Genomic DNA, 57,671 nt, shown 5'->3' on the forward strand with positions numbered 1-57,671 from the left:
TAAAAGAGCGCAGTGCTTTTTCAGCTCTTACGTCAAAAATATCGCAGATGGCGGTCAGTTTGACGTTCAGGTTTTCCTGGGCCTTAAAATCTTCCAGTCTTTTGTCATTAGGATTGGCAATGGATGATTGGACCATTTCTTCCAGCCATTCATTAGTAGCGAATCCCAAAGAACGCATGAGTTGTTCACCTCTGATCCCAAATCCTATGATTCCTACACGCAAAGGTTCACCGCTCATAGGGCCGGTAGCCGGTGGTGGGCTAGCATTGATGTTTAATTTTTCAAGGAGGAAATCCCTTTCCAGTTTGGTTTTTTTGGTATTGGTCAAACCTGCTGTCCATACCGCACCTATCAGAGGCAAGCCTCCCAGTGACTTCAAAATATCTCGCCTGGAGAATTTTTGAAACAGATTTTTATCATTTGACATTGTTTGTTCGGTTTAGGAGTGAGCAGTTTTGATTTCTTTTTTGTGGAATAACCTTTCCAGTCCAAAAAGGGTAGAGGTGGGAAACAGGAATATTACAAAAAGGGCTGCAGCCTCTATGAGGTTTTTATTGATCAACCAATAGCTGCCTTCCGTCGCTCCTTGGGGATAGCCGGGGAAAGGCGGATGGGCTAAAAAATAGAGCAATAAGAGTCCAATTCCGATGATGCTGGCCAATTTGGTCTTGTAGCCTAAGATTAGGAGAATACCCACCAATAGGAGCGCTCCGATATTTAGCGTATCGGTGATGGATATCATCGATTCGCTGGCCATCCATCTGAAGAAGGATTCTAAATATGTGGCGCTCATGAGATAACCTTTGGCAGTCCATGCAGGGCTGTATAATTTGATGACACCTTCATACAAAAAGTGCCATCCGATCAATAGGCGGAGTAAAACCAATGCACTGCTCTGTGCAGTGGAGTATTTGAGAGTCTGATCCATAGTCTGTTGTTTTTTTGGATTAGCGATATTACTCGCAAAAACCTGAAAAAAACATGACGCTAATCAGTAAATTGTTTGATATTAATCCTTTTTGAAAAATTTACTCCTAAAAAATCTATTATAGTCAAAATTTATTAGCGAAAAACTGAATTTTCGATATTTGGTTTGGTAAATCGGTATAGAAAATGGGGTTTGAAGAAATTTTCTTGTACAGCTTTTTACATTTGGTCCAGAATGGCCATAACCAACATGGCAGAATTAATAGCGGCAGGCTCTACAAACTGATTGAAATTGACTCTTGCATTGTTGTTGGCATTGTCACTGCAGCTGCGAATGACTAAAAATGGGATTCCCAGTGTCTCGCATAAATGTGCGACTGCTGCCCCTTCCATTTCAGTGGCCAAGGCATCAAATTCCTCATAAAGCCATTTTGCCTTTTCATTGCTGCTGACAAACATGTCCCCGGTAGCGATAATCCCTGAATATACTTGCGGTGCTCTTCCTGCAACTTTCACAAAATCTACCCTTTCGGAAGCATCTAAACTCATTTGATAAAGTTTATTGTTAGATGCTATATGAAGATTTTCCAAATGACCTCCTGTGAGTTTCCTGTAAGGGGTAACTGAAAATCCAAGGGTATCATGTTTTCCAAAATCATGTTGGAACAATTTTTCCCCGATCACAATATCGCCCGGTAAGGATTCAGGATGCAATCCTCCCGCCACTCCAGTGAAGATGAGGGCGCTCAATTTGAAGTTTTGGGTCAGTACAGCGGTACTGTAAGCTGCATTAACTTTTCCTACTCCCGCCTTCAGTACGACCACTTTTTTTCCGTTGAGTTTTCCTGTGTAAAAATCTATTCCTCCTATGTTCCTTTTCTTCGGCTTGTCCATTTCATCCAAGAGGATGCTGATTTCCTGATCCAGGGCACCCATAATGGCTATTTTTTGTGCGTATGAGGAACCTGTCAGGATAATGAAGAGTAGGAGTACGAGTGTGCTTTTCATTGCCAAAGGAAGAATAGGGATAATAAAGAAATGATGGCCAAGATAGGGTTGATTTCAGAAGTTTTTCCGCTCAAAAGCTTCAATAATGTCCAGCTCACAAAACCAATGGATATGCCTGTGGAGAGGCTATACGTAAATGGAATCAACACGATGGTGAGGAAACTTGGAATAGCTTCATCAGGGATTTTCCAGTTGATCTTGGTGACAGGAATAATCATAAAAGACCCCACCAAAACAAGGGCTATCGAACTTGCAATTGAAGGAATAATCGAGAGTAGTGGTGAGAAAAACATAAATGGCAAGAATAAAAGACCAGCTGTAATGGCAGTTTTGCCTGTTTTGCCGCCCTCTTCAATACCTACAGCAGATTCAATGAAAGCAGTGCCCGAACTGCTTCCCACCAAACCCGCAAAGAGTGTGGCAAAAGCATCCGTCAATAATGATTTTCTCATATTCCTTGGGCTGCCATCCGGATCTTTTAGCCCTGAGGCTTCCGCCAAACCCACAAAAGTGGAAATTCCATCAAATAAGATGGTGAAAGTAAAAACAAATATGACGGAGAGGTAGGCATATTGCAATGACCCCAAGATGTCGGCTTTCAGGACCAAACTGAAATCGGGAGCTGCAAAGATCCCGTTGAAATTGACCAGGGTGGACTGTCCAAAATTGACCGCTGAAGCGTCTCCCCACCATCTTCCTATCGGCCAGGCCAACAAGGTTGTGAAAATAATGCCAAATATGATCGCGCCGGAAACCTTTCGGACAATCAAGGCCCCTGTGACCATTAAACCTGCCAGAAAAGTCAAACTGATGGGATTGTTGAAATCGGCCATGCCGACCAATGAATCCGGATTGTCTACAATGAAATGGGCATTCTGGAAACCGATAAAACAGATAAAAAGCCCTATTCCGGCAGCAACAGCATGACGGATGGCAGTGGGAATGGCTTCTATGATTTTTTCACGGGTTTTGAAAACAGAAAGTAGCAAAAAAATGACCCCCGACCAGAAAACCGCCCCTAAAGCTTCTTCATAGCTTAGTCCATATCCTTTTACAGCGGTGTAGGCAAAGAAGGCATTGATGCCCATGCCCGGAGCGACGACAATGGGGTTTTTGGCATAAAGTCCCATCATCAAGCTTCCAAAAGCAGAGACAAGTACTGTTGCTGTCAATACTCCCGAGAATGGCATGTCCGCAGCTGAAAGGATAGCCGGATTGACAATGATGATATAGAAAGCAGCCAAGAAAGTACTGATGCCTGCCAGTATTTCAGTTTTGAGTGTGGTCTGCTGTTGTCTCATTTTTTAATAATTCTGACGAAAGTACAGCACTATTCTCTTTATATCAATTTTGCTGGCGCATAAATGATGTTTTGATCAAAAGCTCAGACTATGGGACCTTCCACAGGAGAGATGGGGACTTGGCTTTTTTTGACTTTTTTGGCCAATGTCAAAATAGCCACAGTGGCTAAGATGATGAAAGTCCCCAACCAATCCATAAAGGTGAATTTCAGATTTAACCATACCACTGCTGTTATGGCTGCAGAAAGTGGTTCAACGGAGCATAAAAGACTTGCTGTTTGGGCACCGATATAATTCAGAGAGCCGAGGAAAATGGAAAATGCGATCACCGTCCCAAAGATGATGATATAGGAGAAAGCTAACCAAGTGCCCGTGTCCCATATCCCTGAACTTTCCCATGGTGAGGTATATAGAGAGAAGGAAATACCACCTATCAGCATTCCCCAGCCTGTGACAGTGGGCGCAGAGTATTTTTTGAGTAATTGTACAGGTTGTATGGTGTAAAATGCCAAAGCAATAGCTGCCAAGATACCCCAAAAGACTGCTGCTTCTGATATAACCAAGCTGTCCCAGGTACCGTGGGTGACCAAAAGAAAAGTACCTGTCAATGCCAAGAACAAAGCGATATATTCCATGGCAATCGGCCATCTACGGTTTTTGATAGCATAGAACCCCACCACAAAAACAGGACCTATGTACTGCAAAACCGTCGCTGTAGCGGCATTGGAAAGGCTGATGCTGTAGAAATAGGTGAACTGTACAGCGACCATTCCAAAGATCCCAAAGAGCAGAATCTGAATAGCATCTTTGGGTTTTTTCCAAATTCTCCACACATCTGAATTCTTCCTGCTTATCGCAAAAGCAACAAGGATTAGTCCTGCAATCAGCATTCTCCAAGAAACCAACCAGGCAGGATTTACATTTTTCTGCTCAAATAGGTATTGGGCACAAGTCCCTGAAATACCCCAAAATAAGGCAGCTGAAAGTGCCATGATAAAGCCAGAAATAATCTGCCGGTCGGTTGCTGAGGACATAGATGGATAAATAGATTCTGCAAATAAAGTTGATTTTTTGGAATGTTGATTTCAAAAAAAAATCTTGGATTTAGTAAATTCATTTAAGAAAATTCACTTCTCATCATTTTTTGGTTGCATTTGGTAGAATATTTTGAGTATTATACTTTTTTTACGAGTATTTAGTGTCAAATTTTATTTTTCAAATATTACATCTGTTATTTTGTATCTTTTGCAATATGTCATATGTTTAATTTCAGGGTTAGGAGCTCTGTTTGCTGTTACTATTTTCAAGAAATTCAAATTATGAGTAAATCAGAGGAAAAATCCCACATTGTTGTGGGAGTTGTAGGTGTATTCCTTGCATTGATTGTATTACTTTTCTTCCAACCAATATCAAAGTTCTTATTCCATGTAGCTGAGAATTATTTCAGTTCGGATAAACATATTTTACCCAAGAACATTATCTATTTTCAGTTTGCCACTGGTCTGATTATCGGGATTATAACTATTCTCTCTCTACTTTCATTTATAAATTTTTATGCCAAAGCTTTTGCGTTTCTGGCTCGGTTCATTGCTTTTGATAAAGCAGGGGATTATTTCTTTACAGATGATATCAATCCCAATAAGTCTTATTCAAAATATGTGTTTTTTATTGGTGTAATCGTAGGTTTGTTCTTGCATTTGGTTTACCTCGTGTTCGGGGAACCTGCACATGAAGGTATCATTGAGGAAGGGAGTTCTCTTTTATTTTTGTTTACTGGCCTCATCTTTTTGGGCTCTGTCTTTCAATTGAAGAAAAAATATTTCACCAAAGCCATGTACCTTTCCCATTTATATACCTTGATTTTTCTTGCTTTCACTTTGTTGGTGATGTATGGGGAAGAGATCAGTTGGAGACAAAGAATTCTTGAGATAGAGTCTACGGGTGTTTTTCAAGAATATAATTTCCAATCGGAAACCAATATCCATAATTTCTTTAACCCTCTTTTCAAATTCCTTTATCCAATAGTCGGTATAGGCTCATTTGTCATTTTGTTTTTCCTTTGGTCCTTTTATATGCCTGAAAAAAGTTATTACTACAAACTTTATGTCCCTCATAAAAGTCTTTTCTTCTTGATTTTCCTGATGGCCTGTGCCAGCTTTCATGGGGATAGTGAGATTTATGAGGAAATGTTGGCTGTATTTTTCTTTTTCTACAGTTTGAGAATTCTACTTTCCCTGAAAGGGTTTTCAAAAATCCATGAACCTAAACCTGGGTTTTCTTCATGGATCAAAAAGCAGGTAGGTATGGTATAAATCAAAGTTAAAAAACATCCATTTCTTGGACAGAAAATAGAATTTACATCAAAGGAACCATCAAATCGTTTATGTTTTTCTATTTTAGCTGGCAATCAGACCTTTGCCACTATGAAACTCTTCCGAAAGACACTTTGGTTCATTGTAACCCTCACTTTGATTTTATCCTGTGAAACTAAGCAGAGAGAGTCGCTTTCCTCCAAAAGACCCAATATCATTTTCATCATGTCCGATGATCATGCCTATCAGGCGATTTCTGCTTATGATAATCGGTTGATCCAAACCCCAAACATCGACAGATTGGCCGAAATGGGCATGCTCTTTACCAATGCCAGCGTGACCAATTCCATCTGTGCGCCGAGCAGGGCTACCATACTTACGGGTAAACATTCCCATCTCAACGGGAAAGTGGACAACCATTTTCAATTTGATACCACCAACATCACTTTTCCACAGATCCTGCAGCAAGCCGGGTACCAGACCGCCATGTTCGGTAAACTGCATTTTGGCAATAATCCTAAAGGGTTTGACCAGTTTAAAATCCTTCCCGGTCAGGGAGCCTATTACAATCCGGAATTTATCACTAAGTATGAGGGTAATATTACAGTGGATGGATATGTGACAGATATCATCACAGATATGACTTTGGATTGGCTGGAAAAAGAGCGTAAAGAAGAGCAGCCTTTCTTGCTAATGTACCTGCACAAAGCCCCTCATCGGTCCTGGCTGATGGCAGAACGTCATTTGGAGGAATTTACCAAGCGTACCTTCCCAGAGCCAGCTACGCTATTTGATGATTACAGTGGCAGAACTTCCCCTGCAGCAGAGGCGGAAATGAATATTTTGAAGCACATGAGCTGGGCAGGAGACCATAAAGTCTTTCCTGAGCTGATTGATGAATTAGGAATTCCGGAAATTGGATTTGACAAACCCAGATATGCTTATGAATACAGCCGCCTGAATTCATCACAGATGGAAAATTTTCTGAATGCATACAGCAAAGTGAATAAGACATTTGCAAAGGCTTATCCCGACATGACCGAGAAAGACAAGATGCGTTGGAAATACCAGCGCTACATGCAGGATTACTTAGGGACCATTCAGGCAGTGGATGAAAATATGGGCAGGCTCCTGGATTATCTGGAAGCCAATGACCTTATGGAGAATACCATCATTGTCTACACTTCCGACCAGGGATTTTATTTGGGTGAACATGGCTGGTTTGACAAGCGCTTTATCTATGACGAATCCTTCAAAACACCACTTTTGATTTCCTGGCCTGGAAAAGTGAAAGCAGGTTCAAGGTCAGACGAACTGGTCCAAAACCTGGATTTTGCACAGACTTTTTTAGAAGCTGCGGGAATTGAGGCTCCTTCGGATATGCAAGGGGAGAGTCTAATTCCTGTTCTCACCGGACAGAATGAACAATGGGCCCGGGACGCGGTGTATTACCATTATTATGAATACCCTGCCGAACACATGGTCAATAGGCATTATGCCATCGTGACCAAAGACTACAAATTGGTGCATTATTATTACGTGGAGGATCAGTGGGAATTGTTGGACAGGAATAAGGATCCCATGGAGCTGAAAAACTTCTATGATGATCCAGCTTACGCCGAAATCAAAGCAGACCTTCACTTGAGACTGGATGCCCTCAGGGAAAAATACAAGGACAATACCGATATCTCTCAGCGCTACATAGACCAATTCATGGATGATGCCCTAGATGGAAAAGTTTTTGGGATAAGCAAGGAAAAGGCCTATGAGATTATTCAGAGGCGGGAAAGGGGGACCGAGCGTTAAAAATTAGTCCAGTTGACTAATTTAGCGAGGGGCCAGGATGTAGGGTGGGAATGTGAATAAGAGCCAAGTAAAAAGGCAAAAGTAAAAAGGGGGATGTCGAATGTCGGATTTCGGAATGAATAATCCTATCCTATTAAGCATTAGTTTCTGAATAACCGAAAAGGCCTGAAGGGCCGCTCTGTTACAGCCCGAGGCAAAGTCCTGGGTAAAAAGTTCAAAGCACCAAAAATGTATCGTAATAGATTCCTGTATATTTATTCCTCACCACCTATCCAATCCGAGCAATTTTCTACCCAAAGGGGATAAAACGGCTGTTTCATATCTGGTTTGTTCCCAGTTTCTAGGATCTCCAGGAAATGCATACCCGGTAGGGGCAGTTCTGTTTTTCCATGAGTTGATCCGCCATTCCCTGAGCAGTTCGTTTTCCTCCTCAGCGGGCACCATAGAGATATATTGTGCTATTCTGACTTTGTCGGAAAGGTTGGCACGGATGCCATGGGGCAGCAAGCTGTTGAAAATCAACAAATCACCTGCTTCAAGTTTGACCTTCACAATCTTGTCTTCCATACAGCTGATATCAGGAAGGAATCTGTTTCGATCTGTTGGCTGGGTAAGTTTCCAGCTGTCATATTCCCGGTAAAGTTCAGGGATGCACTGAAATCCGCCCATGTTTTCATCCATTTGGTCGGCCAATGCTAGTACACCCTGTACATTCTGAGGCTTGGTCTCGGGGTCATAATCCCAATGGATGAAAGCCTTGTATTCATGGCCGGGCCGGATTGGGAAATTTAAGTTGGCCCGATCAATGGTCACCCATAGCTTTTCTGTTCCCCAAATGTCCACAAAGGCATCATAGATTTTTGGCATTTGCCGGTTGTTCCAAAGATGCTGATGATTATACACCTCCACCATTCCGGTCCCTACCAATTCCTTCATTTCCATTTCGTTGTAGGGGTTTTTATACCAGGTATCTGGATTGTTGGAATTCTTGTCTTCAAATTCCCATAAAAAGTCCGCAGTTGCTTTGACCTGTGCTTTGGGCACGGCATTTTTGATGATGATATAACCATTCTGAATCCAAAATTGCCAATCTTCCTCACTGAGCATCCTTAAAGGCTTCCCGTTTGATCTGTCATTAAGGCGGTAAATGCCGTTGATGGCAGTGGTAGGGTTACCAGGTAATTCATCAGCATTACCGATTTTATCCTTTGTATTTTCGTAACCTGTTTGCATAAGGCTTGACTGAACTGGTGATAAGACAAGGTAGTCATAATCAATGATTTGGCAAATAGGGTTTGCTTAAGGTTGGATAAATGTCAAACCTCCCTTTCTCATTTTATGGCATATCAATAAGCCCTCTTATGCGGAGCCAATGCTCAAAATCTTTGGTCCATTCCTCAGAACCAAGGGCTTTGCCTTGATACAGTTTGATACTGTTCTGAGCCTGTATCTGAAAAGTGGTTAATAATATAAGAAAGAGTAGAGAAATTGATTTCATGTTTTTTAAAGTTCAAAAATCCCCCGACTTAAGGAATTACAAGCCGGGGGGAAAGGATTATCATCAGAATGGGTTAATCTTGAGAAATTTTATTGGAAAACTGGATTTCAGAAATACTCATCAGGATATCCTCCTTGCCTGCATCAGGGTTTCTGAAGATGAAGAATACATCCTGTAAACCGCTGGTATTATTGATTTTAATCTCGGCTTTCGGCGTATTTTCCCTTCTCCACTGGATGATGTTCACTCCAGCTGGCGGTCTTCTGAATCCTTGGTTCAAGGGTTCCATTTTTTGGGATTGACCGATGATTTGTCCATCAGGACTTCCCAGTCTTGCCTCGATATAACCTCCCACAGCTCCATTTCTTGGGCTGACATTGACAAAGAGGTTGATGGCTTCCACCCCTGAAAGGTCAATGGATTTGAAACCTACATGGGATTGATCCCCCACCATAAAGAAATTGATGCTTGGGGTTGTCAAAAGGTTGACGCCTTTTCGGATTGCTGCAGATTGAGGGTCAACAAATGGGTTTTTAAGTGCCACATAGTCCACTCCACTGAGGGAAGCAATTTGACCGGCACCTTTGTCTATGTATGAAGCCCTTAACAGGAATCCACCCTGTCCATCTTCTCCCTCAGGAATTTCGGGTTTGATGCTGCCGCTTAGGGGCAAAGGCATTACTGTAGGTTTCACTTCATTCATGCTGAGGATAAAATCCACCATTCTCTTGGCATCAGACTCACTGAGTTCGGGATGGGCGCTCATGCCATGATCTCCCCATACGCCACTACCCCCATTGAGGATTTTGTCCACCAGGTAATCAATATTACTGGCTGTTTTAGAATACTTTTCTGCTACCGCAATATAACTTGGACCTATGGACGATTTGTCATATTGGTGACAGGATTTGCAATCACTGCCTTCGATCAGGTTTTTACCAATATTCAAAATAGCCATGGTTTCAGCACCGCTTTGCTTGGAAGCTATCTCTATGGGGTCAAAGCCGGAAGGTACATAATCGAAGGTGATGGCTACTTCTTCTGCTTTGATTTTCCCCTCTTGGGTAGATCCGTCTTCCTTGTCTGAAACCGAGACGGAATATTGAATTTCAGGTTGGCCAAAATAGAATGTCCTGTTTCCTGAAAATTCAATTTTCACCTGTGGAGGCTCATTTCCTGCAAAAATCTGAAATCCTGCACTGTTTTGCTCGCCCTTGGTGTCTGTCACCGTTAAAGTGACCTGGTAAGTTCCTGCTTCCTGAAAATCAAAGGAAGGATTCTTTTCTTTCAGGAGCTTTTGCACACCCTTATCAGAAACGATCTTCCATTCATATTTTAATTTCCCTTGGTCATAGGTATCATAATCCAAAGTGCCTTCAGAGGAAAGATTGGCTTTAAATGGAACAGCTCCGGCTTTTTTATCTGATGTGGCCTGTACCATTGGCTTACGGTTACCTCCATTGTATTCAATTTTGACAATTCGGGAATTTGGATTGCCACGGAACCAGGCAGACCCATATTCCAAAATATAAAGCGCTCCATCCGGTCCGAAATCCATGTCAATCGCCGAACTGAAGGTTTCATTAGGCAGGAAACGCTCCATGGAAACATAGTCTCCATTATCATCCATGGTGACGGCCATTATCCAGCCTCGCATAAAGTCCACAATCAGCCATTTGCCTTCATAATAAGCCGGGAATACATGAGGAGCATCTTTTTTGAAATCTGCTTTTCTAAAAACAGGCCCCCCTGTGGCAGACCTGCCCGAACTTCCCAACATGGGAAATTCTTCAGAAACGCCATAAGGATACCAGATCATGGCAGGAATGACCGGAGTTGGCAATTCCCTTAGACCTGTATTGTTCACAGATTCATTGACTGGGTTGTTTACATCATAAGGCTCACCATAGGTGTTACTCTCGTAATCATGGCTGGTATAAGCTTGGTTATCCCCAATGAAATAAGGCCAACCGAAGAATCCCGGTCCTTTGGCCTGATTGAATTCATCATAGCCTTTGGGACCCCAAATGGAGTCCGTAACTGCATCCGGCCCTACTTCTCCCCAATAGAGGTATCCTGTTTTACTGTCTAAAGTAGGTCTCCATGGGTTTCTATGTCCCATGGTGTAGATTTCCGGACGGGTTTTTTCCATACCGACTGGGAAAAGATTGCCTTCAGGAATGGTGTAAGTTCCATCAGGTTCAGGTTTGATCCTGAGGATTTTTCCTCTCAGGTCATAGGTATTGCTTGGAGCTCTTTGGTCATCTGAGTTTTCATACCCTGGTCTTTCATCCAGATTGGAGGTACCTTCTCTTGGATTGACGGTGTTGTTTCCGGTAGTCAGGTAAAGGTTTCCATCTTTGTCAAAAACCATTCCTCCGCCGGTATGGCAGCACTCTTCCCTTTGGGTAGGGACTTCGAGAAGAATTTTCTTGGATGCATCGATCAGTTCATTCCCCTTCAGTTCCCATCGCGCCAAAACATGTTTGGGGACATCAGGATCTGCATAATACATGTAAATCCAATGGTTTTTCTCGTAGTTGGGATCTGCGATCACCCCCATCAATCCTTCCTCCGCTTCTCTTACCACTCCTTCTTTGTTGGTGTATTTGGTGTTGACAGGAACAAAACCCACCTGAATCAATTCCCCGGAGTTTTCATCGAAAACTTTGACGGCTCCTTTTCTTTCTACAAAAAGAATCCTTCTTCCGGGGAGGAAGGTCATTTCCATGGGTTCATCCATTCCTTCTGTCAGGACTACCTTGGTAAATCGGTTGTCTTCGGGTTTTACGCTGGGATCATCCTGTTGCTTTTTACAGGAAAAAAGCAATACAGAAAAGAAGGAGAACATCAGGCATAGCCTGATAGTGAATTGTTTTATCATAGGTTTCATGGTATTCATTTCCGTTGAGTTATCCCAAAGCCTTTCTGCAGAATTCAAGGCATTTCTGAACCTCCTTTACGGCATCAGAAGATTGAGGGACTTGGTACTCCAGTTCAATGGTAGCGGGGAACTTATATTTTTGTTTGGAGATCATGGTTAGAATATCTTTTAACGGAGTATCACCAGTTCCCCAAGGAAGGTTTCCTTTACCGTTTTCCGGTTTCTGACGGTCTTTGATGTGCATACTTAGGATCCTGTAATGTTGCTTTTGGATCAGTTCCATCATATCCCTATGGCCAGCAGCTACATAATGTCCTGCATCGAAGTTCAGCCCATTTTTTGGACTTTGCGCCAAAGCTTTATCCCAAAAAGTAAAAGTCTGTTGTTCATGTCCATGATATCCGATAGACATCTTGTGCTTTTCACCCATTTTACCTAGTATCATTGTATGGCCGTCATTGTCAGGATGTTCTAGCGTTACGTGAGAGGCTCCCAAAATTCTCGCCGTTTTCATGCCATAGGAGATTTCGAGTTCGGAGTTGTTCATGCCAAAAGCACTTGGTTTGAAAGCATAAATGCTAATCCCTTCATCTTTGAACATTTTCTTTACCTGCTCAAATTTCTTGTAATCAACTTTTGCCCTCCAATCCGATACCACTTTGGCATAGGCTTCAGAAGCTTGGCGGATTTCAGCCAATTCCTGCTGCTCATCTGAAGTCAGGTTTTCACCGTTTCTTTGTTTGAATCCTAATTGAAAACCCCTCATGCGGTTGAAAGTAGGGGAAGGCATCCCTGCAAAATATTCCACCGGTTCTCCCATCATTTCTACAGCACTGATTCCTGATTCCTTGATATAGCGGATATTTGCTTCAAGACTTTGGTCCTGCATGGATCGATAGGAGTAGGTAATGCAACCGATCTGCACGCCATTGATCAGAGAGTTGGGTTTGTTGTAGGATTTGATGATGGCTGGAGCTCCCTGAAGCAAGGTAGGTGCTAAGGACAATCCGGCTGCACCCAGTAGGGAGGTCTTCAAAAATTCTCTTCTGTTTTTCATGGTTATTGAGGTTAAATAAGTTTGAGCAAATTGGATTAATATTAATTCTATATGTACGAATAACATAATGGAAATCGAACGAATGAGAAATCATCCATTTAACTGGTGAAAATCAGGTATAGATGAATGATGAATTTTAAAAATTTTCGGGTTTGATTTTCAGGTTTTTGATGAGGAAAAAATAGCAAAAGGCTAATAAAATTGCCTGGACTAAGAATGAAATCGGAAGGACTTCCCAGCCAAATGGGTCTGTGAGAAAACCTGAAACAGCCGGAAGTAAAGCTCCTCCGATCATGGCGGCTGAAATCTGGAAACCAATGATATTCGCAGCAAATTTTTCCCCATAAAGCTTGGGCACCAGAGCGATCATAGAGGGGAAAACAGGAGCGCATGAAAAACCGATCAGAAAAACACCTGTAAAGCTCATCAAATTGGACAAGTCTATAAGGAATGCGGTTGCCCCAAAAATAATCCCTACCATTGCCAATTGCAGGACCTTAACAGTGCTGGTCCTTTTGAGGATGAATCCGAACAAAATCCTTCCTAAGGTCAGACTGCCCCAAAATGTACTTACCCATAAGCCTGCCGATGATTCCAATATACTCCTGGATTGGGTGATTAGTGTAAATAACCATTGTCCGACACTTACCTCCAAACCAGTGTAAACGAAAAAAATCAAGATACTTAACCAAACCATGGGTTTTTGTAGTGTCAACCGATAAGAAATATTCTCCTGTTTGACTTCTGTTTTGTCCTCTTTTACAGCCCACATTTTGGAGGTAAGTAAAAACAGGATGCCAAGGGAAATCTGGATAGATCCCACAAAGAAATAGCCCGATTGCCAGGTATGTCCCATGGTAAACAACCAGGTCAGGATCAGAGGACCTGAGGTAGCACCTATTCCATAAAAAGCATGCAGCCAATTGACCACACTCGGACTGAATTTGGCTGAAGCAAAAATATTGAGGGAGGTATCTATGGCTCCTCCTCCTGATCCCAAAAAGTAGGATGACAATATCAGGAAAATCCATTGATTGGAAACAGCAAATCCGAAAAGGCTAACTCCTGTAAAAAAGCAACTTAAAGCCAATAGCCAGCCCAAGCTAATCTTGGACATGATTTTACTGTTTGTCAAACTGGAACTCAGGTATCCGGCCACAAAAAACATCAATAACACCCCTAAATTATCGAGCGGAATATCCAACTTCTCGCTAATAAAAGGCCATGCAATTCCCAATAAACCATCTGGTAGTCCCAAGCTTATAAAGGCAATAAAGGATATCAGAATAAGGAATCTGAGTCTGAAGGATGTGGTCATAGGTTGAAAAGTAAACATTTTTGGTGTTTACTTGAAAGAAATAGGATTGATTAGGAGAAAATGACGTTCTTTTACTGAACAAAGAAGAAGGAATTACTGCCTTTTTCCCAAAACAAAAATCCTAAACCTTTCCATGGCCACCTCCAAATCATCATGTGAAATACCGGAAATGACCATCCTAAACAAACCTTTCTTTTGGTGTCCAAAACCGTTTGCCGGGGTCAAGAGGATCCCCGTCTTGTTGAATAATTCCAGCCAAAGATCTTCCTGTCCTTGGTCACTGTTTTCCTGAAGAAATTCCGACATATCCAACCACACAAACAAGCTTCCATAAGAGGGATTGTAGGGGATGTTCAAGGCTTTTAATTGCCTTACCACTGTCACGTAGGATTGGGTAAGGGCTGCTTGGGAGGATGCGATAAATTCCTTCATAAATTCCCTGTCCTCCAATACCTCCTGCAGCACCCATTGGGTGTGATTGGAAATGGCATGGGAAAGGCCTGCATTGCGATACCCACCGAGAAGGGCTTCATTATAAGTGTGGACCAGGCCAATCCTAAATCCTGATATACCCAAATCTTTGGAAAAAGAATACCAGAGGTGAAGGAAAGGACTTTTTCTTTCAGCCATCAAGTTTGCAAAGGATAAAAATGGGATAGGGTTTGGGTAGTTGTCTTTAATTTCAGGATGTGAGATGTCAATCCTAGACAAACCATAAATTTCATTCACAATCAGGTGGGTTCCGTTGTCAATGCACCAGTCAGCCAAGACCTGCAACTGCTCTTGGGAGTAGATGCCTCCTGTGGGGTTGTCAGGTGTAGTCAGTATAAGCATGCGAAACTTACTTCCCAGAGCCTCTATTTCTGCTTTTGCAGCTTCGAGTTGTGAAATTTTAATGGGGAACCCATTCGCCAGTTCATGGATTTCCTGATGTGTTTGAAGGTTATGCCTTTTCAATCCGGGGATTGTGCCAATGTCCGCAGTATAGACAGGATAACTTGGGGCAGGTATTACAGCTGTGTCGCCTTCATCGCCTAATAAAAAGGCAGTCATTTCGATCACTGAAGTAGCCCCTACAGAAAAAGCCAAATGTTCAGAAGAAATAGATTGACCGATCAAAAATTCTGAAAGAAAAGCCGCGGTGGTTTCGCGGAAGGAAGGTACACCTGCAGGATCCCCGTAGCTGGAGACCCAGTCAGGAATGGGTTTTTCCCTTGTGACAGATTCAATTTTATGGCGCAGCATATCCCAGCAAAGGTGATTCTCCGCCATGTTCATGGGAAAGCTGCCTTTAGGGTTGTCAATTGGATGATATGTATTTTCCAATGCTTTGTAGTAGATCTCAAGATCAACCCGCATGGGTTTTTGGGCAGCTGAAAATCCTCGTTTAGAAAGCTGTTGCTGACTGGTCATGGTGATATTGTTTTTGTCCCTCAAGATACAAAAGATATCTTGATCAGGGTTTATGTTTAGAAGAGACGCGGAACAGGGGAGGAGCTGCCCTATTTGCATGAAATCCAGAAAATAAAACCCTTTCCGGTAGTATATTTTTTCCATTCCTGTAATTGCAGCTCATAATTAGAGGCTTATTTTTTAACTTTTACTGATCAAAATCTGAAAACCTATGATGAAAAAAACCCTTTTCTTATTAGCCATCACGCTGTTCATCGGTCAATTTGTGTGTGCATCAAATGACTTCAGCAAATTTGAAAATAAAGCCTTTACCGGCGACTACCGCTGGGTAGTAGAAGGATTTGACTGGGGTCCTGCCGTCAATAAAGTGATTTTATCTCTCGGTGAAACAGTCAAAAATGTACAGGCCAACCAATACCAGGTTTACGCCACCCGAAGTCTGGAAGGAGTGGAAATGGCAGCTGAAACTGCCTCAGGGGCCAGATCTGTCGTGTATGGCTATGTTTCAGATGAAAATGGTACCCGTCTGGATGAGGGCAAGCATATTACTTTGGTGCTTGCGGTAAGTCCTGTTATGCCATTGAGCTCACCCTTCCAATATACCAGGATCAACAACAGGGGAGGGAATTATTGGGTAGATTACAGGTTAACCGTCATTCATACCAAATCCGGTCAGGTCTGGAACAATCCTGTGGGTAAGATCATGCCTTTGGTGGATGATTTTGACCTGAACAAAAAATACGATTATGGTAACAATCAGACGATGTCCTATGCAGTTTACAGCCCTGTTAATATTAAGGGGAAAGTACCTTTGATCATTTGGTTGCATGGAGGGGGAGAAGGTGGTTATGATCCCACAGTGGCTCTTCTAGGAAACAAGGCTGCCAATTATGCATCTCCTGAAATCCAGGCCTTATTTGGTGGTGCTTATGTGATGGTGCCGCAAGCGCCTACTTTTTGGATGCAGGCGGCAGATGGCATGACAAGAGGAAATGTGAATGATATTTATAATGAGGCTTTATTTGCTTTGATTCAGGAATACGTAGCCAATAATCCCAATATAGATCCCAAAAGGATCTATTTGGGGGGCTGTTCCAATGGAGGCTATATGTCACTGAAATTGATCATGGAGCATCCCGATTATTTTGCAGCAGGTTACATCAGTGCCCTGGCTTACCACAATGAGTTCATCAGCGATGCTCAGGTCCAAAAGATCAAAAATGTACCTATCTGGTTTATCCATTCCCAAGATGATCCTACAACAGTCGCAGATCAGACAGTCGTCCCGCTATACAAAAGACTGAAAGCAGCAGGCGCCAAAAATGTTGTTTTTAGCTATTATGACCATGTGACGGATGTAACGGGTTTCTTTGGCGGTGAAAATTTCCGCTACCCAGGGCATTGGTCCTGGATTTATAGCCATGCTAATACCGCAAAAACTGACTTTGATGGTTCTCCCGTGCTGGTAAACGGTAAACCGGTTACGATCATGGAATGGATGGCCGCCCAAAAGAGAAAATAGAAGGGATGTTCGGATTTAATTTTGGTAATACTCAATCTCTCTCAGGAAGATTTTTATAAGTTGATTGTCGATAAATTCCCTTTTTTCAATCCAATTGCCACCTGCATCATACAAATAGGTGTAGGTGGTAATTTTGGATTCCCCATTTTGGATAGGGCCAACTTTTTGGCTGATCATATTGCCATGTTCATCGAGAAGGTTTTCGATATGGAGCATTCTCCCTGTCCTTAAATTCGTTTCTATGGTTTTATAAGGCGTGCGGAAAATGCTGTCCTGATAAAAATTTATGGTCAGGTTTTGCAATCTTGGCATGTTGTTGTAATCCTCTCTTCGGATGATTCTTTCAAAGGTATCTTTTTCAAAGTAGGTCTTTCCGATATAGGAACTGTCCCTGTTGATGGCAATAAACTCCTCTGTCCTGTCGTCCTGCGTGTAGCGGTAAGTCATTTTTGTTTGTCTGTTTTGCTTTTCAGCAATAGTCATCAAGCTGTCGTTAGGATAAGCATAATGGAAACTCGCTGTATCAGGCGTGGTTACCCTAAAGGTGATGGTTTCACTGGATAGCCGCTCCTGTCTGTCATATGTGTATTTCCAAATGGCATCGGGGAAAAGATGGTCTTCCTGATTGAGGCGTAGCTCAATCTTTTCATTCAGCCAGCCACGTTCATTGAACTTTAAAATAAAATTATGGGTACCAAAAAAATCAAGTGGGCTCAGAACAATGCTGTCTTCTTCCATATATTCAGGCGTAAAAGCAAAATGCCTAACCTCTTTGACTGCTCCTTTTAAGTTCATCATCACCAGATCATTAACAGACGATTTTCCTCTCTGGCTAAAAACCAAAAAGGGAGTTGCCATGATCAGGAAAAGTAAAAATACTTTTTTCATAAAGGGAATATTGCTGAAAAAAACACGGAGTTCCAAGAGATTTGACTTAAAAAATCCTTACAGTAGGCAAGGGATTCTCAAAATAATTCAATTGGATGGAAAACCCGAAGATGACAGGTGTATTGATACTTGCTGTTTTTGTAATGCTTTTTTAAAAGGGATAATTATTGCACTAAGCATTGAAAGATGGACAGTAAACAATCTTATCAGAATTAGGCCTGCCTATTTTGATTAAATAATTTGATGGTGTATTTTTAATTGAATCAACCTTTTCTCAAATGGATTCCATAACCGATTACATCAACCAGTTTTCAGATAAGGTCCAGCAAATCCTTCAAAACATCAGAAACCTGATTTTGGAAAATGCTCCTGATGCAGTGGAGGAGATGGCTTATGGGATGCCGGGATACAAGTTAAACCAAAAGCCTTTGGTCTATTTTGCAGCATACCGAAACCACATTGGCTTTTATGCTACCCCATCTGGCCATCTGGAATTCAAAGAGGAACTTGCTCAATACAAACAGGGAAAAGGATCTGTGCAATTCCCCCTTGGACAGCCGATTCCCTATGACCTGATCAAAAGGATGGTTGTTTTTAGGGTAAAAGAAAACCAAAATACCTGATGAGTTATGCTTTGAAACCTAAAACCGTTGAGGAATATATACAATCCTTTCCTGAACAGGCCAGGGAAAAGCTATCCGAAATTCGCAGCATTTTAAGAGGTGTTGCCCCCAATGCCAAAGAAGATCTGAAATGGGGGCATCCGGTCTTAGTAGAAAGACGGATTTTGTTTTCCTATTCTGCTTATAAAACCCATTTGAATTTTATGCCTACCGGCCCAACCCTAGACCGCTTTAATGATGAATTGACGGCCTATAAAAGAGGTAAAGACACCATTCAGTTTCCTTTCGATAAACCTTTGCCCAAAGCGCTGATCGAGAAATTGGCCCAGTACAGGTATCTTGATGTGATGGAGAATGATGCGAAATGGATGTATTGAAAAAAGCTTGCTCAACTTTTTAGGGTATTCTTTGGATTTCTTTTTCAAAAAGGTTTCTCTTTTTAGGAGATTTCAGTTCTTGCTTCATGTTTAAAACTCCTTTTCTCCAAATTCACTTTTTACAAACTTAGACCTGTTTTTGGAGCTGTTGATCGTATAAGATAAATTGAGAATGAGCATGTCAACTTCATAGATGTAATTTGTGGTGGTGAAGAATTCACGTGGCCTGAAAGTCGTGATTCTTTGTTCATTGGATTTCAATAACCCCATATCGATGTTTTGCCACTGGAAATTCAATGTTAGTCTTCCGTCGATAAATGTTTTTTTGACGTTAAGGGATGGCTGGTAAAATCTGGAATCTTCTCCTTGGGCGGTAACCCGACTGGAAAGGTAATTGAATGTAAACTGTGTACTGAGTGTAGAGGTAATGTTTACAGACGTATTGAAATTGAATGAATATACCCATGCAGCTTGGTTTACAGGACGGTTGTCAAATTCACCCTTGATAGCATAGTGGTAAATGTTACCTCCAAGATAAGCTTTCCACTTTTGGCTTAGGAAGAGTTCATTTCCCATTTCCAGGCCTATCGATTCTCCTGTGCCTACATTGGAATAGATGCGGTTGAGGATGGTGTCATTGTAAACTGTGTTTACACGGTTGACAAGATTTTTGACTCTGTTATAGTACGCCGTTACATAGAAACTGTTGTCTTTCCAATTTGTCACCAATCCTCCCTCAAGTTGGTTGATGAATTCGGGCAAGACGTTCGGGTCTCCCTGTTCAAGGGTTTCACTGTGTTCTCTTTCTGGGAATGGGTTCATTTTAAAAGTGGTTTCCCTTTCCACCCGCTGACTAAAATTCAAAAACAACTTCAGATCATCTTTTGCCTGATAGGCAAGATTTCCGGAGAAAAATGGACGTATATAATCATATTGGTAAAGGGTGTCCAAAGTCCCGGTTTTGTCCTGTAGCCTAAAGTCCCTGTTCATCAACTCAACTCTTACACCTGCACCATAGGTCCATTTATTGATGGACTTGTCCAATTGGATAAAACCAGAGTGGATAAGTCTATTGAGATTGACCTCGCTGGAAAATTCAGGTACTAATTCAAACTTTCCTGTTTCATTATTTTTTCTTTCATAGAAAAAGTCACCGATGTGGTTGAGGTACCGAAACTGATATCCGGCTTGTAACTGCCCAATGGGCAAAGGTTTGAATTTTTAATCCAAATTCCATCTTATACCATTCAATGGGTTGTCATTGGTATTATATTCATCTTGATAGACCAAACTTAGATCGGGATAGCCCAAATTTCTGTTGATAGTCGGTCCTCCAAGCATGGTGTATTCATAGAGAAAAGAAGAACTGAGAGAGGCTCGGGAATCAAATTTGAGACTGTAATCAATACTACCCAATACAAAATCCCCTCGCCGGTTTTGGTCGTTAGCATTAAAGTATTGAAAAGAATCCTGACGGATGCCATTAATCTGTCTGTGGTTATCAAAATAAAGAATATCGGCAGTTCTGACCCTGTCCCTGACCCCTGCGTAAAACCCAAGGTTAAGGCTGTTCTTCTCATTAGGGTTGTAACCCAACGTGAATCTACCGGAATAATTGATTTCGTCTATACTTCTTTCGCCGCGGGAAGGAAAATGCGTAGCTGTATCCCCTCTGTAAGTAATGACATTTCCTTCCCTTCTACCAGCTTGGTCGTTTCTCAGATAACCGGCGCCTAAGGAAAAATCCCATTTTCCTTTGACAAAATTCAGGTTGAAATCGCTGCCATATCGTTTTTGGGATTGCGCATTGCCATAATTTTCAATGGATGGTAGTCCAAAACGGCTGTTAACCTGCAGGTATAGACCGTCAGTGGTTACCCGGACTGTGGTTATATTGATAATTCCTGCCTTACCTTCAGAATCATATTGGGCAGAAGGAGAAGAAATCCACTCAATTTTTTCTACCGAGTTGGCAGGTAGTTGGCCGAGAAGTGTAACAGGATCCCCTTGAACGGGCCTGCCATTGAGCATTACGACAAATCCCACATTTCCTCTGATGGAGAGTTGTCCTTCAGCGTTGATACTTACGCCGGGAAGATTTCTAAGGATATCGGTAGCCGCCCCACCTATTGCAGATTCGAAGTTTTCGGCAGAGAAACTTTGTTTTTCTGTTTCGAAATTCGTCAAAATCCGTTGGCCTTGAATGTCTACAGTTTGTAAGTTTTGAAAATCAGCATTTAGAAAAATAATTCCCAAATTTCTTTTTTCGTTTTTCTTTAAGTCAATTCCTCCTAATGTTTGTGATGTGTACCCTAGAAAGCTAATGGTAATATAAAGGACCCTTGTGGTAAATTTTCCAATCTAAACTCACCTTCAAGATCGGTGATATTGCCTGCTATTAGGGAGCTATCCTTTTCGGAATAGACTCCGATAGAAACAAATTCAATCCCTTCCTTAGTGGTATTATCTTTAACAATTCCTGAAATAGTGCTCTGTGCGTGTATGGAGCCATTAATTCCTAAAAGTGCTAAGAAGGCCAAATAGATAGTTTTCATAGGGTACAAATCTAAGGTGCTTGCTTAACATATGGAGCAGAAAATATATGAGTGGAACTTCTAAGCCAAGATAGAGTTATTTGATTCTTGGTTTGAAGAAGTCTCAAAAGGCTAATTTAAATTAAATATATAAGTCTTCAGACTTGGACCATTCATATTGCAGTTTTCAAACTGACTTTTGTACGGGCTCCTTGAAATTTGTCCCGATCCCGAGGGATAGAGAAGTGTTAATGCAAAGAAAAAAATTATTTTTGCTTGAAATGAAGATATCCATACGTTTTTTCGATAACAGAGAGGTACGTGCCGTTTGGGATGATGAACATGCCAAATGGTGGTTTAGTGTCCTGGATATTGTTGGTGTGCTTAACGAGGAACCTGATTATACAAAAGTTAGAAACTATTGGAAATACCTAAAAGCCAAATTAAAGAAAGAAAAAAGTGAAGTGGTTAGTGTCACTACCCAGTTCAAGTTTCTTGCGCCTGATGGTAAAAAGCGTTTTGCTGATGTGCTGGATAGTGAAGGAGTTATAGCCCTGGCCAAAAATTTCCCTAACAACAGGGCAACTAAGTTTTTGGATTGGTTTCTATATAGCGATACCAGCATTGATGGGCAAAGTAAAAAGAAAGCCTACACCCTATTTGAAAGCAATTTGATTAACGAATTTGAAGTGGGCACTACCAAAGGGCTTCAACAAATACACGCCTATCTGTTTGGGGGATTGTATGATTTTGCCGGACAAATAAGGGAGAAAAGCATTTCAAAAGGCGGTTATCGGTTTGTGTATGCCCAGCATTTAAAGAGCACATTGCGAAAAATAGATGCTATGCCTCAAAGCACTCTGGAAGAGATCATTTCAAAATATGCTGAAATGAATAAGGCACATCCTTTTATGGAGGGTAATGGCAGAAGTACAAGGATTTGGCTGGATATGCTGCTTAAAAAACACTTAAAAAAATGTGTGGACTGGAGTAAAATCAAGAAAGAGAACTATATGAACGCCATGATCATCAGCACGGTAGACAGTAGTGTCTTGATGCACTTGATCGAAGCGGCCCTTACCACCAAAATCAATGATCGGGATATGTTTATGAAGGGGATTGATTACTCTTATTATTACGAGGAATAAGAATTAAAACCATTGTGAACAAAATCAGGGTCTGTTGATTTTGAAGAAAGTTTTCAATGAAATTATTTTGAGTTCTCCTTCAATTGACTTCATTAAAATACATGATAGGTTAAAATGAATAACACTGTATTTCTACCTGAAAATGTTTTCTTAGCCGATTATCGAAGAACTCCTGTTTTTCTATCCATTTAAAACAGAAGATGGAAGCATCAATAAAAAAGCAAGCGCATTTTTATAATCCAACATAGGGTACTCTAATCCTAAAAGTCTGATGTTTGAGTAGTAGGTTTGATGTTGGTCGTAATACATTTTTTCACTTTGCACATACCAGGCCTTATCGCCTAATTTTTCTGCTAAAAACCATTTTTCTATTAATCTGGCACTTCTGCCGTTTCCATCATTCCAAGGATGTATTTTGACAAAAACCAAATGAATCATGGAGGCATAAAAAAAAGCTTCTTCGATAGACATTTCTGTTTTGAGTAGTAGCGTCAAATCGGTATAAAACTTTTCCATTTCTGCCTCTAATTCAAAAGGTGAGGCCGCTACATATTCAATACTGCCATCAGGAGTGGAGACATACATGTTTTGTGTGCGGTACGTTCCCTGCCTGTTTTTAGTAAGGATATTTTTGCTGAGCAATGAATGGGCTTGGGTAATGGTTTCCTTATTGAGCTCCTTGACCTTTGCAAAGGTGTAGGCGTCGTACAGGTCATCTATTTTTCTAGTGTAATCTGGTGAAAACTCAATGCCGAATTTCTTGTGTTTAACGTAACTATCCAATTCTATAGCCTCTCCTTCTATTTTGCTACTGTATACGGAGGATACAGAGGTGTAAAAACTAAAGCTATCTGTTGAGATTTCGGCGTCTTTCAATGCTTCAAAAGCATGATTTAAACCTTTCGGCGCTTTTTCCAAGTACTCTGAAAGTAAATCATTGCTTAGAATTAGTAGTTGTTTGTTCATCTCTATTACAGCTCAATAAAAAACTAAGTTAGTCAACTATTGTATTGAAAAAAATAAATGGTTTCTAGAGTTGTCTAAAACAAAAAAACCTTGCATTTCTGCAAGGCTTTCGCTCCCCCTATCAACGATAGTTGCAACCGGAGTAGGGTATACTTGATACTTAAAGATGTTTAAAATCAATCACTTAATTATTTTATTCAGCCAAAATGACATAGGTTTTATTTTAGATTCTATTTTGAATTTCTAAAATATCAATATTTAAATAATCGTTTATTTCTGGGATTTCAATCTTTAAACCATTATTGTTATCAATCTTGTTTTGCGTTATTGTTCTAAATGTCATATTCCATTCCAGTACATTGATATCATATAGATATGTTTTAACATCTTGAGGGAATTCTTCTGTATTTTCAATAAAAGTAGAGTCCTCATTATTGAAAACTAGTACTTTTTTTAGAATTAAAATAGCGCTTAACTTTTCTCTTTCAAAAAGAATAAGTGATTTATTTTGTGTTAGATAGGTTAATTTAATTCTTCGGTTTTTTTCTATTAGGGATTCAAAAATCAATTTTTTTGGAATTTGAATTAAAACTAATTCTCCACCAATATTTCCAAAGTATAGGTTAGAATCTTTTTTTATGTATCCCATGGAAACCATAAAAATCCCATGTGAATAGGCAAATGCCCTTGCAAAAGAAGAAAAACTTGTAGTTGAAATAATAACCCCAATTACGTTTGACGTTCCATTGATATAAGTATTTTTACTTATTTCAGGTATTGTGAATTTATTTGGGAGATTTTGTTTGATATCATTTAATACTCCATAGAAATTTCGAATAATTTCTATGCCAATGGGTCTTTTTGAACTGTAGAATTTTGCCTCTGTAACTAACGTTATTGGGTAACTGAATACTTGGGTAAATTTAGAAACTCCGATGGCATCTATTTGGTGAGTTGTTCCACGGCCTTTCACTTTATTAGTTGGGTTTATTGACGTATATCCATATATATTCAATAACTGATTTACATATTTTTCAAAATCTTTTGAAGTCATGAGAAATTTAATAATTAGTCAATTCTAATAATGTATTTATTCTTTTTAAAATAAGTAGATTGCGTTATCTGGCTCGGTCGAAACCCGTAATCATTTTCAAGTTTTAATTTATGCGTTTTAAACTCGTTGTAGTCCATTCCAGGGTCAAACCTGATTGAAGTGATTAACTCTAATGGATTAATTTTCAACCGACATAATTTTTTATCTACAGAATCAATTAGAGAACTATCAGGAATACTAAATAACCGAACTTCATTTTCATAAGCATAGGATTTTCTCTTGAATAGAAGTGTTTCAATGTGTTTTACATTTGGAATAGTGTCCTTAACTGAATCAATAATTCGAGGGTCTTTTGGTAGTTTATCTATTTCGTGTTTCCATTTATAATCCATTAAACCATAGTAAAACTCTCCAGGATTATTCTTGCTAATTGTTATTAACTTATCAAGTTTAGTAGTAATACGTACTCCCATGTGTCTTTTTACTTCGCCATTATCATCTGCTTTTGTGGTGTAAATCTTCCAAATCCCATATGAATCCCCTTCATAACTCCAGCATTGAGAAAAAATTCTTTCTTTTGCAGGATTTTGAAAAGGTTTACCGTTTTTTATTAATCTTGAGTTAAAAATAAGGTTTTCAAGAGGGTCTTCCCACTTATCAGGGTTTACAAATACTAATTCATTATTGTCTAGAAGTTTATAAAATCTATCTAAAAGCTCTATTCGGTGGATATAGGGCTTATCGATTAATTTCTTATTTAATTCGCCTACCAGTTTCATTTTATTTAATCAATTATTTGTTATTCTTCTGGATGAAGATAAATGACATTATTTTAAATCAATTTTATATTCAACTATTAAAATCATCATACTTAAGCGTCAAGAATGTCCGGGCTATGTTACTAGGGAGGATATTATCATAAAAAATTTTAGATAAAATCCCTCCAGATAAAAAAGTTTCTATTTCCAAAGACGGAATAGTAAACATGATTCTTTTTTTGTTTATAATAAATATCTCCTCTTGTCTTGGCATGCCTTTAAGCATTTTATTTGCTTCTTTTTGGTTTACCCATCTTGTTTTTAAACCTAAAGAATTAAAGAGTCCAATTAGTTTATCAAGGTTTAACCCCATAATTATTTTTACCTTTCCCGTTAATACTTCTATTATGAATTCAGGAGGGAAAGGTTTCAAAAAAAGGGGCTGAGAGACATTATTAGTGATAGTAAGCCAGTCAATTAATATGAAATTTTCAGTCTCTTTTTCTAATAAGTGTTTAATTACAAAAGGAGCCATACTCCTACCTTCATTTTGATACATTCCAATATGTAAACAGTGTTCAATTACTTCATAAGAATATAAATTGGAAGATAAATCTTTATAAAGTTTGTTTAAAGCTAAATGATATCCTTCTGTTTTGATATTTGGTGTTTTAATTACGATAGGTTCATTAGTTGTAGGGTCAATACCTTTATCAGTATTTATAATTTCAATAATCTTTTCGGTTCTTTCTTTTTGACGATTCATCCTTAAAGCTTGCTTCAAAACATTTTCATCAAATCTATTCTTTAAAATTTCTTCATTTATAGGTTGTTTTTTGAGTCTTAATTCTTCAAAAAATAGATTAATTTGTTCATTAACTTTACCTTCTTTAAGCTCCATCAATCCAACTAAATTACTTTGTTTTATTAATAGGTCCCCAATTTGGACAAAATGTGTTAAGTCAGAAATTAAAGCAAAATTAAGTGGCGACTTATTAATTTCCTCAGCCACTTTGATAGCATGTTGAATATTAGAAGAAGCCAGAAACTTTTGAGAATAAGAAGAGTTAAAAAGTCTCCTTGCAATATGTATTTCTCCACCTATCATTTGCCAAGCAATAGAATCAGCAATATGAGACAGATTAGAAATTCTTTGTTTAATTACTTTAATTTCAATTTCTGTATTCTCTGAATCAGATTTATTTTTTTGTCTCCTAAACTCTTTAAGACTAATATTTCTTTCTTGCAATAAGTTTTGATAATAGAGAACTTCTACTATTAGTTTTTCTTGAGCTTTTTTAAACCCTTCATGAACTTTTGAAACAAATTCATTCTGAAATTCTTTATCAAACAATTTAGGATTGTTTAAACTATTATGATTTACATTCAATGAGTTTATTGCATTGCTAAATGCTAAGTCAGCTATATCTTTTAAAGTATTTCGGAATTCTTCAATTGATTTCATAGTCAATGTTTTTAAAGGAGAATTTCAATAGTAATTAATACGTTGAAGGTTTTTAAAAAAAACTAGATGATAGCAAAAAAAGGTTGGATGAAATTTTAAATAAACTATAATAAGGGCTTAAAAATTGATTAAATACCAACTAATTTAAAATCCAAATATCAAACAAACTCCCAATTCCCCCTTCCTGCTGCCTTCCTTACACCTCCTGTGCCTCCAGATAATCTTCCCCTCAGAATATGTTTCCATTCAGGAGAATTAGCACCACTATTACAGCTATCAAAACATTTAAATTCATCATCACACAAATCTTGAAACTGTGATTTAGTCATTTCATAAATCTCTGTCAGGTTATGAACTCCTCTTGGAATAAATGAAAATCTGGATTCCCCCAATTGTCTACTGAATTCTTTTTCTAACTCTCTGCGTGGCATAATCTATCGTTTACATAATTATAAAAATTGAAAGTTACTTTTGCAAATCTTGGTTATCATTGAGAATCCTATTTCCCAATTTCCCATAAAAAATTTTAAAAATTTTTTGAACGGAATTATGGGGGTTCTTAGAACACCAAGATTTTCCCTAGGAGAGCGGGGATACAGGGCTCCAGGACCCCGGGGGGGACCGCTGATATTAAATCTTACCGGCAAAATCACCTCCTTTACATAAAAGTAAGTAAAAATAATGTCGACTCAGGTCCACACCGGTGGGACCTTCAGACCAGATTCTTACTGGCAACGATAAATAGCTGGGAGGAATGTGGACTTGAGTCGACCCTGGGAGGTCCATGGGTGAGAATTCAACTGGCAAGTTGAAAGGACTTTTGCCAGTAATATTTTTTTCTAGCGAATGCGCCCGGAGCATTTTTTAGCGCAATTCTGCATGCTTGTCTAGTATATTTCTCAGCCATCTCACCATTATGTTTTCATTTATATCAAGGTTAAATTAAACGCTGATAAAGAGCTAATTAGATGCTGAAACAGGCGGCATATTGAGGATTTGGCTGTATTTTTATTCTTACATTTTAACGACAACAAAATGAAGGTAAAGTATAACAGGGTTTCGACCTTAAGCCAAACAGGAGACCGATTTCAAGCAGACACCGAACTATACGACCTCACTTTAATGGACAAGGTATCAGGAACCATAAAGTTCAAAGAACGTCCAAAGGCAAAAGAACTAATTTCATTGGTTGAATCTGGTAAAGTCAAAGAATTGGTAGTCGAAGAACAATCACGACTAGGCAGAAATACGGGTGATGTCATCCAAACTTTGGAGTGGTTGGACAAATATGAGGTCAATGTGGTCGTGAGAAATCTTGGCATCCAATCTAGACCTCAGGGTAAAAAGAATCCAATATGGAAAATGATTTCGGCAGTGATGTCTTCCCTTTATGAACTGGAACTAGAAAACATTAAGGAACGAACTAAAACAGGTCGGATGATTTATGTACAGAAAGGAGGAGTGTTGGGGAGACCAGTTGGGAGTAATGAAACCGAAAAACACTTCCTTGAAAAAGAAGGAACTACATCCATTATACGATACCTTCATCGAGGTATGACCATTAGAGAAATTGCTAAATTAACCAACTCTTCGACCCGAACAGTGGTGAAGGTCAAAAAATTGGCCACCAAACATCAACTATTAACTCAATGAACCATGGATTCTATCAATTTCATAGCAAACTACAACCAATACCTAGATGAACTCTCGGATGTCATACGGGAGGAACACAAACATGTGTTGCAGGTACTTCGAAATAAAGACCCCCATGATATAGTAACCCCCGAGAGGTGGTTTTCTAGTGAAATCGAAGCCAGAGGATTGGTATGGGTGATGTTTTTGAACCAATTAAAAAAAACCAAGACTATTTCAGCCAAGTGACAATCCCTTACAAAGAATTATGGAATACAATATGAATAGGAAAACACCCCTGAGGGTGTTTTTTTGTGGGATTTGAGTGTTCTTAATGGTTTTAGGATGTAATGAAATATATCCGACAAAAAATATCTTCAAATCACCAATTATTTACGACAAAAACTCAAATAATCGTTCTATATCCATGTTGGCATAGACTTCAATTTCAGGCAATACATCATGTTTCTTTTTTATTGATATTAAGTTTTCAACTTCACTCCTTTTCAAAATTAAGTCTCCGAAATATATCATAGGAAGTGACTCAATAGAGTTGGAATTCCTTAAGATTGCCAGTTGATTTTCGATTACATGTTTCCGGGAGTAGAAGTTCTGAAGGGAATTTCCATTGACATCATTCCTTAAGTTATTATAGAATTCAAGAACTGAATTTAACCTTGCTCTAGTTGATTCCCGACCTAGACGTGCATAAAAACTTTTATCCTCTTTACTGGCCTGATGGGTGTAGTAAAGGTATTGGTAAATCAACCATTCTAGGCTCCTTTCATTCCTGAGGTTATCACCAAAAATGTACTGATACTTCTCAATGTCCATATAATTCCTTTTTGGCTAATTTGAAGCCAATTAGGAAATCATGCTGCATCTTTAGTAAGTTTTTTTTGTGTAAAGAGCCGTCATAATTATCCTAGCGATGAAGTTCTGAAATTCTGATGAGGAGCAGTGAAGATGGATGTCATCTTCCCTGTCAGGGTCGATATCCAAATCATTTAATATTTTCCGCCCTATCTTTAATTCATGAGGTGTTAAAAATACCCCTACATCGCTTATAAATTCATTAATATCTAAATAATCAAAATTTTCATCTTCCATCGTGATTAATTTTTTTAAAATAATGGTTTATTGATTTTCTCACCAATTCCGATTTGGTTGTATTCTCCTTCTCTATGTAATCATGTATTAATTTTTCTTGTCTTGAGGTGATTCTTACACGTAAGGGAATGTCTTTGATGTTTTGGTTCATATTTATAAATATCTGATGTATTCCAAAAAGTCATATTGTATAAAAATAAAAATGTTATACCGTTAAAAACCATTACATGAAATTAAATTCTGTTTGAATTTCTTTTTACGACTTTTTTTCGATATATTATTTAAACCCCGAAATCTAAAAAAACACCAAAGGATGGGGTTCACTTTGGTTCAATTAAAATTATATGAATCATGAAACAAAATTCTAAACGAAAAGGAATATGGATTCCATTGGAAATCCTTGGGAACAGTAATCTGGACCCAACCAACAAAATTCTATTATCTGAAATTCTCTCACTTACAGAACTACCAGAGGGTTGTTTTGCATCGAATCAGTACTTTGCAGAATTGTTGGGGCTGACCAAGTCTTCAGTATCTAAAAGGATATCATTTCTTCAATTACATGGATATATCAAAACTGACAATATCTATAAAAACAACCAATGTCTTGGAAGGATAATCACTAAAGGGCATGTAGTATCTCAAAAGACGACTACCAGTTCCACAAAGAAAAAGGGTAGTTCACTGAAAGATAGGGAGGTTGTTCCCCAAAACCTAGAGGGTGGTTCCCATTTGGAGAGGAGGGTAATTCCTGAAGAGATAGGGGGTATTTCCGAAGAGAAGCCAATTAATACAAGTATAAATTCAGATAAAATAAATACAAATAATAAACAGAATATAAGTACAAATACTAGTACAGAAAATGAATCAAATATTGGTATAGATTCTAATATGATACATGATTCTACTAGTACTATTACCGCAACTAGTAAAAATATTGGAATAGAAAATGAAATAACTATTGGATTAAATTCTAATGATAAATATGAATCTAAGGATTCCAAAAATACTAGTTCTAGCATGAATAGTAATGATAGTTCTAGTAGTGTTCCAACAGATAAAAAACCTTCCCAAGGTATAACTATAGCTGAATATTATAGGCAAAAAGGAATGTTTCATAAACTAAAAGAGCCTATGTAAAATTATCCTTACTTTTAATTAGAGGAAGGTAAAAGCAAAAAAATTACCTCCCCTCAACTGGATTTTGGACGTAGTCCATTTTATGCCGAGGGGAACCCACTCCCCCCCAGTTGCGCTCACCCCCCCTCTCCCAAAATGATTGGAGAATAATCTGAAATTGATGTTGATATTAATGATTTTAATAAACTTTACTCAATTCAGCTTAATTTATAATTTACTACTTTTACCTTTAGAATACCCCAAAAATTAGAGCAATACATGACTATCCAATTCCATATATCTGATTTTTTTAAAAAACTATTTCCTGAAGTAGATGCTACCAATAACGATGCTGTCAAGCAGAAATTAAAGGAATTTTACAATCCTATTGAAGTCATTATTGATATCAATGGCGATACAATTCACGTGGAATTTCAGGATGATTTGAAGGATACTAAATCCAACGATTTTTACAGAGCTACAGACCTTTGTGTGAAAAAACGATATCAGGAAGCTATCCCAATATTCCTGAAACTGATTCAGGAGAATCCAACAGATTCAGAAGTTCACAGGAACTTGGCTCAAGCATACGAGGAATCTGGAGACTATGAAACCGCCATCAATCATTTGATAGATGCCCTGAAATGGAATCCCAAAAATCATTGGGCATTGATTCTAATGGGTAATATCTACATCCGGTATTTTAATGATGTGAATACCGCCATGACTTATTTTGACCAAGTCATGGAGACTGACCCGAATAATTATGTGGCTTTGAATAATATCGGGGGAACCTTCCTTCAATTGGGAAAATTGACTTTGGCAGAAAGATTTCTATCCAAGGCGTACAAGGCCAATCCAAAATTCTCCCATATCACCTTAGGTATGGGTTTAGTGAATTTTGAGAAAGGAGAGTTCAGAACCGCTTTTGATTTCGCCATCGATACGTTCAAAAACGAAGAACATGTTGATGGACCAGTGTACCAAAAGGCCTTACAACTTGCCTTGGAATCAGCGAAGTCACTTGTGAAGCAACAGGTCGGGAAAGAAACATTGGTAGACTATATACAAGATATCGAAAAACTCACAGGTAAGGAAGTTAGAATCGAGGAAGACTCAACCATTTCAACAGCGGCCAAGGTAGAGTTTGCGGAGAATTATGGAAGAGATTTCCATTTGGTTAAAACCAACCCGAAATATCCCAATACTGACCACTTGATTGCCCATGAACTTACACACCTCAAACTGGCAGAAGAAGCCCGTCAACAGGGTGCAAACATGTTATTCATTGGGAAGGACAGTAAGTTGGAGGGCTTCAAGAAATCTATCCAAGGTGCCCTGAAGAAATTAGAAAAAAGAGGGATTCCTCAAACAACCATCGACAAATACTCCCATAATTTATTTCATGGAATCCTTGGCCAGATATTCAATACTCCTATAGACCTTTTCATTGAAGATTATCTTTTTAACCATTTTCCTGACCTGAGATACGTCCAATTCATTTCCCTATACCAACTGAATGTAGAAGCACATAAAGCGGTTAACGACCCTAAAATCATTGAATTGTCACCTCCTGATATTTTGACAAAAAGTAGGATTTTCAATGTAGTATCAGCCAGACATTTTGAGTCATTGTTTGGTGTGAAAATGGAAAAAACATACACCATCAAGCCTTTTGAATTGAAGCAGGTTGATGCTTTTTGGGAGGAGTTCAATGAATATCGGAACGATAAGAAACCTGGAGAGGAATACGAACTGATTCAACACTGGGGAGAAGACTTGGAACTGGATACATACTTTAAGCTAGAGGAAGAGAAATCCTATAAGTCAACTAATAGTCCTTCATCCAAGTCTCCTGAGGATGTTCTGGAGCAGATAGAAAATGACCCATTCCAACATAGTGGGTTGGATGATGAAGAAGCGGAAGAACTGAAGAAATTCCAAGAACAACATTCAGGTAAAGACCTCAATATGGCGGTGGCCATGTATATGGTGGGAGCCTTGGACTACTTCAAAAACATGTCAAAGGAGAAGGTGAAAGAAATCGCCTTTGAAATCGCCATGTTGGGAAGAACTGGTATCAATCCTCAGAAAAAAGGGTATAAACTTAATCTGATTCCCAATACTTCCTTCTCAGGTTACAAACTCCTCGCCTATTACTATGTTAGTTGGGCTATCGCAATGCCTGAGGTATTGTCGGACCTTCAGATGCCTTTTGATAAGGAATTTGAACTGGCAAGACAGATTTCAGGTAGATAAAACTCCGCCAACTTCTGTCAATAATCCATTTAACTGAAAGTTTATCCGATTTATTTATTAAGTTTATTAATCATTGAAAAATACATCAATCTATAAATTCTCTTTTACGGCACTGTCTCTAAAAGTAAGAGAGACCATTTCGCTTGCCCAAAAACTGAAGGATGAAAATCTCAACTTGGAGGATTTGGCACCAAAGGATTTGCCAGACCAGAGGGGAGCAACGAGTAAAAGGAAATTTCAGGAATTGATTAGGAGACTAAACCAATTATCAAAAGAGGAATTGGACTTATTGGCTGAGGGGAATCCATCTGAACAAAAACAACTTTGTTTATTGGGATTTGCTCGCTATTATAGGTTTTTCTATGAGTTTGTGACAGAGACCATGGTGGACAAAATCATGTTATTCGATTACGAATTGACCGATAGGGATATCAATTCCTTCATGAGTAGAAAGTCCATAGACCATCCTGAACTGGAGTCTTTGGCGGAGACCACAAGGAAGAAGGTAGTACAGGTGTTATGGAAAGTATTGGAGCAATCGGAATTGATTAATTCGGTAACAGATAGAAAAATCACTCCTCCTTTTTTGGAAAAAAGGGTGGAGAATTTAATTGTTAAAACCAACCCAAATGACCTTAAGGTCTTTTTGTATACAGAGGACAAAATCAAGTCACATGACAGAAACTGAACATATACATCATAAATTCTCTCACATTTTTCAGGTAGTCAGTTCGGAGAGTTTTTTGAAAATGGATGCACTGGGTGGTGAAATTCCATTTTGGATTGCCCCTTTTGAAGTGGGTGCTACCAACCTGGTCGAAATAGAAATCAAGAATCTCCAAAAAAAACTACTGGCAAAAGGGATTAAACCCTTGGTGGTGGACTTATTTGAATTGGCTGTCCAAATACTGGATGAACATGTGGGATTGGACGATGTCTTTTACATAGAAGAGGACAGTGATAAAGATTACTTCAAGGAAACACTTCAGTCCATGTTGAATATCCATGAACGTTTCATTCCTAAGATGATTGAACTGAAAAATAAGGAAAATCCTCAGGTCTTCATGATTAAGGGAGTTGGGGCGGTGTATCCATTTATCAGGTCACACAATATCCTGAACAACATTCAGGTGGCCATGAATGATATCCCAACCCTTATGTTCTTTCCTGGGGTTTACAACGGCAAATCGTTGAACCTATTTGGACAAATGATGGACGATAATTATTACCGAGCATTTAACATTGACAATTTTAAGATATGAGTGAGTTTAAAAACCTTTTTCGGAAAAACTTTTCCCGAGCGATAGAGACAGTTATCAAAGCAGATGATACTGACCATGTCTACCAAGAGGTGGATGAATATGTGGTTACCAGAGAAGTGGCCAAGAAACTCGCAGACTTTTTCGAGTCCTACAATGATTCTGATAATATCAATGGGGTATGGATTTCAGGATTCTTTGGTTCAGGTAAGTCCCACCTCTTGAAAATCTTAAGTTATGTATTGGAAAATAAATCCCTCAATGGAGACCATTTGGGAGAGTTGTTTGCCAGCAAGATTTCAGATGACCCCAAACTCAAGGGCGATATTCTGGGCAGTACCAAGAAATATAAATCGGAAAGTATCCTTTTCAATATTGACCAACAGGCACAGATAACCAACAAGACTGAGGCGAACGCCATCTTACAGGTGTTCTATAAGGTATTTTATGACCATTTGGGGTATTACGGATTCAGACCTTTCATCGCCAATTTTGAAATGTACTTGGAGAAGGAAGGGAAATATGAACGCTTTAAAGAGCAATTCGAAGCCTTGTATGGGAAACCATGGAAGGAAGGAAGAATGGATTATCCATCAAGGAGAGTCAATGATGCCGTAGCCAATTCATGTGGGTTGTTATTCGATGAACCTGCTACCAAATTTGAAAACTTACTCAGAGAGTATCGGGAAACTCAGGCCTTTTCTATTGAGGATTTTGCCCTCAAAGTCAATGCTTATATCAAATCCAAGGGGTCTAATTTCCGATTAAACTTCTTTGTGGATGAAGTGGGGCAGTACATTGCTGAGAACACCAAACTGATGTTGAATCTTCAGACCATCGCTGAATCATTAAATACCAAATGTCATGGAAATGCGTGGGTGGTGGTGACTTCTCAGGAGGATTTGGAAAATTTGGTTGGGGATGACTCAGGTTTACAATCGGATGACTTCTCCAAGATTCAAGGGAGATTTCGGGTAAGGATGCCACTCACTTCTGCTAACGTGGATGAAGTGATTGAAAAAAGATTGTTGGAAAAAGATGATACCGGTACCGAGAAACTTATACAACTCTTCAGAAGAGAAGGTGAAAATCTCAAAACTCTACTTTCTTTTTCAGAGACAGGGATGCAGTTCAAAGGATATCGGGATGAAAATGATTTTGTCAATAAGTATCCTTTTATCCCCTATCAGTTTGACCTATTCCAACAATGTATTAAAACACTTTCCCGACACAATGCCTTCCAAGGGAAACACCAATCCGTAGGCGAAAGGTCCATGTTGGGTGTATTCCAAGAAGTACTGAAAAACGCTTCCTTCAATGGACTGGATGGACTGGTTTCCTTTGACAAGATGTTTGAAGGAATCAGAGCATCCTTAAGAACAGAAGCTCAGAATTCAATTATTGTGGCAGAAAACCAATTGAGTGATGCTCCTTTTGCCCTGAAGGTATTGAAGGTACTTTTCTTGGTGAAGTATTACGATAATTTCAAAACTACTTCACGAAATATCAGTGTACTCTTATTGGATTCCATTGATGCCAATCCTACCCAACATCATGAGAAGGTAGAGAAGGCGCTGAATCTTTTGGAGCAACAGACCTATATCCAAAGAAAAGGAGAAGAATATGAATTCTTGACCGACACGGAGAAGGATGTAGAAGAGGAAATCAAGAATACAAAAATCGATGAGATTGCAGTTTCCCAATTACTGAATGAACTGATATTTGATGGAATCATTAGGGATACCAAAATCAAATACATCCAAAACAAACAGGAATTTGACTTTGCCAGAAAGGTGGATGGGGACTTGTTCGGAAGGGACAAGGAACTCAAAATTGAAATCATTACCCCTAATTCTAACAACTACAATAACTACAGTCAATTGGCGAGTTCTACACTGGCAGACCCTGGACTGATGGTGGTGAAACTTCCTGAGGACAAGCGGTTGATTATGGAAGTGAGGATGGCCTTGAAGACGGACAAGTACATCATGCAGAATAGGTCACTTTCCAATGATGATAATATCATCCGTATTCTAGCGGAAAAAGGTCAGCAAAACAGGGAGAGAAGACGCTTACTGGAAAATAACCTGAATGGTTTATTGGCCAGAGGAACATTCTACCTGGCAGGAAAAGAACATGAGGTAGGTGCAGGTTCCGATGGAAGGAATAAGGTACTGGAAGTGGCTCAGGATATCATCAAGGTAGCTTACTCCAAATTGGAGTTACTGGGTTCTGCCAATCTGGATGAAAGTCAACTTCGCCTTATCATGAGAAGTGGACAGTATGGTTTATTTGATGGAAATGAAGGAACCTTATCCGCACCTGAAAGAGAGATTGCCAACTTTATCGAAAGAAGAAAATTACAACATGATAGGACCACTTTAACTGACCTGAGAGACCACTTCTCTAAGAGGCCATACGGTTGGACACAAATGGCGGTTTGGTGTATTGTGGCTCAGTTATACAAGAGAGGCAAGATAGAAGCCAAACAGGATTCCAATTCCTTGGAGGAAAATGATTTCTTGGAGACCCTGAACAACAACAGACTTTGGGCAAACACTTTATTGGAACCGCAGGTGGAGTTCACGCCTGCTCAGGTCAAGAAGCTGAAGGATATCCATTTGGACATGTTTGATGAGACTAATACCGCTACTGAGGCCAAGGATATCGCCAGACTATTCAAGGAGAAGGTAAAGTCTTTGGAATCCGAAATCAGAGGATATCTCAATCAGTCTGCTCAATATCCTTTCCTATCCTCACTGGAAAATCTGGCCATGCTTCTGAGGAAATTAGGGAACATGGATTATGCAGATTTACTGACCAAATCCAATGATTTTGAGGATGATTTATTGGATGATAAAGAACACTATCTAGACCCAATCCGACATTTCTGGAACGGAGAACAGAAGAAGATTTTTGATAGATTACTCCAGTTTCTTCAGGGAAATCAGGCGAATTTCGATTATGTGGATACACAAGAAAGAGGATTCCTGTCAGAAGTTCGGGAAGATAAAGCACCCTATAAGGGGGATTTAATCAAACGAGCCAAGGTATCCATGGATACCTTGGAGACTAGATTGATTGGCAAAATCAAGGAAGAAAAGGATATTACCATAGAGTCCGCAAAGGAAAGAATCACTCAGATTCAGTTACAGGAAGGTTTTGGAGAACTGACTCCTGCACAACAGGAAGAAATATTGACTCCATTTAGGGATATTGTGTCTAGGGCGAAGTACCAAAACTATATCGCCAACCTGAAGGTGGACAGAGATAGATTGGGGAATTTATATACAGACCAACTCAATAAAATCGGAAACATACTGGCAAAGAATCAAGCCAAAGCCAATCCACCTGAACCAGGAACACCTGAACCTGTACCAGTAGAACATTTTATCAACATCAAAGAGGTAGAGAAAAAAGTAAAATATACCAAGGGTCAACTGAAATCAGAAGCCGATGTAGAAGAGTACATTGAATCTCTTCGAAAGGCCATGATGGAACAAATCCAACAGAACAGGAAGATTACTTTGAACTAGTACCATTTATTGTTTAACCACATTTGAATTAACAGCATGAACACCAATAACCTCAAGAAATTTGCTCAGGGAGCGAGAAAGAAATTGTTGGAACAGGTATCCGCTAAGTTGGATTATGTTCTGTCACATGATTCATCAACATTAAGGACAAAAACGGAAACCCTTAAAAGACTGAATGATGAACTCGCTTCCATGGGTAAAGATACCTTGGTGGATAAGGTAGCTTATACCTGGTTCAATAGATTGGTGGCGCTCAGGTTTATGGATGCCAATGGATTCCAACCCATGGGAATCAATGTGATTACCCCCATATCAGGTATCAGTCCGCAGATTCTGGAGGAGGCACATGCAGGACATATTCCTGAGGAACTTCCTATACGCCGAGAGGAGGTGATGGATATTCTGGACGGTAGGGTATTTTCTGTCAATCCTGATAACGATGCTTACAGAATCCTATTGGTTGCTTCCTGTAACCAACTGAGCAGTATTTTTCCTTTCCTTTTTGAAAAAATCAATGACTATACAGAACTCCTCCTTCCTGATGACTTGACCTCTTCATTCAGTATTATCAAGGATATCTTGAACGGAATGTCCGATGAAGACTGTCAGGAAGTGGAGATAATCGGATGGTTATACCAGTTTTACATTTCTGAGAAAAAAGATGAAGTCTTCGCCTCAGGTGAAAAGGTCAAAAAAGAAGATATCCCTGCTGCCACCCAACTTTTTACTCCAAGATGGATAGTGGAGTATATGGTGCAAAATACCTTGGGGAAATTGTGGTTACAGAACAAACCCAATTCCAAGCTGAGGGATTATATGCCTTACTATATCGAAAGTCCTTCAGCACAGTCTGATGATTACTTGAAGGTCAATTCTGTAGAAGAAATCACCCTCTTGGACCAAGCCTCAGGTAGTGGTCATATCTTGGTGTATGGTTTCGAACTATTCTCTAAAATTTACGAGGAAGAAGGATATGCAAGCAGTGAGATACCTCAACTGATAATCGAGAAAAACCTATTTGGGTTTGAAATCGATGAGAGAGCGGCTCAACTGGCAGGATTTGCATTGATGATGAAAGCGAGATTTTATCATAGGAGATTTTTTAGAAAGGAAGTCAAACCCAATATTCTCCATTTCCAAGACCTCAAATTAGCGGAAGAGGAAATCAAACCACTCTTCAAAGATTTGAGGATTTCTATTTCCGATGAATTGTTTCATGACCTAAAGACCATGAAACAGGCCACTAATTTTGGTTCCTTGATTCAACCCCATATCAATACAAAAACCTTGGAGGAAACCAAAAATTCATTTCAATCCAAAGTTCAAGGTGCTGATATTTTCTCCAGACCCAAGATTGAAAATTTGATTCAGACCTTGGACCAGTTAATTCTACTAAGTAGAAAATATCATTGTGTTGTGGATAATCCACCGTATATGGGGGAAAGCAAAATGAATAAAGTTTTGGGGTCTTGGGTTCGAATTAACTATCCAAAAAGTAGAGCAGACTTAATGGTATGTTTCATGGAAAGAGCAGAAGGTCAACTATTAGAAAATGGAATGGTTGCGATGATTAACCTTCCTTCTTGGATGTTTCTTTCTTCATTCGAAGAGTTTAGAAAAGAAACGATTAAGAAATTCCAAATTGATTCTTTAGTACATTTAGGTAGGGGGATTTTTGGTTCAGATTTTGGTTCAGTTACATTTACGATGAAGAAAACGTCTGGTATAAAGTCCGATGGAATATATAGAAGACTTTTTAAAAATCATGTCAAAGTAAGAAGTGTTGAAAAAATTGAAAGTCTTTACTTAGACAAGAGTTTTGGAATTTATAAGATTAACCAAGATAAATTCAAGTCAATAGCAGGAAGTCCGATAGCATATTGGGCTAGTAAAAGGGTTCAAGAGATTTTTTCTGAAAGTCAAAAGTTAATAGAAGTCGGAGATACTTTTCAAGGAATAATTACTGGGAATAATGATTTATTCCTGAGATTATGGCAAGAAGTTTCTTTAGAAAAAATCAATTTTAATGCGAGAGAATTTAATGGTATTGATGTTGATTTTCAAAATTGGATTCCATATAACAAAGGTGGGAAATTTAGGAAGTGGTATGGGAACCAAGATTACATCCTAAACTGGAAAAATAAGGGCTCTGATTTGACAAGAGGGAAAAACAGTTTTTCTAATTATTTTTTTAAAGAATACATGACATGGACATATATTAGTGCTAGTACGATTGCTACGAGATATTTTCCACCTGGTTTTTTATGGGATGTTTCAGGTTCTGGCGTATTTCCGAAAAGTCAAGAAGATATATTTTATTTTCAAAGTCTAATCGCATCTAACGTTGGGTTAATGATTCTAAAAATGATTAATCCAACAATAAATTTCCAAGTTGAAAACATTGCAGTTATTCCTATTATTTATCCAAACACGGATTCTTTAAAAAAGGAAATAATTAACCTTGTTTTTGAAAATATTGAAATAAGTAAATTAGAGTGGGACTCTAGGGAAATTTCATGGAATTTTTCAACAAACTACCTAGTCAATAAGAAAGTATCCTTGGTTGAAGAGGCTCTTGATTTATACAAATCTTTTTGGGAAATAAAATTCAAGACTTTATTTAACAATGAAGTCACTATAAATAGAATGTTTATTGAGATATATGGATTAGAAGAGGAGGTAGGTCCAGAAATTCCCCTTGAAGATATAACCATATTAAAAGAGGAATCTTATATAGAGAACAATAATCTAACTTTTAACTCTTTTGAGATAATTTCACAATTGGTAAGTTATTTTGTTGGATGTTTATTTGGAAGATTTTCATTGAACAAAGAAGGATTGTTATTAGCCAATCAAGGGGATTCTTTAGACAACTTTTTCAAAAAAGTTGGAGTGGAATCAATGTCATTTTTGCCTGATGAAGATAACATTATCCCAGTATTAGATGATGTGTGGTTTGAAGATGATATTGTTTCTCGGTTCCATGAATTTTTAAGGGTCAGTTTTGAAGAAAAGAATTTTAGAAAAAATCTTGCCTTTGTAGAAGAATGTTTAGGGAAAGATATCCGTAAATACTTTGTTAAGGATTTCTATAAAGACCATGTGAAACGGTATAATAAAAGACCTATCTACTGGTCTTTCTCTTCTCCTAAGGGACATTTCAATGCGTTGATTTATATGCACCGATATACACCTGACACCTTGAATCAGATATTGAATAATTACCTCAGGGAGTTTATAGAAAAACTTCAAGCACAGCGCAAGAACCTCCTCCATGTAGAAGTCACAGGAACCCCTGCTGAACAGAATAAAGCGAGAAAGGATATCATCAAATTGGATGAAATGATAGCCGACTGCCGTCAGTACGAAACAGATATCCTGTATCCATTGGCTACAGAACGTATCTCCATAGACTTGGATGATGGGGTTTTGGTGAACTATAATAAGTTTGGCAAGGCAGTCACCGAAGTTCAAGGTCTGAATGACAAAAAGACCAAGGATAAGGTGAAGAAGTTTGATTGGATAGATATGAGTACGATTAGGTAAGTTATCATGAATAAGGTTGAAGAAAGTTTAAATAGGTTATTTTCCAAGCATCGTATCATTACCTGGTATGATGAGGAAAAGGATTTTCAGGAGGATTTTGATTCCCTGTCTCTTTCCAATGTGGAGAAGCGGAAGGTGGGTAACAATGAGTTCTTCCTAAAGCATGAACTTTTAATCTTACATCCTACTCAGAAGTACCTGCTCTACGCTCCCTACCGAAGACCTGAAAATGAAGACAATTGGTTGTTGGATATAGAACTCAGTCATCATGTGTTCCATACCGACCAAGAGGCCATGGTCATTCAGGAATTGGATATTCCCTTGTCATTCAGAACATGGGTGAAGCGACACTTGGAGTTCTTCAAGAGTAAAGAACGGGTACAAAAACTGAAACAAAACTTAGACAAAAAGGAAACCGAAACAGGGTTGACCTTAAAGTTATTGCAGTTGGTACTGGGAGGAGAAGATGCATCCATCGATGGACTGGTGAAGTCTTATACCTTTGGATTTTTGAATGGCAAAGAAGAAAATATCAAGAAGGAGTTGACCAGATTTGGATTGAGAGAATCCTTTTGGTCATTTGTAGAAAACCAATTCAACTACAAATCTGTTAATCCATCCATATACGATTTCATTTTGGAGTCCTTCCAAAAGAGTTTTCATCCTTTATTTGGAAAGGCACAGGTAAATAATTCAGCCAAGGTCTTACTCTCTACTTGGAAGGATACCAGGTCATTTGAGGATTCATTTAAGTTATTGGCGGATAGGGTTCAGGAGGATTTGAAAATCAAAGGACTTTTGGACAAGCATCCGATAGAAGAACTGATTCAGGAAGATGTCTTTGAGGAAGTGGATAAAAGAATCATCAAAGAACTTGCCCAACATATCCAACATGAGACTCTTTCACAGGATAAGATAGAAAACTATATCAAGGTAAGGGAATCGAAGTTTTGGTATCCTCGATACAGACCTTTCTATGACACCCTGTACTACGCTTCCCAATTGGTAGAATCCGTCAAGAGGAATGCGGAAATCCAAATCAGGGATTACGAAGATGGGTTCAGGCAATATACCGATAAATGGTATCGTATGGACCAGAATTACCGATTGTTCCTTCAGAATTATCGGGAAACCAATCAGAACAATGCCCTGAATGCCCTCTATCAAAGGGTACATAAAATCTATTCCAATACATGGTTGCTAAGACTGAGTGACAAGTGGCAGGAGGTTATTGACAAGCAGAAGGAATGGTACTTTGGGGTACATTCCCAAAAGATGTTTTTCAAAAGGGATGTTCAGTCACCTTATTTGGAGAAAAAGACGAAACTCTTTGTGGTCATTTCTGATGCCCTCAGGTATGAATGTGGGATTTCACTCCATGAAGCCTTCCAGTCTCAGAGCAGATTTTCTTCCAAACTCGCCTACCAAATCACTGGACTTCCTTCTTACACCCAATTGGGAATGGCTTCACTTTTACCACACAAAACCCTGAGTTTTGGAGAAGGAGATGAAATCCTAATCGATGGGAAAAGTACCAAAGGAAGTCAACCGAGAAAGAAGGTGTTGGAAGAACACTCCAAGGTAAAAGCTACAACCATATTGGCTGAAGACTTGATGAAGATTGCTTCAAGGAGTGAAGAAGCGAAGACCTTGGTTCAGGAACATGATTTGGTCTATGTGTACCATAATAGAATTGACAAATTAGGGGATGACAAGACCCAAGAAGATAAAGTTATCGAAGCTTCAAAGGATGAAATTAATTTCCTGATGGAAGTGGTCAAAAAGATTACCAATATGAATGGGAATCATGTGGTGATTACCGCTGACCATGGATTTATCTATCAGAATGAGGTATTGGAAGAAAGTGACTTTTCCGATGCAAATGTACAAGGAGAAGTCATAAGAGATAACAGGAGATTTGTATTGGGTAGAAATCTTACCTTCAACAACAATGTAGTGAAGTTTACAGCGGAATCTCTCAGCATCAAATCCGATGATGTGGATGTACTAATTCCGAAAGGTATCAACCGACTCCGAAAACAAGGTAGTGGAAGTAGGTATGTACATGGTGGAGCTACTCTTCAGGAGGTAGTGGTGCCAGTATTATTTGTAGCAAAGAAACGGGTGGATACCGTTTCAAAAGTGGAAATCGATGTCCTGAACAAGACCAATAATCGGATTACCACAAATATCCATACCATCAAATTCTATCAAGAACAACCTGTTTCGGAGACTGTGATTGCAAGGAGTATCAAGTCTTATTTTGCCATCATTGATGGAGATGAATCCAAAAAGAAGGTAATCAGTGATGTGATAGCCCATACCTTTGATTCCGAATCCAAGAGAGCCGAAGAACGGGAAGTGGTGAAAAAATTTACCCTTTCCACCAAAGAAAAGTCAAATGCCAATACCTTTTTGGTCATTGAAGAGAAGGTAGAAGGGACTAACAAGTGGAACATGATTGCCAAGTATCCATACACTTTGAAGATAGGAATGGACAATGATTTTGATGACTTCTTATAATTAAAATGAAGTATGAAGGAACTAGATGTTTTGATTAACAGACATTTTGGGGGAAAAGTAGTCCGTAAGGATTTGACCAGTCAGGTGAAGGGAAACGCCAGTGTTCCGACATTTGTCTTGGAATACCTATTAGGTCAATATTGTGCCACAGACGATGAAGAAACCATCCAACAAGGTATCGAAACGACCAAACAAATTATTGCCAAACACTTTGTTCATAGAGATGAAGCTCAGGTCATCAAGTCAACCATACGGGAGAAAGGTTCACACAGAATCATAGACAAACTCTCAGTCAAACTCAATGACAAGGAAGACAGGTATGAAGCCAGTTTTGCCAATTTGGGTTTGAACAAAGTTCCTGTAAGAGATGAATTAGTCAAACAATACCCCAAATTGTTATCCGAGGGTGTTTGGTCATTGGTGACCATTGCCTATGTTCCTTCTGAAGAAAGAAATACACTCCCATGGGTGATTGAGTCCATCAAATTGATTCAGGTATCAAGAGCCGATTTAGATGAATACAAAGTACTCAGAAGTCAGTTTACCAAGGATGAATGGGTGGACTTGTTGATGCAATCCATAGGATTGAATCCTGACGAATTTACCTTTAGGTCCAAATTGATGGCACTGACCAGACTGGTTCCATTTGCAGAAAACAACTATAACCTGATAGAACTTGGACCCAAAGGAACAGGGAAATCCCATGTCTTTTCCGAATTGTCACCCCATGGTATCCTGATATCCGGTGGTGAAGTATCCAAGGCAAAACTATTCGTCAACAACTCCAATGGAGAGATTGGATTGGTGGGATATTGGGATGTGGTAGCCTATGATGAGTTTGCAGGAAAGACCAAAAAGGCGGACAGAGGATTGGTGGACATCATGAAAAACTACATGGCCAACAAATCCTTCTCCAGAGGAACCAATGTCTATCAAGCAGAAGCATCCATGGTATTTGTGGGAAATACAGACCATTCCGTTCCCCACATGTTGACCCATACGGACTTGTTTGATGCCTTACCAAAGGACTATTACGATACCGCATTTTTGGATAGAATCCATTGCTACCTTCCTGGTTGGGAGGTGAAGAAGTTGAGGAATGAAATGTTCACTTCCGATTATGGATTCATTGTAGACTACTTGGCTGAAATCCTGAAACAACTTCGAAAAGAAGACCATTCTCAGGACTATAAGCCTTACTATGAACTTTCATCGACCATAACCACAAGAGATAAAACCGCAATTGAGAAGACCTTTTCAGGTTTGGTCAAGGTTATCTATCCCCATGGAGTAATGGACCCTAAAGAAATCAAGGAATTGCTTGATTTTGCTATAGAAGGAAGAAAACGGGTCAAAGACCAACTTCGAAAAATGGACGAGACCTTCAATGATGAGGTGGTCAATTTTGAGTACACAACTGATAATGGGAAGGTCTTCAAGGTACAGACTTTGGAGGTTTTGGAATACGGAGACCCAAAATTGGGGATAGAAAAACAGGAGGAAGTCAAGGAAGAAGAACAGGAAGAGGCAAACACCTCCGTAGACCCCCAAAAGAAGGTCTTGGCAGGATTCCATCGTGTCATAAGGGATAATCAGACCAATGTGAGTTATAAAGGTCTATTTGGGGATTATTTGGCGGGTGCAACCCATGTCATTCTCAAAGACCCCTACATTCGATTACCCTATCAAATGAGGAACTTCATAGAGTTCTGCCGATTGATATCAGAACTAAAAGAAGAAGACCAAGAGGTCAGAATTCATTTGGTCACCAATAACAATGAAGAATACTTGGAAAACGCTAAAGGAGCCTTTGGAGAGCTGATTGATAGTTTGGCACCCATAGGGATAGACCTATCCTACGAATTCAGCGACATCCAACATGATAGAAGTATCGAACTCAACAACGGATGGAAAATCATCCTTGGAAGAGGATTAGATATCTGGCAAAAGACAGGAGGTAGGTACGATATCGCTGAGTACTATCAGGAGAAGCGGATTTGTAAGGAGTTTGAGGTGACTGTGGTGGAGAATTCATAAAATCATGGGAGACTTTCTTCAGGATATAGAACCTTTAAAATATCGGGACTTTATTGTTTGTGATAAACATGTTCATGATGAGGACTTAAAAAGTTTTATTCGAAGTAAGGGGAGACAATTTGGTGAATGTTCAATTTGCGGTGAAAACTATCAAGATTGGTCATTTGACACCCCTTTTTTAATTGATTTTACATCACTTTTTAAAACCATCAATAATTGCATAAATACAACTTATGGATATTTAGAAGAAATTCTACCTTACGATAGTGAATCAGGAGAATGGATTGGCTTACATTGGTCAACCTGGGAATTAATTAATGAAGAAATTGAAATACAATGCGATGAAGCGTTGGTTGATATGATTATTAAAGCGTTAGGAGAAGATAATTTTTGGGCAGAAACTGGAGAACATGAAGAAAGTGAATTCCTTATTTACACTTGGGAAACATTTTCAGATTTGGTTAAAAATAAAATCAGGTATCTTTTTTATGATTTTGAAGACAAAGAAAATTATAGAAGTTTAAGTAGGCCTGTTAAAATTTTAGAAGAGATTGGAAATTATATTTCTGGGCATAAAATGTTCGTAAGATTTCCATTGAATGAGGACTTATTTAATCAATCTCCGCTTTTATATAGAGCGAGACAACATAGTGACATCAAAGAGGTCACATCTTCAGAAAACATTTGTTCTCCGCCCCCTCAGCATGCCAAGTCCAATAGGTTTAGTCCTGAGGGTATCTCAATGTTTTATGGAGGGGAGTGCCCAATTACTGCAATAAAAGAAGTATTGGAAGAAAGAAAATCAGAGGATTTTTTAAGTGTTGCTGAATTTACGTGCAATAAACCTCTCACTTTGGTTGATTTAAGAAATCCAAAAACCTTTGGTTTTTTTGATGAAAATAATATCCATAATAGGCAGGCTTCTATTTTCATTAAAAGGTTCGTGGAAGAAATAACAAAACCTGTAGACTACAGAAAACAAAAGGATAGTATTGAATATATTCCCTCTCAAATCATAACCGAATATTTCAGATATGTTCTTACTAAAAAAGGACATAGGATTGATGGTATAGTTTATAGAAGCTCTAAAAATCCTGGAAAAAATTGTTTTGTGATTTTTGCAGACTCAGATTCATGTGCTGAAGAAGGTAGTCATCAGGATAACCACCTACTTCTAATGAAGAAGGATTCCATAAAAACTCAAAAAGTAGAAGATTATTTAAGAATCAATTCCTAAATTTTATTAGCTGATTTACAGCATATTAAAATTTTTTCATATAATTTTTTAAAAATGTTGTGAAAATCCCTTGCATAACATTTTTGTTGTTCCTAGATTTGTAACAACAAAATAATAGGAATCATGGATTTACTAATTGAAGTCACGAATACACCAGTCATCGAATGTTTACTCCTTCTCCTTTTGACTGGAGATGAGGGTAAAAAAATTGATTGGAATAACAGCCTAATCAAAGATTATATGACACAATATATGGAGTTGAAAGAGAAGGCTATGGCCAATGAATTCATTCAACTGGTTTTACAAAATGATTTTAAAAAGGAGGTTATTGAGGATAAGTCTTTAACCCATCTTCATATTAGGTTGGAAAAATTAAAAAAGAAACTCCTAAAGATTTATTTCACTTCATTAAAGAAGGATACTGAATTGTACAAAGATTATGAGTATATCGGTGACTTTAGTTCTCTAGTTTCCAAGCACTTTCTTCAAATGGAAAAACTGAAATTGGTGATTCAACCGGATATCCAAATCGCTACTAGTGTTCACTCCAAATCAAAAATCACTTACCTAACTGCTAGGGGATTTTGGTTAAACGAAAAAGGAAATAGAGAAAGAAAATATGTCAAATCTCTTGGTAGGTTGGATGAATTTGAAGGAGGTAAAAAAGACCCTCAGGTTTTGAAACTTGGAATAGAAAAAATACGAGAAGAAAGTCTCAAAGAGTACAACCAACAATACCCGGATTAGTGGGTTTTTTTTTGAAAACCTTGTTGACCTTAAAAAACTCACAACAATCTCAATAAATCAATTATATAAACAATTCTAGGGGTAAAAATACCTCTACAGGGATTCCTATGCTTATTCGGTTGACCTGAAAAAAGTAACAACATCCAAATAAACTAAAGTTAAAAATCATGTACAAACCAAAAAAGAAAGATACCCACGAGGTGTCCATTCCTACTATCAAAGTAGAAGAGGTGTCTGAAAAGAACCTAAGTGAATTGAAGAACTCTCAATTTTCTTGTACAAAGATGATTGATGATTATGGTTACAGGTCAGCACCTGTGATTCAACAGAAGTTTCCTGAGAATCTGGACCCAACGAAATTGAGACCAGTGAAATTCAGACCTGTTTATGATGTTTCAATTGACAAGGTAAAAATCCACCATTCTGCTGGGTTGACTTACATCAAGAAAAACCTTAATAGTCTAAAGTTTACCATTGAAAAATTTGGTCAAATAGACCCGATTGCTGTGGTCAAAAAAGGAGATTTCTATTTTGTCTTTGATGGGATTTCAAGATTGAAAGTAGCTCAGGAATTAGGTTGGGAAAAAATCAGGATTGAGGTATTTAACTACTCTGACGATGAATTAGGTGATATTCATATCATCAAGAATGTAAAGACCAAAAGGTCTATACAAGAACAAATTCAAAAGGCAAAATTCATACTTGGGATTTTGGGAAAATCTCAGGGTAAAAAGAGAAAGTCTGTAGTAGGTCTAGATTTGACTGAGAATGATTATGGGTTTGCCGGTAAAGACAGGTATCAAATTGCTTGTGCCATTCTTGGACTTGATTTCTGTTCATCAACCCTCAGGAAATTGATAGAAATAAGTGATTTCGAGGAGAATGGGAATGAAGAAGTTAAGGGACTTGGACTAATTGATAAGATTGAGAACAAAGGAATGTCCATTTCCAATGCCTTCAACCTGATGAAAATATATAAGGAGTCAGTTAAGGAGAGACAAGAAGAAACTTCAATCATGAAGTCATTGGATGCAGGATATAATAACAGATATCTTCTTTTCAATAAATCATGTGAAGACTTATCGGACCTAGAAAAAAAAATAATTCAATTGATAATTTTTTCTCCTCCTTACTTCAATATGAGAATTTACCCTGAAGGTGTTTCTCCTGCTGATATTCCTTTTGGTTTGGAATCTAATCCTGATGAATATGTAAAAAGAAGTATTGAGTTCTACAGGGGGTTCAAAAGAGTCCTGAAAGATGATGGTTCACTCTTTATCAACGTTGCAGAATCATATAAAAATGGGGTGAGTTCACTTACAGTCAGCAAACTTATAATCGCAATGGTTGAAGATGGATGGCACTTAGTTCAGACCATCAAGTGGAAAAAAACCAATGCGAAACCACAAGGAAATATCAAACGGTTAAGACCAGTAACGGAGGAAATTCTTCACTTCGTCAAAAACCCAAAAAACTTCAAATTCAAAGAGCTTGTCTTTTGGTCTGAAGATGAAAATATCACGGTCCAAACTGGATGTAATGATGAGATTTCAGGAGATAAAAAATCAAAAAAACCTAAGTTCTCTCTTAAAAGACCAAGAGTTTCATTAACTGACTTTTTAGAAAGTCAAAAAGTACAGGGTATCATCGAGGGTTCGATTTTCAATTGGTCAAAATTGAAAAAAATTGACCCAAACTACATTCATGTTGCTCCTTCACCGGATTACCTCGCCATCATCCCGATTTTGATGACGACTGACCCGGGAGACATTGTAATGGATGCATTTTCAGGAAGTGGGACCTTTTTAGATACTGCAATTAGACTTGGGAGAAATGGGGTCGGTTATGATACCGACCCAAAGTCCATCGAATTTTCTAAAAAACGTCTTAATCATGCCTTAGAAGAGGAAATTCCAGGTGAAGAATTACACAGGATTGAAAATCAATATTTTAAAAACGCAGCCTAAAAATGGAAAACATGAACAGTAATACATATAACGAAGATGTTCTTACCAAAGAAGATAACCTAAGGTATCTCAAAGAACAAATCTGTCCGATATCCAATAGAAAAATTAAACAATCACCATATCTGGCAGAAGTATTTAAATCGGATGAAAGAACACTATGGATAGCCAATCTAATTACTCACTATCGCCACAACATAATTACCTATTGGGATAAATGTTGGGGGCATAATGGGTACAGGTATAGAAGAGATTGGTTTGGAGATTATGACGAGGAAAAGGCCAAAGTAAATGAAAGAGCTAAAAGACAAATTATAAGGAAAGCTCATAAAATACTTATTGACTGCGGAATTACTCCAGAAACATTTAGTAATCTGGAAGGGACCACTGAGGAGACAATGAAAATTGCTAAAAAGTTTTTGACACCAAAATCTCAAAAGTAGTTGAATAAGTCACTCCCCTGATATGTTTATAAATTACTTATTGAATTATCGGGGGAGTATATGTTTCACTTTGAACAAATATTATCATGTTAAACAAGAAAGAATCATTGAAAATACTGAAGAAAGAAAATCCAAATCTTTCAGAACAGGAGATAGCGCAGATTTACAATCTCTTATATAAGTTAGCTACTATCGAATTCGAAACTATAAAAGAAGAAAATATATGAAAACTATCATCTATAAGAGAGTCAGTACCGATGAGCAGGCAGAAAATGGGTATAGCCTCCAATATCAAGAACAGGTTATAAGTCAATACTGCAAATTCAATAATTTTGAAATCATTGATGTATACACAGAAGACTATTCGGGTAAGGATTTCAATCGCCCTGAATGGATGAAGTTGTTGAACTACCTGAAAAAGAATAGGGGTAAAGTTGACCAAGTCTTGTGTCTTCGTTGGGATAGGTGGTCCAGAAATCTCCACTATGCCTTAGACGAAATCAAAAAACTAAGCAGCCTGGGAGTCAGGATTAACACAGTAGAACAACCAATTGATATTGAGAACCCGGACTCTAAGGTTCTTTTATCACTGTATCTTACTTTACCTGAGGTGGAAAATGATAAGAACTCAGCAAGGACTACTGAAGGCTCAAGAAGAGCCCGTTTCGAGGGCTGTTGGACTGGTTCACCTCCTAGAGGTTATTCATGTGTTAGAACGGCAGATAACAAATCTACACTTGCTCCAAATGACAAAGCCAAATATATCCAAATGGCCTTTGAACGTTTGGCTACAGGACTATATTCTGCAAATGATGTGAGGTTATGGTTAGGTAAGGAAGGGTTTCTACTTCCTAAACAAACTTTTTATCACACCATGAGAAATATTGCTTACATGGGAAAAATTTTTGTTAAGGCTTGGAAGAAGGAACCTGAACAAATAGTGGATGGTCTTCATCCTCCCTTAGTATCAGAAGAAGTTTTCAAGAGGGCAAATATGGTTCTTGATGGAAGGGTACGTCAGATGGATTACGATTCAGATAAGACTGATTTATATCCTATGAAGGGATTTATCAAATGTTCTAAACATGGTCGTACAATTACCGCTTATAAGGCTAGAGGAGGGAATGGTCAGAGATTACATTACCATTATTATATCTGTACCAAGAAGAATTGTTTCAGACATAGAGTTGAGGAAGTACATGATAAAGTTGAAAAACTCCTAAGTAAAATTTCACTTACCGCTGCTATGGTACTCGTTTATAAAAGTGCTCTTCAAACAATCATGGAGAGAGACTTTTCTGGTCAAAAATCAAAAATTAATAAACTGAAGACTGAGCAGGAAAAATTGATTCAGAGAAAAATCATCCTTCAGGACTCATTTATTGATGGGAAAATAGATTCAGAGGATTTCAAGGAAATCAAGAAAAGGATAGAATCTGACCTCTTCAAGGTGGAAGAAAACATAAGAAGTCTGGAGTCGGAGAAATCTCCCTTTAAGGAATATCTGAATAAAACGCTCCCTTTGATTGAAAATCTTCCTAGTTTTTGGAGGAAGGCTGATGGAAAAACCAAGAAAAAGATTCTCGGTTGCATCTTTGAGGAAAAAATTGAAAATCTAGATTTCGATGTTGCAACCACACCCTTCACTTTAGAAATGTCCGTTTTAATGGGTGTAGAGGGGGTTTTTGATGAGTATAAAAACAAAAAAGAGGTCGTTTCTGACCTCTTTTTCTCATTAGCTCCCCCTCTTGGGCTCGAACCAAGGACCCCATGATTAACAGTCATGTGCTCTAACCAGCTGAGCTAAGGAGGAATTTTAATGTTTCGTTAACTGCTTTTGTTTAACGTGATGCAAACTTAGCAGGTTGATGTATTTTTTCCAAATGCGAACCTTAAAAAAAATGACTTTTAACAGCTAAAACCCTAATTCCAATTCAAAATCAGGGACTTATTTTTTGATTTTTTTTCAAACTATTCTATTTCTACCTCTTTGGGAAGTTTGGACAAGAGCTTGTTGTAAATAAAGGTTACCCCCAAGACCATCAAACCGGCGATTACTGCCAACAGCACATTGTAATAAGCAGGGGCAGATAAGGTCAAGCGTAGGAAAATGGTTGCCAACGCAAAAGAGGAATACCTGAATAAGTTGTAATACTTGGTGGTGTACCGCAGGGAAAACAAAAGGATAAATACATCTGTGAAGATCAACAGGGTATAGAACAACTTGATGCTGTAAATAAACTGCATGTTCTGATAAGCGGAAATCAGGTCATATACTCCCAGGGCTAAAAAGGTTAAAGTCAGATAAATGGAAATCAGCTTTTTGATACCGATAAAGTTTTTTTGCTCCTCATGACTTTTGGTGATGCGGATATGTTTTTGGGCCCTGTAAAACAAACCGGTGATCAAGAAAATAATGATCGCTCCAAAAGCATCCGAGACAATAGGCAATAACTCTAAAAGGAACTCTATCTTCCAATTCACTTCTCCCAGATAATGCCCAAATTCCTTGAAAGCATCCCTCAGCAATACCAAAGAAATGATTTCAAACTGTTTTCCCACAGAATCCGCTACCGACTTTGGGATCAGGAAGATCAGTCCCAAAACTTCGAAAATCAAAAGCACATTGAATGCAAGTTCGATAGCGAAAAATGCAGTAAAATTTTCTCCAAGATGGATGATGTCCAAATGACTCAGTAACCCAATAAATAGGCCGGCCATAAAAAAAGCGACTACGATATTGCTGATGGTCTTACTGACAGGCGCACTTTCCCACCTTTCATCTAAAAAGTCAAATGCTTTGATCTGAAATCTGAAAATCTGTTTGACCATACATAATTCTGGTTTTGACTGGTAATGAGAATACTGATTTTGAATAATCTGCTAAAATAAAAATCATCCAATGTTTTCTTTGGGACAAAAATCACATTAAATTAAATGATCCAAAACAAATCCCCTATGGGACCAAACTTCAATAGACGAGATTTTATCCGCCTGAGCTTTTCAAAGGAGATGATGAAGCGAATGGATTGCTGTGGAGGCCGTACAGAAAAGAATGGAACCTGATTGGTGCATAAAAAAGAATGAGATTATAATTTTGAAACCAACAACATTTGAAATAAACAGCTTGAAAATGGAAAAATACACACTCGATGTCAACGGGAAAAAATATCAAGTAGAGGCCGATCCTGAGATGCCGCTCTTATGGGTTTTAAGGGATATTATTTCTTTGAAAGGCACAAAATATGGCTGTGGACAGGCACTTTGTGGGTCCTGCACAGTGCATTTGGATGGGGAAGCCATCAGGTCCTGCAGTTTTCCGGTATCTGAAGTAGGAACCCAGAAAGTCACTACGATTGAGGGACTTTCCAAGGAGGGGGAACACCCTCTTCAGAAAGCATGGGTAGAGCATGTGGTGCCACAATGTGGCTATTGCCAGACAGGACAGATCATGAGTGCTGCAGCTTTGCTGAAAAGAAATCCAAGCCCCTCGGAATCAGAGATAGAAGCAGCGATGGCAGGTAACATTTGCAGGTGCGGCACATACAACCGTATCAAAGATGCCATCATGACAGCTTCCAAATCCTAATTATTTCTGACCTAAAAAAATTAAGCTATGATGCCTAAATTTCCATTTCTGAAAACCAAATCCCCCGAAGATAAAAGTAAAGTGTTTGTTCCCTCCCGAAGGGATTTCCTAAAAATAGGTTCCCTCGCTACCGGTGGATTCCTGTTGGGCGTTAACTTTCAGTGCAGCGGTCCAAAAGGGGAGACCATTACCTTTGCTCCCAATGTGTACCTCAGTATTGACTCTGATAATCAGGTAACCATTATTGCCCATAGATCTGAGATGGGTACCGGTATCCGTACCTCCCTTCCCATGATTGTAGCCGATGAATTGGGTGCAGATTGGAGTAAAGTGAAAATCGTGCAGGCGGAAGGTGATGAAGAAAAATACGGGGACCAAAATACCGATGGGTCTTATTCTGTGAGGATGTTTTACGAGCCCATGCGCAAGGCTGGAGCCACAGCCAGACATATGCTGATCGCTGCTGCTGCCCAAAAATGGGGTGTAGATGCAACAGATTGCCAAACCGCCAATGGAGAAGTGGTGAGTGCTTCTGGCAAAAAGATCAAATTCGGCGATTTGGTAGAATCTGTCAGAGAAATGCAAATGCCAGAACCTGAAAGTATCACTTTGAGGGACTTTGCGGAGTATAAATTGATCGGAAAAGACGTGGCCATCTATGATGCCAAGGATATGTCTACAGGAAAGGCTGTGTATGGGGCAGATGTGGATTTGCCCAATATGCAGATTGCTGTGATCAAAAGAAGTCCTGTCATCGGGGCCAAGGTAGTTTCTTATAATGATGAAAAAGCATTGGCAATTCCTGGGGTTAACAGGGTGGTCAAAATCGATGGTTCAGGAATTCCTCCGGGTTTGGACAAGGCCTTGGAAGGTGTTGCCGTTATCGCCGATAATACTTGGTCGGCTTTGAAAGGCAGGGATGCACTGGAGATTGAATGGGATTTGGGGCCTAATCAGGACTATTCCTCAGCTCGACAATTGGAAGAAATGATCAAAAGTACTTCCGGAAATGGAATGGTCAGAAGGGAAAGAGGGAATTTCAATGCTGCCAGACAGGCTTCTGGACAGATCATTGAGAGAACCTATCTGGCACCATTTTATGCCCATGGTACCATGGAGCCCCCTGCAGCCATCGCTGATTTTAAGGGAGATGGTACATGTGAAGTATGGGCACCGACCCAGCATCCGCAGTGGGCCAGGCAAGCTGTTGGGCAGGCATTGGGTATTGATTACCAAAATGTTAAAATGAATGTTACGTTGTTGGGGGGTGGATTTGGCAGAAAATCCAAACCTGATTTTGTGGTGGAAGCTGCACTGCTGTCCAGGGCTGCTAAATCACCTGTAAGGGTACAATGGACGAGGGAAGATGATCTCCATCACGACTTCTACCATGCCCAAAGTGCGCAAAGGATCCGAGCAGTGCTGGATAAAAATGGCAACCTAAGTGGTTGGAATCACCATACAGTATTTCCGGCTATCGGAGCGACAGGAAATGCTGATGAACTTCATCCATCAGATGGTGAGTTAGGTTTGGGCTGTATTGATTTTCCTTATGAGGTACCCAATATCCGGATCGAAACACATGAATCCAAAGCGCATACCCGAATCGGGTGGTTGCGTTCGGTGAGCAATATCCACCATTCCTTTGCCATCAATTGTATGCTGGATGAGGTAGCTGAAGCCAAGGGCGCAGATCCTGTGGATTTCCTTATGGGGATGTTGGCAGAAGATAAAAACCTGACTTTTGAGGGAGAATTGAAAGGGGATTTTGGTAATTATGGAGAGCCTTTGGATAAATTCCCATGGAACACCCGAAGATTAAGAGGCGTAATCGAGAGGGTGGCCAAAGAAGCCAATTGGAAGGAGGCTGTTGCTGCGGGAAAATCAATAGGATTTGCTGTTCATAAAAGCTTCCTGACTTATGTGGCATGTATCGTAGAAGTAGAAAGAGGGAATAATGGACAGATTCTTATTCCGGAAGTCCATTATGCGGTGGATTGCGGAATCGGTGTCAATTCTGACAGGATCCGTTCACAGTTTGAAGGTGGGGCACAATTTGCAACCAGCTTGGTGCTGACCTCTGCCATTACTTTTGAAAAGGGTAAAGTACAGCAAAACAACTTTGATGGGTATGAGGTCATTAGAATGCCTCAATCACCCAAGAAAATACATGTGCATTTGGTGGAAAGTATGGAAAAACCAACTGGAGTGGGAGAGCCTCCTGTGCCTCCTTTCATTCCGGCATTATGTAATGCGATTTACAAGCTGACAGGAGAAAGGGTGTATCAATTGCCGTATAAAGGTTAAAGTCAGACCTTTGAGGTTTGCCAAACCTCGAAGGTCTTTGTTAGAATAAAAGTTTCTGTTGTAAACCTTCGAGGTCAGAAAGACCTCAAAGGTTTTTTTATTTACAGTGTAACCATCTCTAGTGTGCTTATCGTTTGTGTATGAAATCCCAAATGAGCCATGAAACCCTGGATCAAAAAGGCTATCCTAGCCATCTTTTTTCTTCCGATTTTGATTTTTACACTGACTGCTGCAATCCTGGCTTTCAAGCAGGAGGCTATTACCCAAAAGGCCGATCGTCACAATCCACATCTCCCACTACATATTGCAAACCATTCAAAAAGAACTGGAGTAAGTCCGGATTTTCAAAATGCTGGGCATTGAGGTTGGAGAGTAATACCTCACTTTATCCTTCCCATGTGCTCTAAGCTAATTAGATTTTTCCGGTTTTTGCAGACTGTCTTTGATCGGTGAGATCTTCATTGAATTTTTATAAATTGTCAAGTATTCCATCAATAAAACCAAAATCCCATGATTTTCAAAAGGATTTTATGTCTTGCGCTGTGCAGCATCTTGTGGTCTGTCAAAGGGTTCTCTCAAAAGCTTACTTTAGACCAAACGACCACCGGAGTGGATTTTAAGTTTGGAGACAAACTATTGTTGACTTATCAGACGGCAATGGCAGATGTGCAGGAAGGGGTGAATTCCGAATTCAAGAAGTCCGGTTTTATCCATCCACTGCGAACACTCTCTGGTCAATTACTTACCCGTATTCAGCCTTCAGGTCATTATCATCACTATGGGATTTGGGGACCCTGGACCAAGACCACAGTACAAGGGAGAGAGGTGGACTTCTGGAATTTGGGAGATGGTAAGGGTAGGGTGGATTTCGACCAAATCCTTTCAATGAAGGAAGAAGAGGGGTATTTAGAGTTGCTTGTAGGTCAGCATCACATGGATCTGCTATCGCCAAGCGGACCACAACTGGCCATGTATGAAGAACTGGCGATTAGGGTTTGGCAACCTAAAGAGGGGGCTTATCTGGTAGATTATTCAAGTAAAGTTTCCGTTGCTTTGCCTGAGGGTATACGGTTGGAAGAATATCGGTACGGTGGTGGACTTGGTTTTAGGGCGGTGGAATCCTGGCATCCCGGGAATAGTATCATCATGACTTCAGAAGGGCTTGAGTGGGGTGCTGCTGATGGTTCGACTGCCAAATGGGTAATGATCAGTGGGGATTCTGGAGATAGCTCAGGTCAAAGTGGCATCCTGTTGCTCAGCCATCCGCAAAATTGGGCCCATCCGGAGCCACTCCGAGTGTGGCCTGAAGATTCCAATGAAGGCAAAGCAAATGTGTTTGTCAATATTACCCCTATAAGATATGAAGGTAGAGAGTTGAAGCATGGGGAAAGCTATGTCCTGAAATACAGGATGGTTATTTTTGACGGTAGGATGGATGCTGAAAGGGCTACACGGTTCTGGGCAGATTTTGCAGCATTTTAGTCGAAATTATTGCTGCCCATCA

Annotated in this window: 49 protein-coding genes and 1 tRNA gene (2 of these 50 cut by a window edge); 25 read left to right on the plus strand and 25 right to left on the minus strand. The window is 39.0% G+C overall.

Features of this window, described 5'->3' with window-relative positions:
• The 5 genes from ACFFIP_RS13915 to ACFFIP_RS13935 form a co-directional block, all read right to left on the minus strand.
• Window positions 1-427, minus strand: partial view of a Gfo/Idh/MocA family protein gene (locus ACFFIP_RS13915; RefSeq protein WP_382388291.1) — the 5' end (the start) only. It extends 1,193 nt beyond the left edge of the window; the window shows 427 of its 1,620 coding nt (coding positions 1-427); the start codon lies at window positions 425-427; its stop codon lies off the left edge, out of view.
• Between the two features lie 12 nt (window positions 428-439).
• The gene (locus tag ACFFIP_RS13920) at window positions 440-928 is read right to left on the minus strand and encodes a DoxX family membrane protein (RefSeq protein ID WP_382388292.1); all 489 of its coding nucleotides are present in this window, start codon (window positions 926-928) and stop codon (window positions 440-442) included.
• Between the two features lie 218 nt (window positions 929-1,146).
• Complete coding sequence (locus ACFFIP_RS13925; protein ID WP_382388294.1) at window positions 1,147-1,935, minus strand: 5'-methylthioadenosine/adenosylhomocysteine nucleosidase; 789 nt, start codon at window positions 1,933-1,935, stop codon at window positions 1,147-1,149.
• Entirely contained in the window at window positions 1,932-3,236 is a 1,305-nt protein-coding gene (locus ACFFIP_RS13930) for an NCS2 family permease (RefSeq protein WP_382388296.1), read from the minus strand. The genes ACFFIP_RS13925 and ACFFIP_RS13930 overlap by 4 nt, the downstream gene beginning before the upstream one ends.
• Window positions 3,237-3,319: 83 nt before the next feature.
• A complete protein-coding gene (locus ACFFIP_RS13935; RefSeq protein WP_382388298.1) occupies window positions 3,320-4,270 on the minus strand; it encodes a DMT family transporter in 951 nt (316 codons plus the stop codon).
• 285 nt (window positions 4,271-4,555) lie between these two features.
• Here ACFFIP_RS13935 and ACFFIP_RS13940 point away from each other — a divergent pair, with 285 nt between their 5' ends.
• Together ACFFIP_RS13940 and ACFFIP_RS13945 are read left to right on the plus strand one after the other, a co-directional pair.
• The gene (locus tag ACFFIP_RS13940; RefSeq protein ID WP_382388299.1) at window positions 4,556-5,548 is read left to right on the plus strand and encodes a hypothetical protein; all 993 of its coding nucleotides are present in this window, start codon (window positions 4,556-4,558) and stop codon (window positions 5,546-5,548) included.
• Window positions 5,549-5,659: 111 nt separating this feature from the next.
• Window positions 5,660-7,354: a sulfatase family protein gene (locus ACFFIP_RS13945; RefSeq protein ID WP_382388300.1), complete on the plus strand. Its 1,695-nt coding sequence runs from the start codon at window positions 5,660-5,662 to the stop codon at window positions 7,352-7,354.
• A 261-nt stretch (window positions 7,355-7,615) separates the two neighbouring features.
• On the opposite strand, the gene ACFFIP_RS13950 is transcribed toward ACFFIP_RS13945, so the two are convergent.
• The 6 genes from ACFFIP_RS13950 to ACFFIP_RS13975 form a co-directional block, all read right to left on the minus strand.
• On the minus strand, window positions 7,616-8,587 hold the full coding sequence (locus tag ACFFIP_RS13950; protein ID WP_382388302.1) for a phytanoyl-CoA dioxygenase family protein: 972 nt from the start codon (window positions 8,585-8,587) through the stop codon (window positions 7,616-7,618).
• A gap of 103 nt (window positions 8,588-8,690) precedes the next feature.
• Entirely contained in the window at window positions 8,691-8,852 is a 162-nt protein-coding gene (locus tag ACFFIP_RS13955; protein WP_382388304.1) for a hypothetical protein, read from the minus strand.
• A gap of 73 nt (window positions 8,853-8,925) precedes the next feature.
• Window positions 8,926-11,736 (minus strand): PQQ-dependent sugar dehydrogenase, encoded by a 2,811-nt coding sequence (locus ACFFIP_RS13960; protein WP_382388306.1) that lies wholly within the window; start codon window positions 11,734-11,736, stop codon window positions 8,926-8,928.
• 28 nt (window positions 11,737-11,764) lie between these two features.
• Window positions 11,765-12,793, minus strand: a complete 1,029-nt coding sequence (locus tag ACFFIP_RS13965; RefSeq protein WP_382388307.1) for a sugar phosphate isomerase/epimerase family protein — start codon at window positions 12,791-12,793, stop codon at window positions 11,765-11,767.
• Window positions 12,794-12,929: 136 nt separating this feature from the next.
• Window positions 12,930-14,129: an MFS transporter gene (locus tag ACFFIP_RS13970; RefSeq protein ID WP_382388308.1), complete on the minus strand. Its 1,200-nt coding sequence runs from the start codon at window positions 14,127-14,129 to the stop codon at window positions 12,930-12,932.
• A gap of 75 nt (window positions 14,130-14,204) precedes the next feature.
• Complete coding sequence (locus ACFFIP_RS13975; RefSeq protein ID WP_382388309.1) at window positions 14,205-15,524, minus strand: aminotransferase class I/II-fold pyridoxal phosphate-dependent enzyme; 1,320 nt, start codon at window positions 15,522-15,524, stop codon at window positions 14,205-14,207.
• 211 nt (window positions 15,525-15,735) lie between these two features.
• Here ACFFIP_RS13975 and ACFFIP_RS13980 point away from each other — a divergent pair, with 211 nt between their 5' ends.
• Window positions 15,736-17,046 (plus strand): prolyl oligopeptidase family serine peptidase, encoded by a 1,311-nt coding sequence (locus tag ACFFIP_RS13980; RefSeq protein WP_382388310.1) that lies wholly within the window; start codon window positions 15,736-15,738, stop codon window positions 17,044-17,046.
• 15 nt (window positions 17,047-17,061) lie between these two features.
• On the opposite strand, the gene ACFFIP_RS13985 is transcribed toward ACFFIP_RS13980, so the two are convergent.
• Complete coding sequence (locus ACFFIP_RS13985; RefSeq protein ID WP_382388311.1) at window positions 17,062-17,934, minus strand: hypothetical protein; 873 nt, start codon at window positions 17,932-17,934, stop codon at window positions 17,062-17,064.
• A gap of 278 nt (window positions 17,935-18,212) precedes the next feature.
• Between ACFFIP_RS13985 and ACFFIP_RS13990 the strand changes: the two genes are divergently transcribed.
• Together ACFFIP_RS13990 and ACFFIP_RS13995 are read left to right on the plus strand one after the other, a co-directional pair.
• Window positions 18,213-18,557, plus strand: a complete 345-nt coding sequence (locus tag ACFFIP_RS13990) for an iron chaperone (RefSeq protein ID WP_382388312.1) — start codon at window positions 18,213-18,215, stop codon at window positions 18,555-18,557.
• Entirely contained in the window at window positions 18,557-18,934 is a 378-nt protein-coding gene (locus ACFFIP_RS13995) for an iron chaperone (protein WP_382388313.1), read from the plus strand. Before ACFFIP_RS13990 ends, ACFFIP_RS13995 begins: the two co-directional genes overlap by 1 nt.
• Window positions 18,935-19,024: 90 nt before the next feature.
• Here ACFFIP_RS13995 and ACFFIP_RS14000 read toward each other — a convergent pair whose 3' ends face one another.
• From ACFFIP_RS14000 to ACFFIP_RS14010, 3 genes are all read right to left on the minus strand, one after another.
• Window positions 19,025-20,143 (minus strand): outer membrane beta-barrel family protein, encoded by a 1,119-nt coding sequence (locus ACFFIP_RS14000; protein ID WP_382388314.1) that lies wholly within the window; start codon window positions 20,141-20,143, stop codon window positions 19,025-19,027.
• A 12-nt stretch (window positions 20,144-20,155) separates the two neighbouring features.
• Window positions 20,156-21,121 carry a TonB-dependent receptor plug domain-containing protein gene (locus ACFFIP_RS14005; RefSeq protein WP_382388315.1) on the minus strand — a complete coding sequence of 322 codons (966 nt, stop codon included), beginning with the start codon at window positions 21,119-21,121 and terminating at the stop codon, window positions 20,156-20,158.
• Between the two features lie 125 nt (window positions 21,122-21,246).
• Window positions 21,247-21,489, minus strand: a complete 243-nt coding sequence (locus ACFFIP_RS14010; RefSeq protein ID WP_382388316.1) for a peptidase associated/transthyretin-like domain-containing protein — start codon at window positions 21,487-21,489, stop codon at window positions 21,247-21,249.
• 260 nt (window positions 21,490-21,749) lie between these two features.
• On the opposite strand from ACFFIP_RS14010, the gene fic reads away from it, so the two are divergent.
• Window positions 21,750-22,616, plus strand: a complete 867-nt coding sequence (fic, locus tag ACFFIP_RS14015; RefSeq protein ID WP_382388317.1) for a protein adenylyltransferase Fic — start codon at window positions 21,750-21,752, stop codon at window positions 22,614-22,616.
• A gap of 180 nt (window positions 22,617-22,796) precedes the next feature.
• Here fic and ACFFIP_RS14020 read toward each other — a convergent pair whose 3' ends face one another.
• The 5 genes from ACFFIP_RS14020 to ACFFIP_RS14040 form a co-directional block, all read right to left on the minus strand.
• Window positions 22,797-23,582, minus strand: a complete 786-nt coding sequence (locus ACFFIP_RS14020; RefSeq protein WP_382388318.1) for a Fic family protein — start codon at window positions 23,580-23,582, stop codon at window positions 22,797-22,799.
• Between the two features lie 223 nt (window positions 23,583-23,805).
• Window positions 23,806-24,636, minus strand: a complete 831-nt coding sequence (locus ACFFIP_RS14025) for a restriction endonuclease (protein ID WP_382388319.1) — start codon at window positions 24,634-24,636, stop codon at window positions 23,806-23,808.
• Window positions 24,637-24,650: 14 nt separating this feature from the next.
• Window positions 24,651-25,415 (minus strand): hypothetical protein, encoded by a 765-nt coding sequence (locus tag ACFFIP_RS14030; RefSeq protein WP_382388320.1) that lies wholly within the window; start codon window positions 25,413-25,415, stop codon window positions 24,651-24,653.
• A 70-nt stretch (window positions 25,416-25,485) separates the two neighbouring features.
• A complete protein-coding gene (locus ACFFIP_RS14035; RefSeq protein ID WP_382388321.1) occupies window positions 25,486-26,859 on the minus strand; it encodes a hypothetical protein in 1,374 nt (457 codons plus the stop codon).
• Window positions 26,860-27,017: 158 nt separating this feature from the next.
• Window positions 27,018-27,290: a hypothetical protein gene (locus ACFFIP_RS14040; RefSeq protein WP_382388322.1), complete on the minus strand. Its 273-nt coding sequence runs from the start codon at window positions 27,288-27,290 to the stop codon at window positions 27,018-27,020.
• A 604-nt stretch (window positions 27,291-27,894) separates the two neighbouring features.
• On the opposite strand from ACFFIP_RS14040, the gene ACFFIP_RS14045 reads away from it, so the two are divergent.
• Entirely contained in the window at window positions 27,895-28,512 is a 618-nt protein-coding gene (locus tag ACFFIP_RS14045; protein ID WP_382388323.1) for a recombinase family protein, read from the plus strand.
• A 3-nt stretch (window positions 28,513-28,515) separates the two neighbouring features.
• Entirely contained in the window at window positions 28,516-28,740 is a 225-nt protein-coding gene (locus ACFFIP_RS14050) for a hypothetical protein (protein WP_382388324.1), read from the plus strand.
• 144 nt (window positions 28,741-28,884) lie between these two features.
• Here the strand turns inward: ACFFIP_RS14050 and ACFFIP_RS14055 are convergent, their stop codons facing one another.
• A complete protein-coding gene (locus ACFFIP_RS14055) occupies window positions 28,885-29,325 on the minus strand; it encodes a hypothetical protein (protein WP_382388325.1) in 441 nt (146 codons plus the stop codon).
• 51 nt (window positions 29,326-29,376) lie between these two features.
• The gene (locus tag ACFFIP_RS14060) at window positions 29,377-29,601 is read right to left on the minus strand and encodes a hypothetical protein (protein WP_382388326.1); all 225 of its coding nucleotides are present in this window, start codon (window positions 29,599-29,601) and stop codon (window positions 29,377-29,379) included.
• 351 nt (window positions 29,602-29,952) lie between these two features.
• Between ACFFIP_RS14060 and ACFFIP_RS14065 the strand changes: the two genes are divergently transcribed.
• The 13 genes from ACFFIP_RS14065 (at window position 29,953) to ACFFIP_RS14125 (ending at window position 52,045) form a co-directional block, all read left to right on the plus strand.
• On the plus strand, window positions 29,953-30,741 hold the full coding sequence (locus ACFFIP_RS14065) for a helix-turn-helix domain-containing protein (RefSeq protein ID WP_382388327.1): 789 nt from the start codon (window positions 29,953-29,955) through the stop codon (window positions 30,739-30,741).
• A gap of 258 nt (window positions 30,742-30,999) precedes the next feature.
• Window positions 31,000-32,979: a tetratricopeptide repeat protein gene (locus tag ACFFIP_RS14070; protein WP_382388328.1), complete on the plus strand. Its 1,980-nt coding sequence runs from the start codon at window positions 31,000-31,002 to the stop codon at window positions 32,977-32,979.
• A 73-nt stretch (window positions 32,980-33,052) separates the two neighbouring features.
• Complete coding sequence (locus tag ACFFIP_RS14075; RefSeq protein ID WP_382388329.1) at window positions 33,053-33,667, plus strand: DUF1819 family protein; 615 nt, start codon at window positions 33,053-33,055, stop codon at window positions 33,665-33,667.
• Window positions 33,654-34,241, plus strand: coding sequence for a DUF1788 domain-containing protein (locus tag ACFFIP_RS14080; protein ID WP_382388330.1), 588 nt, complete (start codon window positions 33,654-33,656; stop codon window positions 34,239-34,241). The genes ACFFIP_RS14075 and ACFFIP_RS14080 overlap by 14 nt, the downstream gene beginning before the upstream one ends.
• Window positions 34,238-37,774: a BREX system P-loop protein BrxC gene (brxC, locus tag ACFFIP_RS14085; RefSeq protein ID WP_382388331.1), complete on the plus strand. Its 3,537-nt coding sequence runs from the start codon at window positions 34,238-34,240 to the stop codon at window positions 37,772-37,774. Before ACFFIP_RS14080 ends, brxC begins: the two co-directional genes overlap by 4 nt.
• Window positions 37,775-37,810: 36 nt before the next feature.
• Window positions 37,811-41,320, plus strand: coding sequence for a BREX-1 system adenine-specific DNA-methyltransferase PglX (gene pglX / locus ACFFIP_RS14090; RefSeq protein WP_382388332.1), 3,510 nt, complete (start codon window positions 37,811-37,813; stop codon window positions 41,318-41,320).
• 6 nt (window positions 41,321-41,326) lie between these two features.
• On the plus strand, window positions 41,327-43,843 hold the full coding sequence (gene pglZ, locus ACFFIP_RS14095) for a BREX-1 system phosphatase PglZ type A (protein ID WP_382388333.1): 2,517 nt from the start codon (window positions 41,327-41,329) through the stop codon (window positions 43,841-43,843).
• A 12-nt stretch (window positions 43,844-43,855) separates the two neighbouring features.
• A complete protein-coding gene (gene brxL, locus ACFFIP_RS14100) occupies window positions 43,856-45,880 on the plus strand; it encodes a BREX system Lon protease-like protein BrxL (RefSeq protein WP_382388334.1) in 2,025 nt (674 codons plus the stop codon).
• 4 nt (window positions 45,881-45,884) lie between these two features.
• Complete coding sequence (locus ACFFIP_RS14105) at window positions 45,885-47,117, plus strand: HEPN-associated N-terminal domain-containing protein (protein WP_382388335.1); 1,233 nt, start codon at window positions 45,885-45,887, stop codon at window positions 47,115-47,117.
• A 123-nt stretch (window positions 47,118-47,240) separates the two neighbouring features.
• Window positions 47,241-47,864: a hypothetical protein gene (locus ACFFIP_RS14110; RefSeq protein ID WP_382388336.1), complete on the plus strand. Its 624-nt coding sequence runs from the start codon at window positions 47,241-47,243 to the stop codon at window positions 47,862-47,864.
• A gap of 167 nt (window positions 47,865-48,031) precedes the next feature.
• Window positions 48,032-49,831, plus strand: coding sequence for a DNA methyltransferase (locus tag ACFFIP_RS14115; protein ID WP_382388337.1), 1,800 nt, complete (start codon window positions 48,032-48,034; stop codon window positions 49,829-49,831).
• A gap of 11 nt (window positions 49,832-49,842) precedes the next feature.
• Window positions 49,843-50,271 carry a hypothetical protein gene (locus tag ACFFIP_RS14120; protein ID WP_382388338.1) on the plus strand — a complete coding sequence of 143 codons (429 nt, stop codon included), beginning with the start codon at window positions 49,843-49,845 and terminating at the stop codon, window positions 50,269-50,271.
• A gap of 223 nt (window positions 50,272-50,494) precedes the next feature.
• Window positions 50,495-52,045, plus strand: a complete 1,551-nt coding sequence (locus ACFFIP_RS14125; protein ID WP_382388339.1) for a recombinase family protein — start codon at window positions 50,495-50,497, stop codon at window positions 52,043-52,045.
• On the opposite strand, the gene ACFFIP_RS14130 is transcribed toward ACFFIP_RS14125, so the two are convergent.
• Together ACFFIP_RS14130 and ACFFIP_RS14135 are read right to left on the minus strand one after the other, a co-directional pair.
• Window positions 52,011-52,084: transfer RNA gene (locus ACFFIP_RS14130), tRNA-Asn, on the minus strand. The genes ACFFIP_RS14125 and ACFFIP_RS14130 overlap by 35 nt on opposite strands.
• Before the next feature lie 158 nt (window positions 52,085-52,242).
• A complete protein-coding gene (locus ACFFIP_RS14135) occupies window positions 52,243-53,103 on the minus strand; it encodes a hypothetical protein (RefSeq protein WP_382388340.1) in 861 nt (286 codons plus the stop codon).
• 301 nt (window positions 53,104-53,404) lie between these two features.
• Between ACFFIP_RS14135 and ACFFIP_RS14140 the strand changes: the two genes are divergently transcribed.
• From ACFFIP_RS14140 to ACFFIP_RS14155, 4 genes are all read left to right on the plus strand, one after another.
• The gene (locus ACFFIP_RS14140) at window positions 53,405-53,860 is read left to right on the plus strand and encodes a (2Fe-2S)-binding protein (protein WP_382388341.1); all 456 of its coding nucleotides are present in this window, start codon (window positions 53,405-53,407) and stop codon (window positions 53,858-53,860) included.
• Window positions 53,861-53,887: 27 nt separating this feature from the next.
• Entirely contained in the window at window positions 53,888-56,167 is a 2,280-nt protein-coding gene (locus tag ACFFIP_RS14145) for a xanthine dehydrogenase family protein molybdopterin-binding subunit (RefSeq protein WP_382388342.1), read from the plus strand.
• Window positions 56,168-56,326: 159 nt separating this feature from the next.
• On the plus strand, window positions 56,327-56,530 hold the full coding sequence (locus tag ACFFIP_RS14150) for a hypothetical protein (RefSeq protein WP_382388343.1): 204 nt from the start codon (window positions 56,327-56,329) through the stop codon (window positions 56,528-56,530).
• A 147-nt stretch (window positions 56,531-56,677) separates the two neighbouring features.
• Window positions 56,678-57,649 carry a DUF6807 domain-containing protein gene (locus ACFFIP_RS14155; RefSeq protein WP_382388344.1) on the plus strand — a complete coding sequence of 324 codons (972 nt, stop codon included), beginning with the start codon at window positions 56,678-56,680 and terminating at the stop codon, window positions 57,647-57,649.
• 19 nt (window positions 57,650-57,668) lie between these two features.
• On the opposite strand, the gene ACFFIP_RS14160 is transcribed toward ACFFIP_RS14155, so the two are convergent.
• Window positions 57,669-57,671: the 3' portion of an XRE family transcriptional regulator gene (locus ACFFIP_RS14160; RefSeq protein WP_382388345.1), read on the minus strand. The gene runs 693 nt beyond the window's last position; the window shows 3 of its 696 coding nt (coding positions 694-696); its start codon lies beyond the right edge, outside the window — the gene reads right to left on this strand; it ends in the stop codon at window positions 57,669-57,671.

Source organism: Fontibacter flavus (assembly GCF_042432905.1).
GTDB lineage: Bacteria > Bacteroidota > Bacteroidia > Cytophagales > Cyclobacteriaceae > Fontibacter > Fontibacter flavus.

What these genes read in the sequence shown, in the direction of transcription:
- ACFFIP_RS13970 (WP_382388308.1), bottom strand. Translation starts at nt 14,129, where the DNA reads ATGTTTACTTTTCAACCTATGACCACATCCTTCAGACTCAGATTCCTT.
- ACFFIP_RS13985 (WP_382388311.1), bottom strand. Translation starts at nt 17,934, where the DNA reads ATGAAAAAAGTATTTTTACTTTTCCTGATCATGGCAACTCCCTTTTTG.
- ACFFIP_RS14030 (WP_382388320.1), bottom strand. Translation starts at nt 25,415, where the DNA reads ATGAAACTGGTAGGCGAATTAAATAAGAAATTAATCGATAAGCCCTAT.
- ACFFIP_RS14110 (WP_382388336.1), top strand. Translation starts at nt 47,241, where the DNA reads ATGGATTTACTAATTGAAGTCACGAATACACCAGTCATCGAATGTTTA.
- ACFFIP_RS13955 (WP_382388304.1), bottom strand. Translation starts at nt 8,852, where the DNA reads ATGAAATCAATTTCTCTACTCTTTCTTATATTATTAACCACTTTTCAG.
- ACFFIP_RS13935 (WP_382388298.1), bottom strand. Translation starts at nt 4,270, where the DNA reads ATGTCCTCAGCAACCGACCGGCAGATTATTTCTGGCTTTATCATGGCA.
- ACFFIP_RS14155 (WP_382388344.1), top strand. Translation starts at nt 56,678, where the DNA reads ATGATTTTCAAAAGGATTTTATGTCTTGCGCTGTGCAGCATCTTGTGG.
- ACFFIP_RS13965 (WP_382388307.1), bottom strand. Translation starts at nt 12,793, where the DNA reads ATGAAAAACAGAAGAGAATTTTTGAAGACCTCCCTACTGGGTGCAGCC.
- ACFFIP_RS14045 (WP_382388323.1), top strand. Translation starts at nt 27,895, where the DNA reads ATGAAGGTAAAGTATAACAGGGTTTCGACCTTAAGCCAAACAGGAGAC.
- ACFFIP_RS14150 (WP_382388343.1), top strand. Translation starts at nt 56,327, where the DNA reads ATGAAACCCTGGATCAAAAAGGCTATCCTAGCCATCTTTTTTCTTCCG.
- pglX (WP_382388332.1), top strand. Translation starts at nt 37,811, where the DNA reads ATGAACACCAATAACCTCAAGAAATTTGCTCAGGGAGCGAGAAAGAAA.
- ACFFIP_RS14125 (WP_382388339.1), top strand. Translation starts at nt 50,495, where the DNA reads ATGAAAACTATCATCTATAAGAGAGTCAGTACCGATGAGCAGGCAGAA.
- ACFFIP_RS14055 (WP_382388325.1), bottom strand. Translation starts at nt 29,325, where the DNA reads ATGGACATTGAGAAGTATCAGTACATTTTTGGTGATAACCTCAGGAAT.
- ACFFIP_RS14070 (WP_382388328.1), top strand. Translation starts at nt 31,000, where the DNA reads ATGACTATCCAATTCCATATATCTGATTTTTTTAAAAAACTATTTCCT.
- ACFFIP_RS13925 (WP_382388294.1), bottom strand. Translation starts at nt 1,935, where the DNA reads ATGAAAAGCACACTCGTACTCCTACTCTTCATTATCCTGACAGGTTCC.
- brxL (WP_382388334.1), top strand. Translation starts at nt 43,856, where the DNA reads ATGAAGGAACTAGATGTTTTGATTAACAGACATTTTGGGGGAAAAGTA.
- ACFFIP_RS14010 (WP_382388316.1), bottom strand. Translation starts at nt 21,489, where the DNA reads ATGAAAACTATCTATTTGGCCTTCTTAGCACTTTTAGGAATTAATGGC.
- ACFFIP_RS14065 (WP_382388327.1), top strand. Translation starts at nt 29,953, where the DNA reads ATGAAACAAAATTCTAAACGAAAAGGAATATGGATTCCATTGGAAATC.
- ACFFIP_RS14145 (WP_382388342.1), top strand. Translation starts at nt 53,888, where the DNA reads ATGATGCCTAAATTTCCATTTCTGAAAACCAAATCCCCCGAAGATAAA.
- ACFFIP_RS13975 (WP_382388309.1), bottom strand. Translation starts at nt 15,524, where the DNA reads ATGACCAGTCAGCAACAGCTTTCTAAACGAGGATTTTCAGCTGCCCAA.
- ACFFIP_RS14080 (WP_382388330.1), top strand. Translation starts at nt 33,654, where the DNA reads ATGACAGAAACTGAACATATACATCATAAATTCTCTCACATTTTTCAG.
- ACFFIP_RS14115 (WP_382388337.1), top strand. Translation starts at nt 48,032, where the DNA reads ATGTACAAACCAAAAAAGAAAGATACCCACGAGGTGTCCATTCCTACT.
- ACFFIP_RS14105 (WP_382388335.1), top strand. Translation starts at nt 45,885, where the DNA reads ATGGGAGACTTTCTTCAGGATATAGAACCTTTAAAATATCGGGACTTT.
- pglZ (WP_382388333.1), top strand. Translation starts at nt 41,327, where the DNA reads ATGAATAAGGTTGAAGAAAGTTTAAATAGGTTATTTTCCAAGCATCGT.
- ACFFIP_RS14040 (WP_382388322.1), bottom strand. Translation starts at nt 27,290, where the DNA reads ATGCCACGCAGAGAGTTAGAAAAAGAATTCAGTAGACAATTGGGGGAA.
- ACFFIP_RS13995 (WP_382388313.1), top strand. Translation starts at nt 18,557, where the DNA reads ATGAGTTATGCTTTGAAACCTAAAACCGTTGAGGAATATATACAATCC.
- ACFFIP_RS13940 (WP_382388299.1), top strand. Translation starts at nt 4,556, where the DNA reads ATGAGTAAATCAGAGGAAAAATCCCACATTGTTGTGGGAGTTGTAGGT.
- ACFFIP_RS13980 (WP_382388310.1), top strand. Translation starts at nt 15,736, where the DNA reads ATGATGAAAAAAACCCTTTTCTTATTAGCCATCACGCTGTTCATCGGT.
- brxC (WP_382388331.1), top strand. Translation starts at nt 34,238, where the DNA reads ATGAGTGAGTTTAAAAACCTTTTTCGGAAAAACTTTTCCCGAGCGATA.
- ACFFIP_RS13945 (WP_382388300.1), top strand. Translation starts at nt 5,660, where the DNA reads ATGAAACTCTTCCGAAAGACACTTTGGTTCATTGTAACCCTCACTTTG.
- ACFFIP_RS14020 (WP_382388318.1), bottom strand. Translation starts at nt 23,582, where the DNA reads ATGAACAAACAACTACTAATTCTAAGCAATGATTTACTTTCAGAGTAC.
- ACFFIP_RS14035 (WP_382388321.1), bottom strand. Translation starts at nt 26,859, where the DNA reads ATGAAATCAATTGAAGAATTCCGAAATACTTTAAAAGATATAGCTGAC.
- ACFFIP_RS14025 (WP_382388319.1), bottom strand. Translation starts at nt 24,636, where the DNA reads ATGACTTCAAAAGATTTTGAAAAATATGTAAATCAGTTATTGAATATA.
- ACFFIP_RS13920 (WP_382388292.1), bottom strand. Translation starts at nt 928, where the DNA reads ATGGATCAGACTCTCAAATACTCCACTGCACAGAGCAGTGCATTGGTT.
- ACFFIP_RS14120 (WP_382388338.1), top strand. Translation starts at nt 49,843, where the DNA reads ATGAACAGTAATACATATAACGAAGATGTTCTTACCAAAGAAGATAAC.
- fic (WP_382388317.1), top strand. Translation starts at nt 21,750, where the DNA reads ATGAAGATATCCATACGTTTTTTCGATAACAGAGAGGTACGTGCCGTT.
- ACFFIP_RS14060 (WP_382388326.1), bottom strand. Translation starts at nt 29,601, where the DNA reads ATGGAAGATGAAAATTTTGATTATTTAGATATTAATGAATTTATAAGC.
- ACFFIP_RS14135 (WP_382388340.1), bottom strand. Translation starts at nt 53,103, where the DNA reads ATGGTCAAACAGATTTTCAGATTTCAGATCAAAGCATTTGACTTTTTA.
- ACFFIP_RS14050 (WP_382388324.1), top strand. Translation starts at nt 28,516, where the DNA reads ATGGATTCTATCAATTTCATAGCAAACTACAACCAATACCTAGATGAA.
- ACFFIP_RS13960 (WP_382388306.1), bottom strand. Translation starts at nt 11,736, where the DNA reads ATGATAAAACAATTCACTATCAGGCTATGCCTGATGTTCTCCTTCTTT.
- ACFFIP_RS14140 (WP_382388341.1), top strand. Translation starts at nt 53,405, where the DNA reads ATGGAAAAATACACACTCGATGTCAACGGGAAAAAATATCAAGTAGAG.
- ACFFIP_RS13950 (WP_382388302.1), bottom strand. Translation starts at nt 8,587, where the DNA reads ATGCAAACAGGTTACGAAAATACAAAGGATAAAATCGGTAATGCTGAT.
- ACFFIP_RS13930 (WP_382388296.1), bottom strand. Translation starts at nt 3,236, where the DNA reads ATGAGACAACAGCAGACCACACTCAAAACTGAAATACTGGCAGGCATC.
- ACFFIP_RS13990 (WP_382388312.1), top strand. Translation starts at nt 18,213, where the DNA reads ATGGATTCCATAACCGATTACATCAACCAGTTTTCAGATAAGGTCCAG.